The sequence below is a fragment of the Rhodococcus sp. IEGM 1370 genome, from assembly GCF_033142325.1.
Taxonomy (GTDB): Bacteria; Actinomycetota; Actinomycetes; order Mycobacteriales; family Mycobacteriaceae; genus Rhodococcoides.
In genome coordinates, this window is sequence record NZ_JAWLRY010000002.1 from 516477 (window position 1) to 573166 (window position 56690).

At 65.3% G+C, this 56690-nt stretch carries 55 protein-coding genes (2 of these 55 cut by a window edge); 31 read left to right on the forward strand and 24 right to left on the reverse strand.

Annotated features, from left to right (window positions below; all coding sequences use genetic code 11):
• On the forward strand, positions 1-1875 hold the 3' portion of the coding sequence (locus R4P47_RS05635; RefSeq protein ID WP_317784238.1) for a DNA translocase FtsK. The gene continues 813 nt to the left of window position 1, outside the view; only the last 1875 of its 2688 coding nucleotides appear in the window; its start codon lies beyond the left edge, outside the window; it ends in the stop codon at positions 1873-1875.
• Between the two features lie 86 nt (positions 1876-1961).
• Here the strand turns inward: R4P47_RS05635 and R4P47_RS05640 are convergent, their stop codons facing one another.
• Positions 1962-2246, reverse strand: a complete 285-nt coding sequence (locus R4P47_RS05640; RefSeq protein WP_149405924.1) for a YciI family protein — start codon at positions 2244-2246, stop codon at positions 1962-1964.
• 41 nt (positions 2247-2287) lie between these two features.
• Positions 2288-2875 carry an amino-acid N-acetyltransferase gene (locus R4P47_RS05645; protein ID WP_262498345.1) on the reverse strand — a complete coding sequence of 196 codons (588 nt, stop codon included), beginning with the start codon at positions 2873-2875 and terminating at the stop codon, positions 2288-2290.
• Between the two features lie 140 nt (positions 2876-3015).
• Here R4P47_RS05645 and pgsA point away from each other — a divergent pair, with 140 nt between their 5' ends.
• The 5 genes from pgsA (at position 3016) to R4P47_RS05670 (ending at position 6384) form a co-directional block, all read left to right on the forward strand.
• Entirely contained in the window at positions 3016-3705 is a 690-nt protein-coding gene (gene pgsA, locus R4P47_RS05650) for a CDP-diacylglycerol--glycerol-3-phosphate 3-phosphatidyltransferase (protein WP_411567297.1), read from the forward strand.
• 198 nt (positions 3706-3903) lie between these two features.
• Positions 3904-4245: a helix-turn-helix transcriptional regulator gene (locus R4P47_RS05655; RefSeq protein ID WP_317784239.1), complete on the forward strand. Its 342-nt coding sequence runs from the start codon at positions 3904-3906 to the stop codon at positions 4243-4245.
• Between the two features lie 144 nt (positions 4246-4389).
• A complete protein-coding gene (locus R4P47_RS05660) occupies positions 4390-5199 on the forward strand; it encodes a PspA/IM30 family protein (RefSeq protein WP_068050702.1) in 810 nt (269 codons plus the stop codon).
• A 43-nt stretch (positions 5200-5242) separates the two neighbouring features.
• Complete coding sequence (pspM, locus tag R4P47_RS05665) at positions 5243-6112, forward strand: phage shock envelope stress response protein PspM (protein ID WP_317784240.1); 870 nt, start codon at positions 5243-5245, stop codon at positions 6110-6112.
• 98 nt (positions 6113-6210) lie between these two features.
• A complete protein-coding gene (locus tag R4P47_RS05670) occupies positions 6211-6384 on the forward strand; it encodes a hypothetical protein (RefSeq protein ID WP_179276638.1) in 174 nt (57 codons plus the stop codon).
• Positions 6385-6397: 13 nt separating this feature from the next.
• Here the strand turns inward: R4P47_RS05670 and R4P47_RS05675 are convergent, their stop codons facing one another.
• On the reverse strand, positions 6398-7294 hold the full coding sequence (locus R4P47_RS05675) for a diacylglycerol kinase (protein WP_317784241.1): 897 nt from the start codon (positions 7292-7294) through the stop codon (positions 6398-6400).
• A 280-nt stretch (positions 7295-7574) separates the two neighbouring features.
• Here R4P47_RS05675 and R4P47_RS05680 point away from each other — a divergent pair, with 280 nt between their 5' ends.
• From R4P47_RS05680 to R4P47_RS05700, 5 genes are all read left to right on the forward strand, one after another.
• Positions 7575-8156, forward strand: coding sequence for a TetR/AcrR family transcriptional regulator (locus R4P47_RS05680; protein ID WP_411567305.1), 582 nt, complete (start codon positions 7575-7577; stop codon positions 8154-8156).
• A gap of 90 nt (positions 8157-8246) precedes the next feature.
• Positions 8247-9419 (forward strand): glycosyltransferase, encoded by a 1173-nt coding sequence (locus R4P47_RS05685; protein WP_269593690.1) that lies wholly within the window; start codon positions 8247-8249, stop codon positions 9417-9419.
• Positions 9420-9429: 10 nt separating this feature from the next.
• Positions 9430-9621 carry a DUF3046 domain-containing protein gene (locus R4P47_RS05690; RefSeq protein WP_027496833.1) on the forward strand — a complete coding sequence of 64 codons (192 nt, stop codon included), beginning with the start codon at positions 9430-9432 and terminating at the stop codon, positions 9619-9621.
• Between the two features lie 197 nt (positions 9622-9818).
• A complete protein-coding gene (gene recA, locus R4P47_RS05695) occupies positions 9819-10856 on the forward strand; it encodes a recombinase RecA (protein WP_008716921.1) in 1038 nt (345 codons plus the stop codon).
• A gap of 12 nt (positions 10857-10868) precedes the next feature.
• The gene (locus R4P47_RS05700; RefSeq protein WP_317784243.1) at positions 10869-11420 is read left to right on the forward strand and encodes a regulatory protein RecX; all 552 of its coding nucleotides are present in this window, start codon (positions 10869-10871) and stop codon (positions 11418-11420) included.
• A gap of 107 nt (positions 11421-11527) precedes the next feature.
• Here R4P47_RS05700 and R4P47_RS05705 read toward each other — a convergent pair whose 3' ends face one another.
• The 4 genes from R4P47_RS05705 to R4P47_RS05720 all read right to left on the reverse strand — a co-directional run bounded on the left by R4P47_RS05705 (position 11528) and on the right by R4P47_RS05720 (position 14779).
• On the reverse strand, positions 11528-12400 hold the full coding sequence (locus tag R4P47_RS05705) for an amino acid ABC transporter permease (RefSeq protein WP_068050696.1): 873 nt from the start codon (positions 12398-12400) through the stop codon (positions 11528-11530).
• A complete protein-coding gene (locus tag R4P47_RS05710; protein ID WP_068284151.1) occupies positions 12400-13077 on the reverse strand; it encodes an amino acid ABC transporter permease in 678 nt (225 codons plus the stop codon). Before R4P47_RS05710 ends, R4P47_RS05705 begins: the two co-directional genes overlap by 1 nt.
• Before the next feature lie 89 nt (positions 13078-13166).
• Entirely contained in the window at positions 13167-13997 is an 831-nt protein-coding gene (locus R4P47_RS05715) for a glutamate ABC transporter substrate-binding protein (RefSeq protein WP_068050691.1), read from the reverse strand.
• 53 nt (positions 13998-14050) lie between these two features.
• Positions 14051-14779 carry an amino acid ABC transporter ATP-binding protein gene (locus R4P47_RS05720; protein ID WP_170944851.1) on the reverse strand — a complete coding sequence of 243 codons (729 nt, stop codon included), beginning with the start codon at positions 14777-14779 and terminating at the stop codon, positions 14051-14053.
• A gap of 243 nt (positions 14780-15022) precedes the next feature.
• Between R4P47_RS05720 and miaB the strand changes: the two genes are divergently transcribed.
• Positions 15023-16579 (forward strand): tRNA (N6-isopentenyl adenosine(37)-C2)-methylthiotransferase MiaB, encoded by a 1557-nt coding sequence (gene miaB / locus R4P47_RS05725; protein WP_223145642.1) that lies wholly within the window; start codon positions 15023-15025, stop codon positions 16577-16579.
• Complete coding sequence (locus tag R4P47_RS05730; RefSeq protein ID WP_068050689.1) at positions 16576-17163, forward strand: hypothetical protein; 588 nt, start codon at positions 16576-16578, stop codon at positions 17161-17163. Before miaB ends, R4P47_RS05730 begins: the two co-directional genes overlap by 4 nt.
• A gap of 43 nt (positions 17164-17206) precedes the next feature.
• Here R4P47_RS05730 and R4P47_RS05735 read toward each other — a convergent pair whose 3' ends face one another.
• Positions 17207-18694, reverse strand: a complete 1488-nt coding sequence (locus R4P47_RS05735; protein WP_317784244.1) for a DUF349 domain-containing protein — start codon at positions 18692-18694, stop codon at positions 17207-17209.
• A 151-nt stretch (positions 18695-18845) separates the two neighbouring features.
• Between R4P47_RS05735 and R4P47_RS05740 the strand changes: the two genes are divergently transcribed.
• From R4P47_RS05740 to R4P47_RS05760, 5 genes are all read left to right on the forward strand, one after another.
• Positions 18846-19568: a class III extradiol dioxygenase subunit B-like domain-containing protein gene (locus R4P47_RS05740; RefSeq protein WP_317784245.1), complete on the forward strand. Its 723-nt coding sequence runs from the start codon at positions 18846-18848 to the stop codon at positions 19566-19568.
• Positions 19561-20490 carry a tRNA (adenosine(37)-N6)-dimethylallyltransferase MiaA gene (gene miaA / locus R4P47_RS05745; protein ID WP_317784246.1) on the forward strand — a complete coding sequence of 310 codons (930 nt, stop codon included), beginning with the start codon at positions 19561-19563 and terminating at the stop codon, positions 20488-20490. The genes R4P47_RS05740 and miaA overlap by 8 nt, the downstream gene beginning before the upstream one ends.
• Before the next feature lie 24 nt (positions 20491-20514).
• On the forward strand, positions 20515-21384 hold the full coding sequence (gene dapF, locus R4P47_RS05750) for a diaminopimelate epimerase (protein ID WP_317784247.1): 870 nt from the start codon (positions 20515-20517) through the stop codon (positions 21382-21384).
• A 79-nt stretch (positions 21385-21463) separates the two neighbouring features.
• Positions 21464-23014 carry a GTPase HflX gene (hflX, locus tag R4P47_RS05755; RefSeq protein ID WP_411567298.1) on the forward strand — a complete coding sequence of 517 codons (1551 nt, stop codon included), beginning with the start codon at positions 21464-21466 and terminating at the stop codon, positions 23012-23014.
• 5 nt (positions 23015-23019) lie between these two features.
• Positions 23020-24123: a hypothetical protein gene (locus R4P47_RS05760; RefSeq protein WP_317784248.1), complete on the forward strand. Its 1104-nt coding sequence runs from the start codon at positions 23020-23022 to the stop codon at positions 24121-24123.
• Between the two features lie 64 nt (positions 24124-24187).
• On the opposite strand, the gene R4P47_RS05765 is transcribed toward R4P47_RS05760, so the two are convergent.
• The 4 genes from R4P47_RS05765 to R4P47_RS05780 are packed head-to-tail and all read right to left on the reverse strand — an operon-like array spanning position 24188 to position 28316.
• A complete protein-coding gene (locus R4P47_RS05765) occupies positions 24188-24445 on the reverse strand; it encodes an HPr family phosphocarrier protein (protein WP_068050678.1) in 258 nt (85 codons plus the stop codon).
• 41 nt (positions 24446-24486) lie between these two features.
• Positions 24487-26532 carry a fructose-specific PTS transporter subunit EIIC gene (locus tag R4P47_RS05770; RefSeq protein ID WP_269593699.1) on the reverse strand — a complete coding sequence of 682 codons (2046 nt, stop codon included), beginning with the start codon at positions 26530-26532 and terminating at the stop codon, positions 24487-24489.
• Between the two features lie 9 nt (positions 26533-26541).
• Entirely contained in the window at positions 26542-27552 is a 1011-nt protein-coding gene (locus R4P47_RS05775) for a 1-phosphofructokinase family hexose kinase (protein WP_317784249.1), read from the reverse strand.
• On the reverse strand, positions 27549-28316 hold the full coding sequence (locus R4P47_RS05780; RefSeq protein WP_068050675.1) for a DeoR/GlpR family DNA-binding transcription regulator: 768 nt from the start codon (positions 28314-28316) through the stop codon (positions 27549-27551). The genes R4P47_RS05775 and R4P47_RS05780 overlap by 4 nt, the downstream gene beginning before the upstream one ends.
• Before the next feature lie 171 nt (positions 28317-28487).
• Between R4P47_RS05780 and ptsP the strand changes: the two genes are divergently transcribed.
• From ptsP to R4P47_RS05795, 3 genes are all read left to right on the forward strand, one after another.
• Positions 28488-30218, forward strand: a complete 1731-nt coding sequence (gene ptsP, locus R4P47_RS05785) for a phosphoenolpyruvate--protein phosphotransferase (RefSeq protein WP_317784250.1) — start codon at positions 28488-28490, stop codon at positions 30216-30218.
• Positions 30219-30240: 22 nt separating this feature from the next.
• Positions 30241-31512, forward strand: coding sequence for a uracil-xanthine permease family protein (locus tag R4P47_RS05790; RefSeq protein ID WP_269593702.1), 1272 nt, complete (start codon positions 30241-30243; stop codon positions 31510-31512).
• Between the two features lie 149 nt (positions 31513-31661).
• Entirely contained in the window at positions 31662-32804 is a 1143-nt protein-coding gene (locus R4P47_RS05795) for an acyl-CoA dehydrogenase family protein (protein WP_068050674.1), read from the forward strand.
• Positions 32805-32879: 75 nt separating this feature from the next.
• On the opposite strand, the gene lexA is transcribed toward R4P47_RS05795, so the two are convergent.
• A complete protein-coding gene (gene lexA, locus R4P47_RS05800; protein ID WP_149406047.1) occupies positions 32880-33563 on the reverse strand; it encodes a transcriptional repressor LexA in 684 nt (227 codons plus the stop codon).
• Positions 33564-33948: 385 nt separating this feature from the next.
• Between lexA and R4P47_RS05805 the strand changes: the two genes are divergently transcribed.
• Entirely contained in the window at positions 33949-34362 is a 414-nt protein-coding gene (locus tag R4P47_RS05805; protein ID WP_068050673.1) for a hypothetical protein, read from the forward strand.
• 100 nt (positions 34363-34462) lie between these two features.
• The gene (nrdR, locus tag R4P47_RS05810; protein WP_008716872.1) at positions 34463-34927 is read left to right on the forward strand and encodes a transcriptional regulator NrdR; all 465 of its coding nucleotides are present in this window, start codon (positions 34463-34465) and stop codon (positions 34925-34927) included.
• A gap of 12 nt (positions 34928-34939) precedes the next feature.
• Here the strand turns inward: nrdR and hrpA are convergent, their stop codons facing one another.
• Positions 34940-38836, reverse strand: coding sequence for an ATP-dependent RNA helicase HrpA (gene hrpA, locus R4P47_RS05815; RefSeq protein ID WP_317784251.1), 3897 nt, complete (start codon positions 38834-38836; stop codon positions 34940-34942).
• Positions 38837-38906: 70 nt separating this feature from the next.
• Between hrpA and R4P47_RS05820 the strand changes: the two genes are divergently transcribed.
• On the forward strand, positions 38907-39581 hold the full coding sequence (locus tag R4P47_RS05820; protein ID WP_149405910.1) for a Pr6Pr family membrane protein: 675 nt from the start codon (positions 38907-38909) through the stop codon (positions 39579-39581).
• Between the two features lie 3 nt (positions 39582-39584).
• Entirely contained in the window at positions 39585-40844 is a 1260-nt protein-coding gene (locus R4P47_RS05825) for an aspartate aminotransferase family protein (RefSeq protein WP_269596126.1), read from the forward strand.
• Here R4P47_RS05825 and R4P47_RS05830 read toward each other — a convergent pair.
• Positions 40828-41058 carry a hypothetical protein gene (locus R4P47_RS05830; RefSeq protein WP_068050670.1) on the reverse strand — a complete coding sequence of 77 codons (231 nt, stop codon included), beginning with the start codon at positions 41056-41058 and terminating at the stop codon, positions 40828-40830. The genes R4P47_RS05825 and R4P47_RS05830 overlap by 17 nt on opposite strands.
• 38 nt (positions 41059-41096) lie before the next feature.
• Here R4P47_RS05830 and R4P47_RS05835 point away from each other — a divergent pair, with 38 nt between their 5' ends.
• Positions 41097-41771: a hypothetical protein gene (locus R4P47_RS05835; protein ID WP_317547218.1), complete on the forward strand. Its 675-nt coding sequence runs from the start codon at positions 41097-41099 to the stop codon at positions 41769-41771.
• Here R4P47_RS05835 and R4P47_RS05840 read toward each other — a convergent pair.
• From R4P47_RS05840 to R4P47_RS05850, 3 genes are all read right to left on the reverse strand, one after another.
• Positions 41761-42432: a PhzF family phenazine biosynthesis protein gene (locus R4P47_RS05840; protein WP_149405907.1), complete on the reverse strand. Its 672-nt coding sequence runs from the start codon at positions 42430-42432 to the stop codon at positions 41761-41763. The genes R4P47_RS05835 and R4P47_RS05840 overlap by 11 nt on opposite strands.
• A 77-nt stretch (positions 42433-42509) precedes the next feature.
• On the reverse strand, positions 42510-43049 hold the full coding sequence (locus R4P47_RS05845; RefSeq protein WP_094642035.1) for a carboxymuconolactone decarboxylase family protein: 540 nt from the start codon (positions 43047-43049) through the stop codon (positions 42510-42512).
• Between the two features lies 1 nt (position 43050).
• Positions 43051-43638 carry a peroxiredoxin gene (locus R4P47_RS05850; RefSeq protein ID WP_032397906.1) on the reverse strand — a complete coding sequence of 196 codons (588 nt, stop codon included), beginning with the start codon at positions 43636-43638 and terminating at the stop codon, positions 43051-43053.
• A 154-nt stretch (positions 43639-43792) separates the two neighbouring features.
• Between R4P47_RS05850 and R4P47_RS05855 the strand changes: the two genes are divergently transcribed.
• Positions 43793-44731, forward strand: a complete 939-nt coding sequence (locus R4P47_RS05855; protein ID WP_149405906.1) for a hydrogen peroxide-inducible genes activator — start codon at positions 43793-43795, stop codon at positions 44729-44731.
• Here the strand turns inward: R4P47_RS05855 and R4P47_RS05860 are convergent.
• The 4 genes from R4P47_RS05860 to sthA form a co-directional block, all read right to left on the reverse strand.
• The gene (locus R4P47_RS05860) at positions 44718-47234 is read right to left on the reverse strand and encodes a DEAD/DEAH box helicase (RefSeq protein ID WP_149405905.1); all 2517 of its coding nucleotides are present in this window, start codon (positions 47232-47234) and stop codon (positions 44718-44720) included. The genes R4P47_RS05855 and R4P47_RS05860 overlap by 14 nt on opposite strands.
• 64 nt (positions 47235-47298) lie before the next feature.
• Complete coding sequence (locus tag R4P47_RS05865; protein WP_037190102.1) at positions 47299-48339, reverse strand: alpha/beta fold hydrolase; 1041 nt, start codon at positions 48337-48339, stop codon at positions 47299-47301.
• Between the two features lie 226 nt (positions 48340-48565).
• Positions 48566-49510, reverse strand: a complete 945-nt coding sequence (locus R4P47_RS05870; protein ID WP_149405904.1) for a proteasome assembly chaperone family protein — start codon at positions 49508-49510, stop codon at positions 48566-48568.
• A gap of 199 nt (positions 49511-49709) precedes the next feature.
• Positions 49710-51125 (reverse strand): Si-specific NAD(P)(+) transhydrogenase, encoded by a 1416-nt coding sequence (sthA, locus tag R4P47_RS05875; RefSeq protein WP_149405903.1) that lies wholly within the window; start codon positions 51123-51125, stop codon positions 49710-49712.
• Positions 51126-51289: 164 nt separating this feature from the next.
• On the opposite strand from sthA, the gene R4P47_RS05880 reads away from it, so the two are divergent.
• The 4 genes from R4P47_RS05880 to R4P47_RS05895 all read left to right on the forward strand — a co-directional run bounded on the left by R4P47_RS05880 (position 51290) and on the right by R4P47_RS05895 (position 55094).
• A complete protein-coding gene (locus R4P47_RS05880; RefSeq protein ID WP_317784252.1) occupies positions 51290-52375 on the forward strand; it encodes an S-(hydroxymethyl)mycothiol dehydrogenase in 1086 nt (361 codons plus the stop codon).
• Positions 52372-53004 carry an MBL fold metallo-hydrolase gene (locus R4P47_RS05885; RefSeq protein ID WP_149405902.1) on the forward strand — a complete coding sequence of 211 codons (633 nt, stop codon included), beginning with the start codon at positions 52372-52374 and terminating at the stop codon, positions 53002-53004. The genes R4P47_RS05880 and R4P47_RS05885 overlap by 4 nt, the downstream gene beginning before the upstream one ends.
• Positions 53005-53116: 112 nt before the next feature.
• Positions 53117-53827 carry a DUF5642 family protein gene (locus R4P47_RS05890; protein ID WP_317784253.1) on the forward strand — a complete coding sequence of 237 codons (711 nt, stop codon included), beginning with the start codon at positions 53117-53119 and terminating at the stop codon, positions 53825-53827.
• Between the two features lie 151 nt (positions 53828-53978).
• Positions 53979-55094 carry a DUF4192 domain-containing protein gene (locus R4P47_RS05895; protein ID WP_317784254.1) on the forward strand — a complete coding sequence of 372 codons (1116 nt, stop codon included), beginning with the start codon at positions 53979-53981 and terminating at the stop codon, positions 55092-55094.
• Positions 55095-55132: 38 nt separating this feature from the next.
• Here R4P47_RS05895 and galE read toward each other — a convergent pair whose 3' ends face one another.
• Both galE and R4P47_RS05905 read right to left on the reverse strand, forming a co-directional pair.
• On the reverse strand, positions 55133-56113 hold the full coding sequence (gene galE / locus R4P47_RS05900; RefSeq protein WP_094642029.1) for a UDP-glucose 4-epimerase GalE: 981 nt from the start codon (positions 56111-56113) through the stop codon (positions 55133-55135).
• Between the two features lie 46 nt (positions 56114-56159).
• Positions 56160-56690, reverse strand: the 3' portion of a protein-coding gene (locus tag R4P47_RS05905) for a metal-dependent transcriptional regulator (RefSeq protein ID WP_068050657.1). 156 nt of this gene lie beyond the right edge of the window; only the last 531 of its 687 coding nucleotides appear in the window; the start codon falls outside the window, past its right edge; it ends in the stop codon at positions 56160-56162.

The following is a 56690-nucleotide window of genomic DNA, read 5'->3' on the forward strand; positions in this document are numbered from 1 at the left end:
CTGTTCGGCACCGACAGCCGCGGCGACGAATACGACGAGTACGACCCGGCCGACTTCGGCTCCGAATTCGGTCACGAGGGCTACGGCGACTACGACAGCAACTTCGACGCCGACGGCTACCCGGTCCACGGAGGCGCGGACCCCTACGACAACTACCCGACCGAGGAATACATCCCGGTCGTCAAGCCGTCACGCGCGCGCAAGACCCCGCCGCCCGAGGCTGCCACCGAGGTCATCGCACCTGCCGCCGCTGTCCCCGCACCTGCTCCCGAGCCGGTCGCGCCCCCGCGGCCGAAGCCCAAGCCGATCGTGAAGGCGGCCGAACCGAAACAGCCGGCCGAGGACGACAAGATCGTCGTCGATCGCGTCGTCGACGGGGATTACACGCTGCCGTCGCTGTCGCTGCTGATCGACGGAGATCCGCCCAAGACCCGCAGCCAGGCCAACGACGCCATGATCGAGGCGATCTCCGAGGTACTCGAACAGTTCAAGATCGATGCCGCGGTCACCGGTTTCACCCGCGGCCCCACGGTCACCCGCTACGAGGTGGAGTTGGGCCCCGGCGTCAAGGTCGAGAAGATCACGGCACTCGCACGCAACATCGCCTACGCCGTCGCCACCGACAACGTTCGCCTGCTCGCGCCTATCCCGGGCAAGTCCGCGGTCGGTATCGAGGTGCCCAACTCGGACCGTGAGATGGTCCGTCTGGCGGACGTACTGACCGCGCCGTCGACGCGCAAGGATCACCATCCGTTGGTGATCGGACTCGGTAAGGACATCGAGGGCGACTTCGTCAGCGCCAACCTCGCGAAGATGCCGCACTTGCTGGTGGCCGGATCCACCGGTTCCGGTAAGTCGAGCTTCGTGAACTCGATGCTCGTCTCGCTGCTCGCACGGGCGACCCCGGACGAGGTTCGGATGATCCTGATCGACCCGAAGATGGTGGAGCTGACGCCCTACGAGGGAATTCCGCACCTCATCACCCCGATCATCACGCAGCCCAAGAAGGCTGCCGCGGCGCTGGCCTGGCTCGTCGAGGAGATGGAGCAGCGTTACCAGGACATGCAGATCAACAAGGTCCGTCACATCGACGACTTCAACAAGAAGGTGCGGTCCGGCGAGATCACCGCACCACTGGGCAGCGAACGCGTCTACCGACCGTATCCCTACATCCTGGCCATCGTGGACGAGCTGGCCGACCTGATGATGACTGCCCCGCGTGATGTCGAAGAGGCGATCGTGCGGATCACCCAGAAAGCGCGCGCCGCCGGCATTCACCTGGTGCTCGCCACCCAGCGTCCTTCGGTCGACGTCGTGACGGGCTTGATCAAGACGAACGTGCCGTCGCGTCTGGCCTTCGCCACGTCGTCTTTGACCGACTCCCGCGTCATCCTGGACCAGCCGGGTGCGGAGAAGCTCATCGGTATGGGAGACGCGCTCTTCCTGCCGATGGGTGCGGGCAAGCCGACGCGTCTGCAGGGTGCGTTCATCACCGACGAGGAAATCGCCGCCGTCGTCGACTTCGCGAAGAACCAGGCCGAGCCGGAGTACAACGAGACCGTCACCGCTGCGAAGGTCTCGGACAAGAAGGACGTCGACCCGGACATCGGCGACGACCTCGACGTGCTGTTGCAGGCGGTCGAACTGGTCGTGACGAGTCAGTTCGGTTCGACGTCGATGCTGCAACGCAAGCTTCGAGTCGGCTTCGCCAAGGCCGGGCGATTGATGGACCTGATGGAGAACCGCGGAGTGGTCGGCCCGAGCGAAGGCTCGAAGGCCCGCGAGGTACTAGTCAAGCCCGACGAGCTCGACGGTTTGCTGTGGTCGATCAAGGGCGGCGACCCGGACGAGCAGCCCGCGTCGGAGGAGTTCTGACCGCTTCCCGGCCTGGGTGAATGGACCACTGCAGCCGTCCCGGCAGTGCAGTGGTCCATTCACGCGAACGGGGGGAGCGGGGAAGATCAGGACGTGAAGGTGCCCATGACGGGCGTCCATTCGTGGAACGTCGCCGACTCGATCAGGTTCTCCACCGCGAACGGGTCTTGCGCGAACAGCTTCTCGACGGTGGCAGCATCCGCGCCCTCCACCAGCAGCAGCGCACCGCTGCCATCGGCGTACGGTCCACTCGACACCAGGGTTTTCCGGTCGAGTAGGTCGGCCAACCAGGCGCGATGTGCTGCGCGGTGAGTGTCGCGCCCGTCTGTGGTGGCGGGTGAGTAGGTGTAGCTGACGGCGATCAGGGGCATGGAGCTCTCTTCCGGATTCGAGGGGTGATCCCGGAATTCTGTCAGAGCGACAGCAGCATCCGCGTGTTGCCCAGAGTGTTCGGCTTGACGTAACTCAGGTCCAGGAACTCCGCCACGCCGGTGTCGTACGAACGGCACATTTCCGCATAGACCTCGGCTGTCACGGGGGTTCCGTCGATCTCGGCGAACCCGTGTCGAGAGAAGAAGTCCACCTCGAAGGTCAGCACGAACACTTTCTGCAGCGCCAGATCACGAGCGACCTCGATCAGCTTGGCGACGATCAGGTGGCCTGCGCCGTGCCCCTTGGCGGCGGGATCGACGGCGACCGTGCGAACCTCGCCCAGATCGGCCCACAGCACGTGCAACGCACCGCAGCCGATGATCTCGCCGTCACGCTCGGCGATCCAGAACTCCTGCACCGCCTCGTACAGGGTGACGAGGTTCTTCTCGAGCAGAATGCGTCCGGCGTAGATGTCGATCAAACGCTTGATCTCGGGGATGTCGGAGGTTCTGGCTCGACGCACGACGAGGGTGCCGTCGTTCGCGGAGCCGAGGTCCGCGATGTCGGATTGCACGTCGGATTCGGGGTCTGCGATGTCGCGACTCGCCCGATTCGGCCCAGAAGTCATGGGGTGAACAGTAGTCAGTACCGCAACCGATAAACTTTTCGTGTGTCGTTCAGTGAGCTGTGTCCCCGTCTCGGCGGATCGGTGCTGCGCCGAAGCCGACACACCGACCGGTACGTCGTCGACGGCGCGCGGTTCTGCCGATGAGCGGGCCGGTGACGCCCGATCACGGCGTTCCATCCAGTGGCGAGATTCCGGGCAACCGTCCCTCCGGTGCTTCGGTCCCACGTGATTCGGGACTGCCTCACGGCAACGCTGTCACCGGTGGTCCGGACGAAGTGCCGTTGCTCAATATCGCGAACGTCCTGACGGTGCTCCGAATCGCACTGGTGCCGGTCTTTCTCGCGGCACTGTTCGTCGGTGACGGCCACGACACATCCTGGCGGCTGGCGGCAACCGCGATCTTCGCTGCTGCTGCCATCACCGACCGGATCGACGGTCAGTTGGCCCGCAAGTACGGTCTCGTCACCGATTTCGGGAAGATGGCCGACCCGATCGCGGACAAGGCTCTGATCGGTGCCGCGCTCGTCGGACTGTCGATGTTGGGCGACCTGTCGTGGTGGGTGACGGTGATAATCGGTGTGCGGGAAATCGGCATCACCGCGGTGCGGTTCGCCGTCATCCGCCACGGAGTGATCCCCGCAGGGCGCGGCGGCAAGGTGAAGACTCTGGTGCAGACGTTCGCGATCGGGGTGTACCTGTGCCCGCTGCCGACCGTGTTCGACCCGGTCGCGGTCGCCCTGATGGCGCTGGCGGTACTGCTCACCGTCTACACCGGTATGGACTACGTGGTGCAGGCCGTTCGTCTGCGCCGAGGCGTGTCCTCCGCGTGAACTCGTCGGCGGGCTACAGTCGTGGTGGCCGTGTCGCAGCTGTTTCGGCGCGTGTCGCAGTGAACGGGCATATAGGGTCGGGAACCAATCGGACCGACTGGGACGTTGAACATCGTGACGGCTCCGGACGAACGAGATGTGAACGTTGTCGTCTCGACGGCACAGCCGTCGGCACGAACACCAACGAGGAGGAGCGAGATGGCGCTGCTATTGCGTGAAGCACTCGGCGACAGTTTGCGGCGTACTCGCGTCGCACAGAGCCGAACCCTGCGTGAAGTCTCGAACACCGCACGCGTCAGCCTCGGATACCTTTCCGAGGTCGAACGCGGTCGCAAGGAAGCGTCGAGCGAGCTCCTCGCTGCGATCTGCGACGCCCTCGCCGTCCCGCTCTCGGACGTCATGAGCGATGTCAGTGTGACACTGTCCGACGCCTCGACCGCCGTCGCGCGGCTCGACGAGGCGGCGGTCGCCACCCGCATCGACGGCGATACTCGCGTCGTGATTCCGGCACCTGCTGCCAGAGCACTCGCCGCCGCCTAAGATCGGAAAAGTACCCAGTTTCCACTCCTGACCCAGACCACGCACCCGACTTTCACAGCACGGACAGGTTCATTTCGGTCACTGCGAGAGCAGCCGACCCGTACGCGGCCACCGCGGCGCAACAGATGGAGGCAGGACCACCCCATGGCTAATCCTTTCGTCAAGGCCTGGAAATACATGATGGCGCTCTTCAATTCCAAGATCGACGAGAAGGCCGACCCCAAAGTTCAGATTCAGCAGGCGATCGAAGACGCACAGCGACAGCATCAGGCTCTGTCCCAGCAGGCCGCGTCGGTCATCGGTAATCAGCGCCAGCTAGAGATGAAGCTCAGCCGTCAGCTGGACGAGGTCGAGAAGCTCAACGCGAACGCGCGGCAGGCGGTGACGCTGGCCGATCAGGCCGCCACTGCAGGCGACATCGAGAAGGCCACGCAGTACACGAACGCAGCCGAGGCGTTCGCAGCACAGCTGGTGACCGCCGAGCAGAGTGTCGAGGACCTCAAGGTCCTGCACGACCAGTCTTTGCAGGCGGCCACCCAGGCGAAGAAGGCCGTCGAGCAGAACGCCATGGCTCTGCAGTCGAAGGTCGCAGAACGCACCAAGCTACTGAGCCAGCTCGAGCAGGCGAAGATGCAGGAGAAGGTCAGCGAATCCCTGCGGTCTATGGACAGCACGCTGTCCGCGCCCGGCAACACCCCGAGCCTCGACGCGGTGCGCGACAAGATCGAACGTCGCTACGCTGATGCCCTCGGATCGGCAGAGCTGGCCCAGAACACCGTGTCGGGTCGCATGATGGAGGTTCAGCAGGCGTCGGTGCAGATGGCGGGTCACAGCCGCCTCGAACAGATTCGTGCATCGATGGCAGGTGACTCGTTGCCGTCGGGCAATGCCGCGGCGAAGCCCTCGATCTCGAAGTCCCCGGACGCGACGCCCGAGCCACCGGCTCAGGCATAGATCGAGCCGGCGAACAGCTCGGACGTCCGACAGCAACGTCGACATGAACAGTAGAGAACACGAAGCCGGCCGGTCGCGTAAGCGGCCGGCCGTTTCGCTCGATCGCGAGGCCGTGACCGCAGCCGTCACCGAGTCCGGTGCCGTGGTCAAATCTCTGGCGGAGTCCGCTCGGAATGTCGGGACCTCGATTCTCGACGCCGCAGGGCGCCGAAGGGATCCCCGCGTCAAGCACCTGAAGAAAATTCGCCGCGCCAGACGACGCGGAATCAGGTTCGGTGCCGCGTCCACGACGACGGCCGTGGGAACTGCGGGGATGGCCGTGCTGTCGGCACCGGAGTGGACTCTGTTCGTGGGCGGCGGTAGTGCGGCGCTGATGGCTGTCCCGGCCGCATTCGCGGTGACGCGGTTGCGGCGACTTCGAGCCCAACCGGTGCCGGTTGGACTACCGACCAAGCGCGTGTTGCCGCAGCGCGGATCTGCCGCGTACGAGTCGATGACCCGACTGGCCGGTGCCGAGCAGAGTCTGTTCGAGCTACTGGGAATCCTGGCGAGATCCGAGACGATCGGTGCCGAGGACGTCGAGGAGATGATCGGGGTGACCTCCGACGCAGCCCGCGGGCTCGAAGGAGTCGCCGTCGACATCGCCGCTCTGGAACGTGCGGGGGCGGCAAGCGCTGTGACCCGCGAGCACCTGCGGGGCGGAATAGCCTCGGCTGCAGCCGAACTCGCCACCGGTGTCGATCAGTACGAGCAGCTCGTGGCCGCGGCCGCGCGGATGACCGGACCGGCAGGATCGGCGTCGACGACGGTCGTGGAATCGCATCGACGCGAGCTGCTGTCGGCTACGGATCGACTGCAGGGGTGGGCCGAGGCGCTCACCGAACTCGACCGGATTCGGTCGCGGCACCGCTGAGACAATTCAGGGTTCACCCCGATGTGTTCGTCGCGCGCGAGTGCCAGTATCGAAGTACGCGAAACGACACGGTGCGCGGCGACACGGTAGGAGCACTCATGTTCTGGAAAGTACTGGGATTCATCGTTCTGATCTGGATTGCGCTCGCGCTTTTGGGCACCATCATCAAGGGTGTCTTCTGGCTCGTGGTGGCCGGCGCGATCGTGTTGGGCCTGGTATGGCTGTACAAGGCGATCTCCTCCGACAACGATCGCTCGTCGCTGAAGTTCTGACGCGGCGGCTCGGTCACCCGCGAGCCATGGAATCCTGATTCACGAACACCCGAAGTGCCCGCGGCACGCAACGCGCGGTGACAGGTAGTTCGGCGACTCGCTCACCGTCCGCATAGGCGACGATTCCGTCGCATCGCAGCGTGACCTGCGTCGAGGTGTAGGTGTCCACCTCGGGCCGGTCGATGTGTGTTCCCCGGTAGAGCGTGGGGGACAGTCCGAGCAGTCGAGTCCGGCTCACCCCTCGGATGACGGTGACGTCGAGAAGGCCGTCGTCCACGAGCGCGGCGGGGCACACGACCATCCCGCCACCGTAACTTCTGCCGTTTCCGACAGCGACCAAGGTGGCGTCGAGACGAAGCTCGGCATCGTCCAGTTCGATGACGTACGGCAGCTTTCGGAGGGACGCCAGCTGAAGCATCATCGCTGCGTTGTACCGCAGCGGTCCGCGTGGCCAGCGCAGTCGCTTGGCCCTCTCGGTGACCAGCGAGTCGAAACCACTGGACAGGACGGTGGCGAACCAGCGCTCGCCGATCCGTCCGAGATCGATTGCGCGGGTGACGTTGTCGGCGACGATGTCGGCGGCGTGAACAGCATTGCCTCGAGGCAGTCCCAGAGACCGTGCCAGATCGTTGCCGGTACCGGCCGGGATCAGGCCCATCGGGACGTCGGTGCCGGCCAGTACTTGGACGACGAGATTGACTAGCCCGTCGCCGCCGACGGCGACCACCGCGTCCGTACCGCTGCCGACTGCCTTCTCGAGCAAAGTCAACGCATCCCCGGGTGTGCGGCCTTCGATGGCCGTGACGTGAAGTTCACGCTCCCGCAGTCGAGCCACGGCGCACCGTCCGGCGTGCCCCGCGTGCCCACCGCCGGCCATCGGATTGGTCAACACCGTCACCGATCGGGTCATGCTCGCAACGATTTTTCGATCACATCGATCAGCTTGCCAGGGTCGACGATTGCCGTGGTGGTGACCGAGGCGATTCCTGGTCGAATGCCCCCGACGCAGATTGCGCATGCGTGTTACCGGCGATCTTCGGGCCCGATGTGCGTGTAACCGTGAGGTACTGTAACGAAATAGACTGTTACTACGCGCAATACGGTCTTTTTGTCCGAATCGAGAAAGGTGGCACGTGATCGAGCAGCCGGCGTCGAGTCCTGTCTCGTCGGAGCAACCGCAGTCGTCGTCCGTGACCGCTGCTCCCGAGAAGTCGGTCGAGAACACCGTTCTCGACGCGGCCCGGTCCTGCATCCTCGAACACGGAGTCAAGCGCACGACCTTGGCCGAGATTGCGCGTCGCGCCAAGGTCAGCAGGCCCACCGTGTACCGAAGATGGGCCGATACACGAGCTGTGGTGTCGAGCCTGCTCACCCGAGAGATCGGTGCCCTGATTCCGAGCTTCGACGCTTCGGCACCGGCTCGTGATCAGCTCGTGACTGCCGTGGGTGACGTTGCCGACCGCATTCGACTCCATCCGCTTTTCGTGAAGATTCTGCGTTCCGATTCCGACGTGCTCGCCACGTACATTCTGCATCGGCTCGGAACCAGTCAGGCGTTGATCATCGATGCACTGGCTTCTCTGGTCGTTGCCGGACAACGTGATTCCTCGATTCGTCCGGGGGATCCCACCACTCTGGCCACGTTGGTATTGCTGATGGTGCAGTCTGCGGTCCAGTCCGCGGAGATGGTGTCCGAGCGGGTGTCCGGTGCCGAGGTGACACGCCAGATGGCGTTCGCCGTCGACCGTTACTTGCGACCCGAGGGTGCGTGAACGAGGCTGCGTCCTGACCTGACCGCCCCTCTCGCGACCTGATCTCGGCACACGTCGAGCGGTACGGCTCGAGTGTGGCACGCTGGGTCGGTGCGAGTAGCAGTGGTGGCCGGGCCCGATCCGGGGCATGCCTTTCCGGCGATCGCCCTGTCTCTGCTCTTCCGCGCGGCCGGCGACGAACCGATCCTCTTCACCGGTAGCCGCTGGGTACCCGCTGCGCACGCCGCGGGCCTGCGAGCGCTTCCGCTGGGTGGACTCGCACCGCGGCCGGAAGACGACGATCTCGATGCCGGACAACGGATCCACTCTCGGGCGGCGTTCGTCTCGACCGAGTTGCTACCCGACCTCGAGCGGGAGAACGTCGATCTCGTCGTGTCCGACATCCTCACCGCAGGGGGTGGCATGGCCGCCGAGCGTCTCGGTATCCCCTGGGTCGAACTCTCGCCCCATCCTCTGTATTCGCCCTCGAAAGGGTTGCCGCCCATCGGAAGTGGCTTGGCTCCGGGTATCGGGATTCGGGGCAGGCTGCGCGATGTGGTGATGCGCGCGTTGACGGCACGCTCGATCGCTCAGGGGCGCACACAGCGTTCCAGCGCACGGACGAGCATCGGGTTGCCTGCCGAGGACCCGGGTCCCGCTGCTCGGCTGGTCGCCACTATTCCAGCGCTAGAGGTGCACCGACCCGACTGGCCGGCGGAGGCGCACGTGGTCGGCCCGCTGCTGTGGGAGCCGACGGACGAGCTGCTCGATGCCCCCGACGGCTCGGCACCGCTGGTGATGGTCGCGCCGTCGACCGCCTTCACCGGTGCGGAAGGAATGCTCGAGATGGCGCTGAAAGGGTTGGACGGCAAGGGGGTGCGGGTCGTGGCCTCCGTTCTCGACGGAGGTCCCGACGCTCTCCCGAGCTGGGCGAACGCAGGCCTCGGCCGCCAGGACGAACTGCTGCGCCGTGCCGATGTAGTGGTATGCGGCGGTGGCCACGGCATGCTGGCCAAGTCTCTCGTCCACGGCGTTCCGGTGGTGGCCGTCCCCGGCGGTGGTGATCAGTGGGAGCTGGCGAATCGGGCCGCCCGGCAGGGGAGTGCGGTCATCGTACGACCCCCGACGCCGACCTCGATCGCCGACGCGGTGGCCACGGTGCTGTCCGATCCGCGTTTCGCTCGGGCAGCGGGGGCGGCGGCGGACGGGTCGCAGTCCGTCGAGGATCCGGTGTCGGTGTGTCGTCACGTGCTCGCCCGCAGCGGTCCACGGAGCGGGCGCTAGGGTTGTCGTTGTGCGTCTGACCGAATTTCGTGAACTCCTCACCGAGGAGTTCGGCTCCGTTCGAGGAAACTCCCTGCTGGCCGATCATGTGTTGTCCGGCATCGGTCGCACCGGAGCGCAGGCCATCGAGGACGGCGTCGACCCGCGAGAAGTGTGGCGCTCGATCTGTTACGAGTTCGACGTTCCGAAAGAGCGCTGGTAGTACCGCACCGGTCCGGTCGATCTTTTCCGGCGTGTCGAAAGCCGAGGTAGTTGACTCGAACACGTGTTCCCCTATGCTGATGTCAACGGTTGCTGAGCGGTCTCGAGAAACTTCTTGTCGGTACCCCGTTCTAGCGTTACCGACGACAAAGCTGATCGACACGACACAGCTGAACGACACGACACAGGGAGCTCACGATGGCTGCATACGATCGCGACAAAGCGCTCGATCTCGCACTTGCGCAGATCGACAAGAACTTCGGCAAGGGCTCGGTGATGCGCCTCGGTGACGAGGTCCGACAGCCCATCGCCGTCATCCCCACGGGATCGATCGCGCTCGATGTGGCACTCGGCATCGGAGGGTTGCCGCGTGGACGTGTCATCGAGGTCTACGGTCCGGAATCCTCGGGTAAGACCACCGTCGCCCTCCATGCAGTGGCCAGTGCTCAGCGAGCCGGCGGCATCGCTGCCTTCATCGACGCCGAGCACGCTCTGGATCCGGACTACGCGAAGAAGCTCGGCGTCGACACCGATGCATTGCTGGTGTCACAGCCCGATACCGGTGAGCAGGCTCTCGAAATCGCCGACATGCTGATCCGATCGGGTGCTCTCGACATCCTCGTGATCGACTCGGTGGCGGCACTGGTGCCGCGCGCCGAGATCGAGGGTGAGATGGGCGACAGCCACGTGGGTCTGCAGGCCCGCCTGATGAGCCAGGCGCTGCGCAAGATCACCGGTGCCATGAGCAACTCGGGCACCACCGTCATCTTCATCAACCAGCTGCGCGAGAAGATCGGCGTCATGTTCGGCTCTCCCGAAACCACCACCGGTGGTAAGGCATTGAAGTTCTACGCCTCGGTTCGCCTCGACATCCGCCGCATCGAGACCCTGAAGGACGGAACCGATGCCATCGGTAACCGTACCCGGGTCAAGGTGGTCAAGAACAAGGTTGCGCCGCCGTTCAAGCAGGCCGAGTTCGACATCATCTACGGCAAGGGCATCAGCCGCGAAGGCTCGTTGATCGACATGGGCGTCGAGCACGGCTTCATCCGTAAGTCGGGTTCGTGGTTCACCTACGAAGGTGACCAGCTCGGCCAGGGCAAGGAGAACGCCCGCAAGTTCATGCTCGAGAACCCGGACGTACGGGACGAGATCGAGAAGAAGATCATGGAGAAGCTGCAGATCGGCGCGGACGTCACCGCAGAGGAGCCCGCAGCTGCTCCGGTCGACTTCTAACCTGTTGTCGCTGTGCAGCAGCGAGACGAAGGCGGCGGCACCGAGGCGCAGGCGAAAGATGTCTGCCTTCGGTTGCTGACCGACCGAGCGCGCAGCAGGCACGAACTCGAAGCGAGCCTGGCCAAGAAGGGTTTCACCGCAGAGATCGCGAACGCCGTTCTCGACCGGCTCGAGAAGGCCAAGCTGGTCGACGACGAATCCTTCGCTCAGCAGTGGGTCCAATCCCGGCACAAGTACTCCGGCAAGGGCAAACGTGCATTGAGCATGGAGCTCCGCAACAAGGGAGTCAGCAACGAACTCGCTGTGCATGCACTCGATCTGATCGATGCAGACGACGAGCGTCAGCGCGCATCCGAGTTGATACGCAAGCGATTCCGCACGCTGCAGTTGCCCGATCCCAGCGGACCCGATGCTCGAACCGAGCGAGACAAGGTTGTGCGCAAGCTGGTCGGCATGCTCGCCCGCCGCGGCTACTCGCAGTCGATGGCATTCGCAGTGGTCAAAGAGCAGCTCGACCGTGCAGGTGCCGATACCGAAGACTTCGACGGCCCCGACTCGATGTGATCGTCCACCTCGAGCCGGTGCCGTCGAGAAACAGTAAGGCCCGCAACACCATCGGTGTTGCGGGCCTTACTTGTCGACGGCCTCGACCAGTTGCAGTGTCGTGTGGGTCAGGCTGCCTGACCACCGTCGAGAGCCGGAACCACTTCAGTCGCGCCGGCCTTGCGCTTGCGAGAACGCAGACGACGTTCGACCACGGTGGCCAGCTTCGTCAAAGCGGAGTTGATGATGATCATGATGACGGCGACAATCACCAACGACGGCAGGTAGTTGCTGTAGAACGCGCCCACCTGCTGCCCGGAACGGACGACTTCGACGTAACCGATGACGTAACCCAGCGCCGAGTCCTTCAGTGCCACCACCATCTGCGAGATGATCGCCGGAAGCATGGCGGTGACGGCCTGGGGGAGCAGAACCAGGAGCATGACCTGGCTTTTGCGCATGCCCAACGCCGACGCGGCTTCGCGCTGGCCCTTGGGCAGGGAGTTGACGCCGGCACGCACGATCTCGGCAATGACCGAACCGTTGTACAGGGTCAGGCCCGTGACCACCGCAGCCAAGGCCAGGTACTTGACCTTGAAGACCTCGTAGTCGGCGTAGACGGCGTACAGGAAGATCATCAGGATCAGCACCGGAACGGCGCGGAACACCTCGACGAATGCGCCGCTGATCACTCGGACGACTCGATGATCGGACAACCTGCCGATACCGAGTACGGCACCGAGGATCAGGGCGAACACGATCGACAGGGCCGCTGCCACCAGCGTGCCCTGAATACCGGGCAGGAGATAGGTGGTCCACGTGGTCGATTCGAGGAACGGATCCCACTTCTCAGCGGTCAACTGCCCCTTCGAGTCGAGCGCCCGGTAGATCAGAAACGCGATCCCCAGCGAGACGACTGCAACGACCACGGTCAGAATGCGATATCGCAGTACCGCTTTCGGGCCCGGGACGTCGTACAGAACTGCTACTGCATCACTCATCATGACACCGCCAATCGCTTGCTGATGTAGCCGAACAGCAACCCGGTCGGGAGCGTCAGGATCATGAACCCGAGTGCGAAGATGCCACCGACGACGAAGATCGCGGCCTCGTTCTCGATCATTTCTTTCATCAGGAACGATGCCTCGACCACACCGATGACGGACGCGATCGTGGTGTTCTTCGTCAAGGCGATCAGAACGCTACCGAGCGGGCCCACCACTGCCCGGAACGCCTGTGGGAGAACGACGATGCTGACGTTCTGGGTGAAGGTCATGCCCAGAGAGCGACCCGCTTCGGCTTGACCGACGGGGACGGTGTTGATGCCCGATCGCAGTGACTCGGCCACGAACGACGCCGTGTACACGCTCAAGCCGAGTACGGCGAGTCGGAAGTTGTTGTCCACCAAGCCTGTCGGCGACGACTGCGATGCCAACGAGACACCCAGGGTCTGGAAAAGGCCGAAGGAGGTGAACAGAATGATCAACGTCAGTGGAGTGTTTCGGAAGATCGTGACGTACACGGTGGCGATCGCTCGCGCAATCGGGATCGGTGAGACGCGCATGGCCGCGACCACCGTGCCGATTATCAGCGCACCGACCGCCGACAGCAGTGTCAACTGGATCGTCGTGATGAATACCTCGACGAGTTGACTGCCGTATTTGCTCAATAGGTTCAAGGTGCCTCAGGTCCTTACGGCTCAGAGAGAATTCAGGCCGCCGAGTACTTCTGCCCGGATTGCACAGCGGTACTCGGCGGCATCAGAGATCAGTAACGATCGACGGTGGGTGCCTCGGGCAACGGGTAACCCGATGCACCCACGGTGTCGTTGAACGCCTGCTCCCAGGCACCGCTGGAGATCATTTCCTCGATGGCGTCGTTGATCTGGTTACGTCCTTCGGTGTCGTCCTTGTTCAGGCCGATGCCGTAGTTCTCCGTGGTGAACGGCTCACCGACCACCTTGAGCTGGCCCGGGAACTGAGCGGCGTAACCGGCGAGGATGATGTCGTCCGTCGTCACCGCATCGATGGAGTTGTTGTTGAGGGCTTCGACGCAGGCGGAGTAGGTGTCGTAGTTCTGTAGCTGCACGCCGGGGTACTCGTCGGCGATGTTCTGCGCCGGAGTCGAACCGGAGACCGAGCAGAGCCTCTTCCCTTCGAGAGAAGCAGGTCCGGTGATGTCGGTGTTGTCGTTGCGAACGAGCAGCGACTGTCCCGCCACGAAGTACGGTCCGGCGAAACCGACCTTCTCCTTGCGCGTATCGGTGATCGAGTAGGTGGCGACGATGTAGTCGACCTCACCGTTCTCGATCAGCGTCTCGCGCTGGGCCGAGGGGGATTCCTTGAACTCGATGTTGGCCTCGTCGACACCCAGCTGACCGGCAACGTACTTGGCCACCTCGACGTCGAATCCGCTGAACGTGCCGTCGGGGTTGCGCAGCCCGAGGCCGGGCTGATCGAACTTGATACCGACGATGAGGTTGCCGGCCTCTGCGCTGCTGGAGATGGTGCGTGCTTCCTCGCCGCCGCCGCAGGCGGTGGCGACGATGGACAGAGCGGCGATGGCGACACCGAGGCGGATCGGGCGGGTGATTCTCACTGTGAATGTCCTTAAGGATCGGGTGGGGTGAACGGAATGAACGGTGCAGCGGGTCAGTGGCCGAGAATCTTGCCGAGGAAGTCCTTGGCTCGTTCGGACTTGGGGGATTTGAAGAACGTCTCCGGATCGGTGTCCTCGACGACGGCTCCGTCGGCCATGAAGATGACGCGGTCGCCTGCCTTGCGAGCGAAGCCCATCTCGTGGGTGACGACGAGCATCGTCATGCCCTCCTTGGCAAGCGAGGTCATGACGTCGAGTACCTCGTTGACCATTTCGGGGTCGAGGGCCGAGGTGGGCTCGTCGAACAGCATCACCTTGGGGTTCATGGCGAGAGATCGAGCGATGGCGACACGCTGCTGCTGACCACCGGACAACTGGGCGGGGTACTTGTCGGCCTGGTTGGCGATGCCCACGCGTTCGAGCAGAGCCAATGCGCTCTTCTCTGCCTCGTCCTTCTTCTGCTTGCGCACCTTCATGGGCGCGAGCATGACGTTCTGCAGAATCGTCTTGTGCGCGAACAGGTTGAACGACTGGAACACCATGCCCACGTCGGCACGCAGTGCGGCCAGGGCCTTGCCCTCGGCGGGGAGCAGGTCTCCGTCCACCTCGATGGCACCGGAATCGATCGGTTCCAACCGATTGATCGTCCGGCACAGGGTCGACTTGCCCGATCCGGAAGGACCAACGACGATGACGACCTGTCCGGCCGGCACTTCCAGGTTGATGTCCTTGAGGACGTGCAGATCACCGAAATGTTTGTCGACGGATTTGAGCGAGATCATCGAAGGTGCGCCCGGCGGGGGAGTCGATGCCGGCGCGTCGGTGGCGTGCGTCATAGATCGAAACCCTATGCGCAGTTTCCTCGCCGACCGGTGTTTTCGCCCGTCATCTTCGATTATGTAATGGAAACTTTACTGACGGTCTGCATCGGCCCTGGACAGTCTCCGGTGGAGCCCTCGACCCCGGCGTGTCGGTCGGTGCGATGGACGTACCCTGGAGGGGTGCAAACGAGTGTTTTTCCGACCATGGACGTGACCGAACGCGGGGTTACCGAGCCCGTACCGCTCACCGACGGGTCGGCGGCAGGTGCCCGCAGCTACGAAGTGCGTACGCACGGTTGTCAGATGAACGTCCACGATTCGGAGCGGCTGTCCGGACTGCTCGAGGAAGCGGGCTACGTGCCGGCGGACTCGGGCACCGACGCGGATCTGGTCGTGTTCAACACGTGCGCGGTGCGCGAGAACGCCGACAACAAGCTCTACGGCAACCTGGGCATGTTGCGGCCTGCGAAGACGCGCAATCCCAACATGCAGATCGCTGTCGGTGGCTGCCTGGCGCAGAAGGACCGCAACACCGTCGTGGAGAAGGCACCGTGGGTCGACGTCGTCTTCGGCACCCACAACATCGGGTCGCTGCCGGTTCTGCTCGAGCGCGCCCGGCACAACGAACAGGCACAGGTCGAGATTCTCGAATCTCTCGAGGCCTTTCCCTCCACCCTCCCCGCGAAGCGAGAATCCGCCTACGCCGGCTGGGTGTCGATCTCGGTGGGCTGCAACAACACCTGCACGTTCTGTATCGTCCCCGCATTGCGCGGCAAGGAAATCGACCGCAGGCCGGGTGACATCCTCGCCGAGGTACAGGCTTTGGTGGATCAGGGCGTCCTCGAGGTGACTCTGCTCGGCCAGAACGTCAATGCGTACGGTGCCTCGTTCGCCGATCCGGACATGCCCCGTGATCGCGGCGCGTTCGCCTCGCTGCTGACCGCTTGCGGCTCGATCGAGGGGCTGGAGCGGGTGCGCTTCACGTCCCCGCACCCCGCCGAGTTCACCGACGACGTCATCGAGGCCATGGCGTCGACCCCGAACATCTGCCCCACCCTGCACATGCCGCTGCAGTCCGGATCGGACCGAATCCTCAAGGCCATGCGCAGGTCCTACCGGCAGACGAAGTTCATGGGCATCATCGACAAGGTGCGTGCGGCCATGCCGCACGCGGCTGTCACCACCGACATCATCGTCGGCTTCCCCGGCGAGACCGAGGAGGACTTCGAGCAGACCCTCGACGTGGTGCGACGGGCGAAGTTCGCCAACGCCTACACGTTCCAGTACTCGAAGCGTCCGGGCACCCCGGCGGCCGACATGCCCGACCAGGTACCCAAAGAGGTTGTGCAAGAACGGTATCTGCGGCTGATCGCGTTGCAGGAGGAGATCGTTCTCGCGGCCAACCAGGCGCTGATCGGTACCGAGGTCGAACTGCTCGTCGCCACCGGTGAAGGTCGCAAGAACGCAGCAACCCATCGGATGAGCGGGCGAGCCAGGGACGGCCGACTCGTCCACTTCGCCGTGGACGCCGACAGGGCGAGCGAGATTCGTCCTGGTGACGTCGTCACGACCACACTCACTGCAGCCGCCCCGTACCACCTCATCGCCGATGCCGGCGTGCTCACACACCGCCGTACGGCAGCAGGAGACGCTCACGAACGCGGAGTGATGCCGAAGACGGCACCGATCGGCGTCGGCCTCGGACTTCCCTCGATCGGCGCACCGGCGCCGCTGACGCCAGAGACAGGATGCACCGCATGACAGAGACAGACGGACCCGATCGCGTCGTACCCTCTCGATCCGCAGAGGAACTCGGACGGACCGAGAGGGCGGTGATGACCGAACTGGATCCGGGCGCGCGGGCCATGGTGGTGGCCGGGCTGGTCATGGTCCTGCTGTTCACGTTCGCGTTGCCGCACACCGGATCGGCCAGCGGGTTCGACGTGCTCACGGGCAGCGATGCCGCAGTTGCCGAATCGATCGCACTGCCGTCGCGCGTCTTCGTCGTGCTCGTGCTCACGTTCGGTGTGGTGATGTCGGTGCTCGCACTCGTCACCCGTATCTGGGCGCTGGCCTGGGCCGCTCTGGCAGGGTGCGCGGTGTCGTCGGTGTACGGAATGTTCTCGATCTGGACGCGGCAGACCGTGCCGGACAACGTGCAGGGCGCCGGACCGGGAATCGGCCTGATCATCGCGTGGATCACCGTCATCGCTCTGACGTTCCACTGGCTCAAGGCCGTGTGGAAGAAGACGAACGCCCAGCTCGCCGCCCAGGAGCAGCGACGTATCGCGGCCGCGTCGGGTGAGCAGAAGCTACGACTGTGGGACGGCCACTCGGCCCCGTAGGCCCGAACGGCCGTCCCCGGTCAGCGAATCACAGTTCGTCGACTCACAGTTCGTCGACGGCGCTCTCCGCTGCGTCGGCCCACTCGCGCCACTGCTGGGCCTGTGCCAGCGCACGCTCGGCATCCTTGGTCTTGCCTGCTGCGGTTGCCTTGGCAGCCTGATCCTCGAACTGAGCCACCCGTTCGCGGAACTGGGCCGCGCGGGCAACGGCCTCGGGGTCGGAGCGACGCCACTGCGACTCGACCGCGTCGTGCACGGACTTCTCGATCGCACGCAGTTTGCCTTCGAGTTCCTGCATCTTCTCGCGCGGGACCTTGCCGATGGCATCCCACTTGTCCTGCAGATCGCGCAGCGCCGAGCGGGCAGCGTCGAGGTCCTTGCTCGGGTCGATGTGGGTCTTGGCCAGCAGGGCTTCCTTCGCCTCGGCGTTGGCCTCGAACTCGGCGTCCCGCTCGGAGGCCGCGGCGTTGCGGGCGGCGAAGAACACGTCCTGTGCGGCCTTGAAGTTCTTCCACAGAGCGTCGTCGGCATCACGAGGAGCACGGCCGGATGCTTTCCACTCCACCAGCAGATCGCGGAACGCAGCTGCGGTGGGACCCCAATCGGTGGACGACGACAGGGCTTTGGCCCGCTCGACGAGTTCTTCCTTGCGAGTCTTGGCCGCACCGCGCTCACGATCGAGATCGGCGAAGTGCGCGCCGCGGCGACGATTGAAGTTCTCCCGAGCCTTCGAGTACCGCTTCCACAAGGCATCGTCGATCTTGCGGTCGACCCCGCGAATCGTCTTCCACTCGTCGAGGATTTCGCGTAGCCGATCTCCCGCGTGCTTCCACTGGGTCGATTCGCTGCCGATCTGTTCGGCTTCGACTGCGAGAGCTTCCTTGCGTGCCGTGTGTTCGGCGCGTTCGAGCTCCTTCTCGTGCTTGGCCACCGCTGCTGCGGCATCCGAATGCTCGACGACCGCGTCGAGTCGCCTCGCGAGCAGATCGAGGTCACCGATCACTGCCGCAGTCGGCAGGCTCTCCAGCAGCGCGGACGCTGCGGCCTTGGTCTTCTTGGCATCGCCTGTACCGGAGGTCAATCGAGCTTCGAGCAGACCGACCTCGGTGGCCAGATCGTCGTAACGCCGACCGAAATGGGCGAGCCCTTCCGCTGCGTCTCCGGCTTGCCAGGACCCGATCTGCCGCTCGCCGTCGGAGGTGGTCACCCACGCCGTACCGTCGTCGTCGACTCTGCCGAACTTGCTGGGATCGCTCGCAGGCGTGACCGCCGGGATTGCCGTGGGGACGTGGGAGGGCGTGGGGTGAGGTTTGGCACCGGCCGAACCACCGGGCCGAGGAGAACCGGCACCTGGGCCCGCGGGCCTGGGTCCGCCACCGGGCTTCGGTCCACCGCCCGGCTTGGGTCCACCTCCGGGCTTGGGTCCGCCGTGGTTCGCCGCATCGGGAGCGGTGGCACCGGGGGGCTGGGCGGGTGCATCCGAGGACGGAGCCTCGGGGGTGGTGGGGGTACCGGCGTTCGGGTCGGTCATTGTTCCTCATCTCTGCCGCGCGTCACGGCTGCCTCAATCGCGATCTGGACACCATTGAACTAGGTGACGACCGATCGGACCATTGAAACAGCTCAGACGACTCGAGGTGGACCCGTCCGGCCAAGTCGCACCAGCGACTAGCGTGGTGCTCGTGTTTCGTGCCGCGGCCCTGGTGCCCTCTCCGCCGTTGTTGGTCCCCGAACTGATGGGCGCGGGGGCGGCCGAGACAGCAGATCTTCGGGTCGCCGCCGTCAGCGCGACGACACACCTGACGTCGACGGTCGACCGCTGGATTGCCGTCGGCGTCGATCGCACGTCCTCCACGTTCGGCGAGGCCACTGTCGGCACGTTTCGGGGCTTCGGAGTCGACGTGGTCGTGAGCCTGTCCGGCGCCGCGGATCAGACTGCGGCAGACCCGGACCTGCCGCTGGCCGTTCTGATCGCGGGGTGGCTGCGAGGACAGGCTGCGCCCGACGATGCGGTCGAGGTCCGCACGATCCCGGCCGATGCGAGCCCCGAGTGGTGCGCGGAGTTCGGCGAGGAGCTGCGCCGAGAGTTCGACGCATCGGCGGAGAGCTGGGGCGTTCTGGTGCTGGCAGACGGGGCGAACACGCTGACTCCGAAGGCCCCCGGATCGTTCGACGAGCGCGCCGAGGAGGTCCAGCGCCGGATCGACGATGCCCTCGCGGCAGCGGACGTCGACGCGTTGGCCGGTCTGGAACCGGACCTGTGCGCATCGCTCGGTGTCGGCGGCCGAGCGGCGTGGCAGGTGCTGGCAGCACTCGCCGGAGCCGATGCTAAGACGACGACGGAGCTCTACCGAGGTGCCCCTTTCGGCGTCGGATACTTCGTGGGGACCTGGTCTCGTGACTGATGGGGCGAGCGATCCGGCTACGACTCCGGTCGCGATCATCGGCCCGACGGCCGCAGGCAAATCCGATCTGGCTCTCGATCTGGCCGAGAAATTCGGCGGCGAAATCGTGAATATCGACGCGATGCAGCAGTACCGGGGAATGGACATCGGGACCGCGAAACTGCCAGTCGCTCAGCGGCGCGGGATTCCGCACCATCAACTCGATGTGCTCGAGGTCACCGACATCGCCACCGTCGCGCGCTATCAAGCGGCTGCGGTCGCCGATGTCGAGGACATCAGATCGCGTGGATTGCGACCGATCATCGTCGGGGGGTCGATGATGTACGTGCAATCGTTGCTCGACGAGTGGGCCTTTCCGGCAACCGACCCCGTCGTGCGGGCGAAGTGGGAAGCAGTCCTCGAAAGCAACGGTGTCGAGGAGATCCATCGCGCGTTGACGGCCGCCGATCCCGAGGCTGCCGCGTCGATACTGCCCACCGACGGCAGGCGCATGGTCCGGGCGCTCGAGGTGGTGGAGCTGACCGGGCAGCCGTTCGCGGCCTCGGCTCCGAAGATCGGCGCACCTCGCTGGGGCACGGTGGTGCTCGGAGTCGACCGCGACACGGCCGAACTGGACGAGCGGATCGCCGAGCGCACGCGACAGATGTTCGAGACCGGACTACTCGACGAGGTGGAAGGGCTGCTCGGTCTGGGGCTGCGTGAGGGCGTCACCGCGTCGCGCGCGATCGGGTACGCGCAGGCTCTCGACGTGTTGGCGGGGGAGTACGACGTCGAGTTCGCGCGGGAACGGACGTTCATCGGAACCAGACGCTACGTGCGACGCCAACGCTCGTGGTTTCGCCGCGACGACCGTGTCCGTTGGCTCGACGGTGCGTCGCCCACGCTGATGTCGGACGCCCTGTCCGCGATCGACCCCGCGTAACGGAACCCCCGTAGACTCGCGGCCATGCACTTCGCCAAAGGCCATGGAACTCAGAACGACTTCGTCGTACTGCCGGATCCGGCAGCCGAGCTCGAACTCACCAGGTCGGCGGTCTCGGTGTTGTGTGATCGACGCCAGGGCCTCGGTGCCGACGGCATCCTTCGCGTCGCCCGGGCCGGGATGCTCCGCGACGCAGGCGTACTCGATCGCATTCCATCGGGTGTCGAGCCCGAGGACTGGTTCATGGACTACCGCAACGGCGACGGCACCATCGCCGAGATGTGCGGCAACGGTGTCCGCGTGTTCGCGCACTACCTGCGGGTACACGACCTCGAGCAACGCGATCAGTTCGTGGTGGGTTCGCGTGCGGGCGCACGCGCTGTGACCGTTCACTCGTTCGACGACACCGACGCCGATGTCACCGTGGCGATGGGTGACGTCACTCTGATGGGCTCGAGCTCGGTGACCCTCGCGGGCGGAACGTACGAGGGCGTCGGGATCGACGTCGGCAATCCGCACCTGGCCTGTGTCGACGGGACGTTGACGCGCGCATCTCTCGGTGCCCTCGACCTGTCCGCACCGCCGACACTGGACTCCGAGTTCTTTCCCCGCGGCGCGAACGTCGAGATCCTGACCAGGCTCGACGACGGTGCCGTCGAGATGCGCGTGTTCGAGCGTGGCGTCGGGGAGACGCGATCGTGTGGCACCGGAACCGTGGCGGCGGCCGCGGCGGCGCTGTCCTACGAGGGTCTCGAGACCGGGGAAGTGAGCGTCGGTGTGCTCGGCGGTCGGGTGCGCGTGAACATCGATCACGTCGGTGCCACTCTGCGCGGACCATCGGTGCTGCTGGCCCGCGGCGAGATCGACGACCGGTGGCTGAAGGCTCAGTCCTGACGATCGCCCCGGCCTCGGCATCCGCCCGGACCGAAACCCGCGTGCATACGCTGGGCTTTTCGTGGATCATGGGTGACGTATGACGAACTCACATGAAACATCCCCTGCGGGCGAACCGGTCGACGACAGTCGCGACGAGGTCGACGGTGCTCCCGAAACCGAATCCGCCTGGACTCGCGAAGAGTCCGACGCGTGGTCGAGGCGACTGGCTCGGTCTCCGCTGAACGACGAGAACTCCCCGTCGTCCGGCGACATGCAGCTCGAAGACCGCACCGCGCTGCGTCGAGTGGCCGGACTGTCCACCGAACTCACCGACGTCACCGAGGTCGAGTACCGGCAGCTGCGCCTCGAACGCGTCGTGTTGGTCGGAGTCTGGACCACCGGCACGGCCGCGCAGGCCGAGTCCAGCATGACCGAACTGGCTGCACTCGCCGAGACCGCCGGCTCGGTGGTACTCGAAGCGCTGATGCAGCGACGCGACAAGCCCGATGCCGCGACGTATATCGGTTCCGGCAAGGCCAAGGAAGTGCGCGACATCGTCCTCGCGACCGGTGCCGACACGGTGATCTGCGACGGTGAACTGACGCCTGCTCAGCTCAATGCGCTGGAGAAGGTCGTCAAGGTCAAGGTCATCGACCGCACCGCGCTGATCCTCGACATTTTCGCGCAGCATGCGACCTCGCGAGAAGGCAAGGCGCAGGTCGCCTTCGCGCAGATGGAGTACATGTTGCCCAGGCTCCGCGGCTGGGGTGAATCCATGTCGCGGCAGGCCGGTGGACGTGCGGGCAGCAACGGTGGTGTGGGTCTGCGCGGACCGGGTGAGACGAAGATCGAGACCGACCGTCGACGCATTCGTGAGCGAATGGCCAAGCTGCGCCGCGAGATCAAGGGCATGAAGCAGGCCCGCGACACCAAACGCGAACAGCGCCTGAGCGGTACGGTGCCGTCCATCGCGATCGTGGGGTACACGAACGCGGGCAAGTCGAGTCTGTTGAATGCCCTGACCGGATCCGGTGTCTTGGTCCAGAACGCGTTGTTCGCCACCCTCGATCCCACCACGCGCAAGTCGACCCTCGAAGACGGCCGCGAGATCGTGCTGACCGACACCGTCGGCTTCGTTCGGCACCTTCCGACTCAGTTGGTCGAAGCGTTCCGCTCGACCCTCGAGGAAGTCACCGATGCAACCCTGCTGCTGCACGTGGTCGACGGATCGGATCCTCTTCCGATCGATCAGATCAAGGCCGTGCGCGAGGTGATCACCGAGGTGGTTCGCGAGCAGGATGCGAAGATGCCACCGGAACTGTTGGTGGTCAACAAGATCGACGCTGCCGATCCGGTGCAGCTGACCCAGCTGCGCGGATTGCTCGACGGTGCGCGGTTCGTCTCGGCCAAGACCGGCGAGGGAATCGACGCCCTGCGAGATCACCTGGCCGAGATCCTCTCCGAGCCGGACGTGTTGGTCGACGTACTCGTGCCGTACACCCGTGGCGATCTGGTCGCGCGCATCCACACCGACGGCCGGATCGTGAAATCCACCCATGAGGAAGAGGGCACGCGCGTGGAAGCGCGTGTGCCGCAATCGCTCGCGGCAGCGCTGGTCGAGTTCACGGCAACCGTTCCCACCGCCTGATCTCGGTGGGGCCACGGCTGGTGGTGTGCGGGGCGGCCGCGGCTGCGGTCGCCACGGCGGTCGCGTTCTCGGGGCCTGCCTTCGCCGCTCCGATCGAGACCGAAACGTATTGTCGACCAACCGATCCTGGTCTCGCCGAGTTGTCAGGCCTGACCTCGATCGACGGGGTCCTCTACGCAATCGGCGACAGCGGAGCCGATGATCGGGTTGCGGCGCTCGGTGCCGACTGCACGGTCGAGCGATGGATCGACGTTCCCGTCGACCCGTACGACGTCGAGGACCTGACCTCGTACGACGGCTCGCTGTGGTTGGCGGACATCGGCGACAATCAGATGCGACGCGACACAGTGGCATTGACGCGCATGGACCCGGCATCGGGCGCGGGCGAACTGTACCGACTGACCTACCCGGACGGCGCACACGACGCCGAGGCGATCCTGATCGAGCCCGGTGGTAGACCGGTGATCGTCACCAAGGAACTCTCGGGCGTGAGCGGGGTGTACGTACCTGCAGGCGACGAATCCATCACCGATCTGAGCAGTCCAGGGCCGACGCCGATGCGCAAGGTGGGAGATCTGGCGTTCACCGCAACGGACACGGTCGGTGGGCCGCCGTTCGTGGTCGGATCGATATTGGCGACCGGGGGAGCGGTGAGCGCCGACGGCAGCGTCGCCGCGGTGCGCACGTACACCGACGCGTACCTGTTCGATTTTTCCGATGGCGATATTGCGTCCGCGCTGGTCGATCCTGCCACGCCGCGGGCAGTGACGGCATTGCCCGATCAACCGCAGGGCGAGGCACTGGCGTTCCTCGACGACGGAAGTCTGCTCTTCGCATCGGAAGCGGGTTTCGCTCCGACGGACGGAAGCCTCCCGCCGATTCTCCGATTCACGGATGCGCTGTCTTTCGAACTCGTTGTTCCGGAGCCCACCGCCGCCGAATCCAGTGCGCCGGAGTCGGTATCGCCGACCTCGAGCATAGATCAACCCACGCAAACGCCGACAGCGACGGACTCGGAATGGGAATTCCGAGCGGCCGTCGCTGCCGGTGTGGTGCTGATCGCCGGAGCGGTGGGATTCACCGTCCGGCGATCGATGCGTTCTCGTTAGGCGTCGCAGGAGTGGAGCCTGCGGAACGACCTAGGCGTCGCAGGAGTGGAGCCTGCGGAACGACCTAAGCGTCCAGGTCTGCTTCGACGAGGGCGACGACTTTGTCCAACGCTGCCTGGTCGTCGCTGCTGACGGTGACTTCGGTGCCCTTGGTGGCACCGAGCGTCATGATCATCAGGGCCGAACCTGCATCCACCGGCTCCGAGTCGGCCACTGCGAGGGTGACGTCTACGCCGGCTTCGGCGACGGCGTCGGCGATCAGGGCTGCGGGGCGGGCGTGCAGACCGATCGAGGATCCGACGGCGACTGTGGTGCTGGGCATGGTGCTCCTTCGTAGTGGGGTTGTTGCGATCGTAGCGAGTGTCAGACGGTGGCGAGTGCGGGATCGAGTTCGGCGTCCGACGGGGCGTTCTTGCCCTTGACGAACTGCTTGGCCGAGACGACCAGGAACGCGGAGACGATGGTGCCCGCTGCCAGCGAAAGGACGAACCACAGGATGTTTCCGATCGCGAAGAACACGAAGATGCCGCCGTGGGGTGCGCTGAGGGTGACGTCGAACGCCATGATCATCGCACCGGTCACTGCGCCGCCGGCCATCATCGAGGGGATGACGCGGAACGGATCGGCCGCGGCGAACGGAATTGCGCCCTCGGAGATGAATGCAGCTCCCAGGAACCACGCAGCCTTGCCGTTCTCGCGTTCGGCTTCGGTGAACAGGCGTGCGCGAACGGTCGAGGCGAGTGCCATGGCCAGTGGCGGCACCATTCCAGCGGCCATGACCGCTGCCATGATGCGCAGCGACGCGGTGTCGGTGACCGACAGGCCTGCGGTGGCGAATGCGTAGGCTGCCTTGTTGACCGGTCCGCCGAGGTCGAAGCACATCATCAGGCCGAGAATGATGCCGAGGATGATGACCGAGGAACCGCTGAGGCCGTTGAGCCAGTCGGTGAGTCCGCTGGTGATCGCGGCAAGTGGCTTGCCGAGCAGCAGGAACATGATCGCGCCGACGATGAGTGTGGCGAACAGCGGAATGATGACGACCGGCATGAGGCCGCGCAGAACTGCGGGGATCTTCCACTTGCTGATCCAGAGTGCGACGAAGCCGGCGATCAGACCACCGACGAGACCGCCGATGAAGCCTGCACCCACCAGAACGGCCACCGCACCTGCGGTGAATCCCGGTGCCAGACCTGGTCTGTCGGCAATCGCGTAGGAAATGTAGCCGGCCAGCGCGGGCACCAGGAAGCTGAACGACAGCGCGCCGATCTGGAAGAGCACGGCACCGAGGTAGGCGGCGATTCCGCCCTCGGGCAGTGAGGTGATGGAGTTGTTGACGACGATGTCCTCGGCAACTCCGGAGATCTCGTATCCGCCGAGCAGGAAGCCGAGAGCGATCAGCAGACCACCGGCAGCGACGAACGGGATCATGTAGCTGACACCGGTGAGCAGGATCTGGCGGATGCGGGTGCCCCAGCCGAGTTCACCTGCGGAGTCGTTCGAGCCGGCAGCCACTGCGGTACCGCCGACGCGAGCTGAGTCCGGGTTCAGTGCAGCGCGTAGGGCTTCGGTGAGCATGACGTCGGGCTCGTTGATGGCGCGCTTGACGCCCGAGGAGATGACGGGCTTGCCGGCGAAACGCTCGCGGCCCTTGACGCCCACATCGGTGGCGAAGATGACTGCCTCGGCTCCGGCGATGATCTTCGGGTCCAGCGGCGTGCTGCCGCTCGAGCCCTGGGTCTCGACGTGCACCGTGACTCCGGCGCGCTCACCGGCGGCGACGAGGGAATCGGCAGCCATGTAGGTGTGCGCGATTCCGGTGGGGCAGGCGGTGACTGCGACGATGTGCTTGGGGGCAGTGGCCTCGGCCGGGGTGGCGGCCGCGCTGTGCTTGGCGGTCGACACGGGAGCTGCCGCAGTGGTCGTCGCGGCCGGCTTGGCAGCAGGGTTGATGACGCCGTCGACGAGCGTGACGATCTCGGTTGCCGAGGACGCGTTGCGCAGCGAGGTGACGAACTCCGGCTTGACCAGGGCGCGCGCCAGGCTGGAGAGCAACTTCATGTGTGCCGATCCGGCACCGGCCGGCGCGGCGATGAGGAACACGAGGTCAGCGGGGCCGTCGGGGGCACCGAAATCGACCTTGGGGTTCAGTCGGGCGAATCCGAGCGAGGCCGAGGTGACCGCTTCGGAGCGGCAGTGTGGGATGGCGATGCCGCCGGGCAGGCCTGTTGCAGACTGCGCTTCACGAGCCAGAGCGGCGTCGCGCAGAGCATCGGTCTCGGTTGCGCGACCCGCGGAAGCCAGAACGCCTGCGAGGCGTTCGATGACGGCTTCCTTGGATTCGCCGAGATCGGCGTCGAGGAGGATCAGATCCTCGGCGATGATCTGCTGATCTTCGGTGGGGGTGGACATTGCAGGCTCCTAGAGACGATTCGAAGAAGGGGAGAGCGCGGACGGGGTGACGGAGGTGGGGATGTCGAGCGCACGGACCGTCACCGAATTCGGATGGGTCTGCTCGGGCAGTGGAAGCGTGGTGCCTGGAAGCGCGGTTGCCGCCGTTCCGTAGGCGACGGCGCGGCGAAGTTTGTCTGCGTCGGAACAGTTCTCGGCGTCGGCGAGGATGTAGCCGGCGAGCGAGGAATCGCCTGCGCCGACCGTGCTGACCGCGGTGATCGGGGGCGGGCTGGCGTACCAGGATCCGTCCTCGGTGACCAGGACGGCTCCGGCGCTGCCGAGAGTGGCCAACACCGCGCCGACGCCTCGGCCGAGAAGGATTGTGCTGGCTGCAATCGCTGCCGTCGGATCACCCTGCGCCGCTGCGCTTTCCAACTCTTCGGAATCGTACCCGGTGAGTTGGGCTAGTTCTTCGGAATTGGGTTTGATCAGATCGGGTGCCGACGCCGGGAAGGCCGCCGCGAGAGCGAGCAGTGGCTCGTCGGAGGTATCCACCGCAACTTTCGCCGACGTGGCACGCAGCGCCGTGACGAGCTCGGCGTACCAGTCGACGGGCAGACCGGGCGGAAGCGAACCGGAGAGCACCACCCATTCGGCATCGACTGCGAGAGAGAGGATTCGCTCCCGCAGCTCGGTGCGGGTCTGCTCCGACACCGTCGCACCGGGCTCGTTGATCTTGGTGGTGGTGCCACCGACCTCGCTCACCGTGATGTTGGTACGGGCCGGCCCCGACGTCGGAACGGCGGAGTACCGCACGCCCTTGTCGGACATCGCGTCGAGCAGCGGGTCTCCGACATTGGCCGGGAGTACGGCCATCGCGTCGATTCCGGATCCGCCGAGGACGCGAGCGACGTTGACGCCCTTGCCGCCCGGGTCGGAGACCGACGTCGATGCCCGGTGCACGCCCCCGCGAACCAGTGGTGTGTCGAGCGTGACCGTGCGGTCGATGCTCGGGTTGGCCGTGAGTGTGACCATCATGCGATCACCACCTCGATTCCTTTGTCGCTGAGCTTCTTACGGTCGTTGTTCGAGATATCGCTGTCGGTGACGATGACGTCGATGGACTGCACTCGGGCGAAGCTCACCAGGTGCTCGCGTCCGATCTTCGACGAATCTGCGAGCACCACAACGTGATTGGCTGCATCGACCATCGCGCGCTTGACGGCTGCCTCGTCACTGTCCGGGGTGGACAGGCCGTGTCCGACGCTGATGGCGTTGGTACCGATGAACGCGACGTCCACCCGTAGCCATTCGAGGGCGCGCAGTGCTTCGTCGCCGACGGCAGCCTGGGTCGTTCCGCGCACCCGCCCGCCGAGCAGTCGAAGACTCACGCTCGGCATGGTTGCGGCCCGCGCGGCGATCGGCACCGAGTTGGTCACCAGAGTCAGCTCGCGGTCGTGGGGAAGCAGGCCCGCCAACCGGCCCGTCGTGGTGCCCGCGTCGAACACCGCACTGCCGCCCACCGGTGGCAGGAAGGACAACGCCGCGGCTGCGATGGCGTCCTTCTGGTCGGCGCGGGTGAACTCTCGCTCGGAGACGCCGGGCTCGAGTGTGGTCAGTGCGGACGCGGGTACTGCTCCACCGTGGACGCGGCGGACGACTCCCATTCGGTCGAGGGTGGCGAGATCGCGTCGCACGGTTTCGGTGGTGACGCCGTACGTGGCCGACAGATCGTTGACGGAGACGCGGCCGTGCGTGCTGATCAGTTCGGCGATGGCGTGTTGGCGTTCTTCGGCGTACACCTGCGTCTCCTTCCCGGTTGATGTTGCTTTATGTTGTTTTACGCCCGTGTGTGTTGACATGTCAAGGGTTTGGAGTAATCTCGGTCACAACATAGGCAAGTGAGTGAGTACGCCACAGCTCGCCGAACAGATGCGATGACCTTTGTTCACGCAGGATCCGAGGAGGACCACATGACGGGATCGGTTAGCACCGCTTCGACCGGACACACCGACACGACAGTCGATGCAGCCGGGGCCGGAGCAGCGCAGACGACACTGCGCGGCACACCCGTCGTGCCCGGCGTCGGATACGGCCCCGTCATTCGTCCCGGTGCCCGCCCGTCCATCCCGGCCGACACCGGCGAGGTGGCCGAGGTCGATCGGGAGGCCGAGAAGGCTGTCTTCGACGCCGCAGCGAATGCTGTCGCCTCCCGACTACGCGGTCGCGCGGAGCTCGCGACCGGCGCTGCTTCGGAGGTTCTGTCTGCCAACGCCGCAATGGCCACCGACCGCGGATGGCTCGGGGCCGCTCGCTCCTCGATCGCCAAGGGCAGTTCTGCCGTCACGGCAACGGCGGCGGCAACGGAGAAGTTCGCCGCGATGTTCACCCAGCTCGGCGGACTGATGGCCGAGCGCGTGACCGATCTGCGCGACATTCGCGATCGCGTCATCGCCGAGATCCTCGGCGTTCCGGAGCCCGGTGTTCCGGTACCCGACCAACCGTCGGTGCTGTTCGCCGACGATCTTGCGCCCGCCGACACCGCCGGCCTGGACCCCACCCTGATCGTGGGACTCGCCACCTCGCTGGGCGGTCCGACCAGTCACACCGCGATCATTGCGCGCCAGCTGGGCATTCCGTGCATCGTCGCCGTGGCGGGGCTCGACGACATCGCCGCGGGTACGAACGCATCTGTCGACGGAACCAGCGGCCGCATCGATCTCGAACCCGACGCCGACTCGGCCCGCGCTGCCGTCGTGTCTGCCCGCGACGAGCTCGACCGGGTATCCCAGTGGGTCGGTCCCGGAACCACCGCCGACGGCCACGCAGTCGACATTCTCGCCAACGTCCAGGACGGTGCCGGTGCTCGCGCGGCGCGGTCGAGCGCAGCGGACGGCGTCGGTCTGTTTCGTACCGAGCTGTGCTTCCTGGACCGCGACTCCGAACCCACCGTCGACGAGCAGGCCGAGATCTACGCACAGGTACTCGACGCGTTCGCAGGCAAGAAGGTCGTCGTTCGGACTCTCGACGCCGGCTCGGACAAGCCACTTCGGTTCGCCACTCATCCCGACGAGGCCAACCCGGCACTGGGCATTCGCGGTATCCGCATCGCCGAGGCCGACCGAGGGATTCTGTACCGCCAGCTCGACGGCATCGCGGCAGCCGCGAAGGCGACCGATTCCTCCCCGTGGGTGATGGCTCCGATGATCGCGACGGCGCTGGAGGCAAAGGATTTCGCTGCCGACGTCCGCGAGCGCGGACTCACTCCGGGTGTCATGATCGAGATCCCCGCCGCCGCTCTGCTCGCCGAACACATCCTCGAGCACGTCGACTTCCTGTCCATCGGCACCAACGACCTGGCGCAGTACACGATGGCCGCCGACCGCATGTCCGCTCAGCTCGCCGGCCTGACCGATCCGTGGCAGCCGGCCGTGCTGGCACTGGTGGCGCACACCGCGGCCGCGGGAGCCAAGGCGGGCAAGCCCGTCGGAGTCTGCGGTGAGGCCGCTGCCGATCCACTGCTGGCCTGCGTGCTGGTAGGGCTGGGCATCACCTCGCTCTCGGCTGCGTCGGCTGCCGTCGCGCACGTGGGGTCGAAACTGGCAACGGTCACACTCGCTCAGTGCAAGGAAGCGGCAGCGGCCGCGCTGAAAACGGACAGCACCGCCGCTGCCCGCGACGCAGTGAGCGCGATTCTCGGCTGATCCAATAGTGTTGCCTTCCATCATGAGAACTCTCGGTTGGACGCTGCACGGAAACGGAAAGACCGTCGACGCCGGGGCGGTGGTCTCGCCCGATGAGCGATTGACGTGGCCCCGCACCATCGGTATCGGAATGCAGCATGTGGTCGCGATGTTCGGCGCGACCCTGTTGGTTCCGACGATCACCGGATTTCCGGTGTCGACGACACTGCTGTTCTCGGGCATAGGGACGGCGCTGTTCCTGGTCATCACCCGAGGCCGGGTGCCCAGCTACCTGGGTTCCTCCTTCGCGTTTCTGGCCCCGCTCGGTGCCACCCAAGCCAACGGACCTGCCGCCCAGCTCGGAGCCGTGCTGTGTGTGGGCGTCGTACTGGCAGCAGTGGGCTTCGTGGTGAAGTTCGCAGGGCAGCGGGTACTCGACGCGGCGATGCCGCCCGTCGTGACGGGTGCCGTCGTGGTGCTCATCGGGCTGAACCTGGCACCGGCCGCCACCACGTCGTTCGAGGCACAGCCGCTGATCGCAGCCATCACCCTGGTCGCGATTCTGCTGGCGACAGCCGTGGGACCCGGCCTGATCGGGCGACTGGGAATCCTGCTCGGCGTCGTCGTGGGTTGGGTGTTCGCCGCAGTCACCGGAGGGATCGCGCAACCGCGACTCGACGCACTGAGCGCTGCGAGCTGGATCGGTCTGCCCGAGTTTCGTGGACCGTCGTTCGAGCTGTCGGTGATCCTCGTGGCGCTGCCGGTGGTGATCGTCCTGGTCGCCGAGAACGTGGGGCACGTCAAAGCCGTCGCCGCGATGACCGGCAAGAACCTCGACGATGTGGCCGGCGACGCCTTGATCGCCGACGGGCTGGCGACCACGCTGGCCGGAGCAGGCGGCGGTTCGGGAACCACCACCTACGCGGAGAACATCGGCGTCATGGCGGCCACTCGTGTCTACTCGACCGCCGCGTACTGGGTCGCATCGATCACCGCGACGGTGCTCGCGTTCTCGCCCAAGTTCGGTGCACTGATCTTCACCGTGCCCGACGGGGTCATCGGCGGCGCAACCCTGGTTCTGTACGGCCTCATCGGGCTGTTGGGCGTACGCATCTGGACCGACGCGAAGGTCGACTTCACCGATCCGGTCAATCTCATGGTCGTCGCTGCCGCGCTCGTCGCCGGAATCGGTGACCTGACGCTGTCCGTCGGATCGGTCGAGCTCGGCGGTATCGCGTGGGGTTCGGTCGGCATCCTTCTCGGGTACCCGATCGTCTCGGCGCTCGCGCGAAGCGCGGGCAAACGCGCACGGTAGCGGGGTCGGTCACGAATCGCGCGCGTTTTGGTCATCGACCTCCGTGACGTCCCGAACGTACTGTTGGAGCGTGACGTCAGTCGTACCGACGACCGCGAATGACACCGTTCACAGGTCGATGTCGGTATGCACCGAACAAGGAGATCTGCGTGGAACGCACACTTTTCGAGCCCGAGCACGAGCTGTTCCGGGAGTCGTACCGGAAATTTCTCGATCAGCACGTAGCGCCGAACCATGCGAAGTGGGAAGAGCAGAACATCGTCGACCGCGACGTCTGGGTCGAGGCCGGTAAGCAGGGCTTCCTCGGAACGGCAGCGCCCGAGGAATTCGGTGGCGGCGGAGTCAAGGACTTCCGCTACAACGCCATCGTCACCGAGGAAACCACCCGCGGCGGATACAGCGGTATCGGCTTCACCCTGCACAACGACGTCGTCGCGCCGTACTTCATCGACCTTGCCAACGACGAACAGAAGCAGCGCTGGCTCCCGGGATTCTGCTCCGGCGAACTGATCACCGCGATCGCGATGACCGAGCCCGGCACCGGAAGCGACCTGCAGGGCATCAAGACCAAGGCTGTCCGTGACGGCGACGACTGGGTGCTCAACGGCTCGAAGACGTTCATCACCAACGGAATCAACGCCGACCTGATCATCGTCGTGGCCTGCACCGACCCCGAGAAGGGCGCACAGGGCTTCAGCCTGCTGGTCGTCGAACGCGACATGCCCGGATTCGAGCGCGGCCGCAACCTCGACAAGATCGGCATGAAGGCTCAGGACACCGCCGAACTCAGCTTCACCGACGTGCGCGTGCCCGCCGCCAACCTGCTGGGCGAGGAAGGCATGGGCTTCATCTACCTCATGCAGAATCTGCCCCAGGAACGCCTGTCGATCGCCGTCGTCGCGGCCGCCGCGATGGAATCCGCGCTCGAGATGACGATCCAGTACTGCCGCGACCGTAAGGCCTTCGGAAAGTCGATCGGCAAGTTCCAGAACACCCGATTCGTGTTGGCGGAGTTGGCCACCGAGACCACCGCCACCCGCATCATGGTGGACAAGTTCATCGAACTGCTCAACGAAGACAAGCTGACCGTCCAAGAAGCTGCCATGGCGAAATGGTGGACCACCGAGAACCAGGTCAAACTGATCGACCGGTGCCTGCAGTTGCACGGTGGCTACGGCTACATGAAGGAATACCCGATCGCCAAGGCGTACATGGACTCCCGTGTGCAGACCATCTACGGCGGCACCACCGAGATCATGAAGGAGATCATCGGCCGCGGATTGAATCTGTGATCCGCTGATCCGAAGAACGCGAAGGGCCGCAGCACATGTGCTGCGGCCCTTAGCATGTCACTGCCGTGACGATCTCTACAGCTTGCGCATCACGGTCACGACCTTGCCGAGGATCGCGGCGTTGTTGCCCGGAATGGGCTCGAACAGCGGATTGTGCGGCAGCAGCCACACCTCGCCCTTGGACCGCTTGAACGTCTTGACGGTGGCCTCCCCGTCGATCATCGCAGCGACGATGTCACCGTTGTCGGCCACGGACTGCTGACGAACCACCACCCAGTCGCCGTCGCAGATGGCCGCGTCGATCATCGACTCGCCGACCACCTTGAGCAGAAACAGTGAGCCCTGACCGACCAGCTCGCGGGGGAGCGGGAACACGTCCTCGACGGCCTCTTCGGCCAGAATCGGACCACCGGCGGCGATCCGGCCAAGCACCGGCACGAACGTCGGGGTCGGCAGCCGATCCTGTTCCTCGGACGCGGGCGAACCGTCGACCGCGGCGGCAGCCTGGTCGGCCTGCACCTCGTCGAGACCCCGGACGTCGACGGCACGGGGACGGTTGGCGTCGCGCCGGAGGAAGCCCTTGCGCTCGAGGGTGCGCAGCTGGTGAGCAACGGAAGAGGTCGATGTCAGACCGACCGCATCGCCGATCTCGCGGATGCTGGGCGGGTAGCCGCGCTCGGTGACCGACGCGCGAATGACCTCGAGTACCTTCCGCTGCCGCTCGGTCAGACCCGCACTGATGTCGGTGCCGACCTCCATGGCCTTTGACGTGGGTTCCGCAGCCGGCTTTCCTGCTGCGGCCTTGGTTGCGGTGGCCTTGGCTCCGGTCGTCCTGGAACCCGTCGTCGTGGAACGCGTGGTCGACCTCGTCGAGGTCTCGTCCTTCATGCTGTCGGCCTCCTGCTGGTGTCCTGGGATCCGGTCTGCGGGGTAGGTCTGCGCGGACTGGAGTTGATGGTGTCGACTCGTGTGGCGTGTGGTTTCTGACACGAATCTAGCGTGTATCAGCTGTTGAATCAAACATCTGTTCGACTCGTGTCGCGTTTTCTGCAGACTTTGTCGGAGGCTCGTGATAGAACTTCGAACAAGCGTCCATCGAACGCCTGATCGAACAATCGATCCAACGAGCGAAGTCGAGGTTCCGATGACCATCATCACCGATCGCCCCACCGCCGCCGGTGTCCGTGCCCGGTCCACCGTCGTCGAGCGTCGTCGCCGGGCCCGTCCCGTTCTGCGGAGTCCCCTCGGGATGCACGGCGTCACCACGGTGCCCCGCACACAGAGCGCACCGTGCCTTCCGGTCCTCGACCCGTCGTGGACCGACGTCACCGACCGCGAGGATGCCGATCGCGAGTTCGACGCGACCTCCGCGCACTTCGCGAGCCAGCCGGTTCGACTGCGATCGCTGGTGTTGTGGATGCTCGCAGTGGTCGTCGTGGCCGGTGGTCTGATCGGCATCGCGAACCTGCGAGCCGTCGCACCCGATGCAGGTGTGCAGCCGGCCGGTGTGGTCGAAGTGCACGACGGAGCTCTCGTCGAGTACACGACCGGCAGATGACCACCGCCCCCGTCGGGTTCGAGAAGGCTGAGTATCCTCGGTGGACTGCCCCGATGTGCGTGCTCGTCGTCGGAGCATCGGCTACGACGGAGGGTCCCTCATGCATTGCCCGTTCTGCAGGCATCCCGACTCACGCGTGGTCGACTCGCGTGAGATGGACGAGGGACAGGCAATCCGGCGGCGTCGCTCCTGCCCGGAGTGCGGTCGTCGTTTCACGACCGTCGAGGCAGCAGTGCTTGCAGTCGTGAAGCGCAGCGGCGTGACCGAGCCGTTCAGCCGCGAGAAGGTCGTCAAGGGAGTTCGACGCGCGTGCCAGGGCAGAGATGTCGACAACGATGCGCTGAACCTGCTGGCACAGCAGGTCGAGGACGCAATCCGTGCAGCGGGATCAGCGGAGATCCCCAGCAACGAAGTGGGATTGGCCATTCTCGGTCCGCTCCGTGATCTGGACGAAGTGGCGTACCTGCGCTTCGCTTCCGTGTACCGCTCGTTCAGTTCGGCCGAGGACTTCGAGAAGGAAATCCACGAACTGCGTAAGCACCGCGAGTCCGCCGACATCGACTGACAGTTCCGCCCGTCAGCGGCTCTGGTCCGAGATCGCCTTCTCGATGCGCTTCTCGGAGACCGGATACGCCGTACGAATCCCTTGGGCGAACAGTCCCACGCGCAGCTCCTCGATCATCCAGAACAACTCCTGCAGCCCGGAACTGTTCTTTCTGCTCTCCGGAAGCGAATCCAGCAGTCGTCCGTACGACGCGTACACCCGATCGAGTACATCCATCGCCGCCGCGTCACGGCCTGCGCTGCTCGGCAGAGTGGCCAACCGCTTCGTCGCCGCCGCGAGATAGCGCGGCAGGTCCGCCAATCTGCGAGAACCGAACTCGGTGACGAATCCGCGAAAGATCAAGCCGTCGAGCTGCTCCCGAACATCGTCTGCCGGCTCACCCGAGGCTGATTGCAGTTGCGCCGACAAAGCCAGGGCAGCGGTCAGCACAGGACGAACCAGGGCGAGGACCGCGGCGGTACGCTGCGGGACCTCCGCGTGCACGAGCGCCCTGAGCTTGTCGAAAGCCTCGGGATCTCGTACCGGTCCACCGTGCGCGTCCATTGCTTCCTCGACCGCGAGAACCCGGCATTCCTCGAGCAGTGCATCGACTCCGCCGTACGGATTCTGGCCGAGGGCAAGCCGTTCCGCCGTCGGTAATCCGGCCAACAGTGCTTTGGTGCCCTTCGGCGCAGTCGACAGCAGCAGAGCCCTGGTTCCGGAACGCATCGCTGCCCGCTGCTGAGCAGGGGTGCTCAGGACTCGAACCGCCACGCCCGGTCCTTCCGGCACCAAAGCCGGATAGCCGGTGACCTTCTGGCCTCCCACATCTCGGGTGACGGTCGACTCCAACCGTCCCAGCGTGCTCGAGGTCCACGCCAGCGAGGGCGCACGCTCGGCGTCGCCCACCGCGCTGGCCACCTGGCGGCCGACCTCACCGGACAAACCGGTACGCAGAGCGGTCAGATCCTTGTTGCTGCCCAACACCTTTCCGGACGGGTCGACGGCCGCGAACGTCATTCTCAGGTGCTCGGGGAGTGCCGCAACATCGAAGTCCTTCGCCGTGATGTGGCACTGGGCCGCCCGCGAGAGCTCACGGGCCAATGCCGTCACCAACGTTTCGGCGCGGGGCCGCATGACCGCCAATGCCGCGGCTGCGAAGTCGGGGGCCGGCACGACATTGCGGCGCAACGCTTTCGGAAGCGTCTTGATCAGTGCGGCCACCAACTCGCCGCGCATCCCAGGGACCAGCCAGTCGAAGCCCACCGGCTGTACCTGAGCGAGCAGAGCGATCGGAATTCGTGCGGTGACGCCGTCGGCCGCCGTGCCCGGCTCGAACTGGTAGGTCAGGGGAAACTGGATCTCGCCCTGTCGCCATGCGTCGGGATACGCGCCGGTCAGTACCGAGGCCGCGTCGGAGTTGACGACGGTGTCGGTGGTGAAGTCGAGCAGCGCCGGGTCCTGTCTGCGGGCCTTCTTCCACCAGGTGTCGAAGTGCCGTGCCGACACCGCCTCCGGGGCGATGCGGGCGTCGTAGAAGTCGAACAGAGCGTCGTCGTCGACGACGATGTCTCGCCGTCGGGCGCGATGTTCGAGTTCACCCACGTCGTCGAGCAGTGCCCTGTTCTTGTGGAAGAAGGCATGCTGGGTCTTCCACTCGCCCTCCACCAGCGCATGTCTGATGAACAGCTCTCGGGACGCCTCGGGGTCGATACGGTGATAGTTCACCGGACGTTGCGTCACCAACGGAATGCCGTACAGCGTCACCCGCTCGTAGGCCATCGCCGATTCACGCTTGATCGACCAATGTGGTTCCGAGTACGTCCGCTTGACCAGATGCGGTGCCAACCGCTCGGCCCACTCCGGCTCGATGCGAGCAGCCATACGGCCCCACAGGCGCCCGGTCTCGACCAGCTCGGCGGCCATGACCCAGCGCGGGGGCTTCTTGAACAGACCCGAACCGGGGAATATCGCGAAGTGAGCTCCGCGCGCGCCGAGGAACTCGCGTTTGTCCCCCTCCCTGAGTCCGACGTGCGAGAGCAGCCCGGACAGCAGCGACTGATGCAGGGCGGTCTCGGTGGAATCGGCGTCGGGCACCGTCCACCCGAGCCCGCGGGTGATCTGACGCAGTTGGCCGTGCAGATCCTGCCACTCGCGAATACGTAGGTAGTGCAGGAACTCTGTTCGGCACATGCGTCGGAACTGGTTGGAGGACAATTCGTTTCGCTGCTCGCGCAGATATGTCCACAGTTTCACGTACGCCAGGAAGTCGGAGTTCTCGACTGCGAAGCGTGCATGCTTCTCGTCCGCTGCCTGCTGATGCTCGGCGGGCCGCTCGCGAACGTCCTGAATCGACAGGGCCGCCACGACCACCAACGCGTCGCGAAGAGAGCCGTTGCCGTTGGCCTCGACGAGCATCCGAGCCATCCGAGGATCGACCGGCAGTGCCGAGAGTTCCCGGCCGATCGGGGTCAGCTCTGCAGTGCCGTCCTTGGTGGCCGGCTTCAGCGCCCCGAGTTCCTCGAGCAGTCCGATTCCGTCCCTGATACTGCGCGGATCGGGCGGTTCGACGAACGGGAACGCGTCGATCTTGCCCAGCCCGAGTGCGGTCATCTGCAGGATGACCGACGCCAGGTTGGTGCGCAGTATCTCCGGCTCGGTGAACTGTGGACGCGACTCGAAATCCTCTTCGGAATACAGCCGGATGCAGATGCCGTCGGCGACGCGGCCACAGCGGCCGGCCCGCTGCCGCGCCGACGCCTGGGAGATCGGCTCGATGGGGAGTCGTTGCACCTTGGTGCGCAACGAATATCGCGAGATTCGAGCGGTACCGGGGTCGACCACGTAGCGGATGCCGGGGACCGTCAGCGATGTTTCCGCGACGTTCGTCGAGAGCACCACGCGTCGGCCCGAGTGCGGGGAGAACACTCGGTGTTGTTCGGCCGCAGAGAGTCTCGCATACAAAGGAACGATCTCGGTGTTGCGGAGATTGCGATCGTTCAGGGCGTCGGCGGTGTCGCGAATCTCGCGTTCACCGGACAGGAACACCAGAATGTCGCCGTCGCCCTCGGCCATCAGCTCGTCGACGGCCTGACAGGTCGCGTCGACGGGGTCGAGATCGATCGTGGTGTCCCCGGCGTCGACGGTCAGTGGCCGATAGCGCATCTCGACCGGGAACGTGCGACCGGAGACCTCGATGATCGGGGCAGGCACGCCGTCCCGCGCGAAGTGCTGGGCGAACCGTTCGGGGTCGATCGTCGCCGAGGTGATGACGATCTTGAGGTCGGGACGCCGGGGGAGAAGCTGCGCCAGGTAACCCAGGATGAAGTCGATGTTGAGGCTGCGCTCGTGCGCTTCGTCGATGATCAGGGTGTCGTACTGTCGCAGCAGTCTGTCTCGCTGGATCTCCGCCAGCAGGATGCCGTCTGTCATCAGCTTGACGAGGGTCGAATCCGAGGACTGGTCGGTGAATCTCACCTTGTAGCCGATGGATTCACCCAGGGGCTCGCCCACCTCCTCGGCGATGCGTTCGGCCACCGTGCGGGCAGCGAGGCGTCGAGGCTGAGTGTGGCCGATCGAACCGCGAATTCCGCGGCCCAGTGCGAGAGCGATCTTGGGAATCTGAGTGGTCTTACCCGAACCGGTCTCACCGGCGACGATGACGACCTGGTGTTCGGCGATGGCGGCTGCGATGTCGTCCTTGCGGAGACTGACCGGAAGCGACTCGGGGAACTCGAGGGTCGGCACCGCCGCCCGGCGATTGGCCACTACCGTCTCGGCGCGGGCGACATCGCGTTCGAGAGCGGCGAACGCGTCGTCGGTACGAGCCTTGTCCAGTCGCCGCCGCAGCCGGTTCTCGTCCCGGATCGTGACGTCTGCCAGACGTGTGGCGAGAGATTTTCGCTGACCGGACAAATTCGAGTTAGACATACTCTGTCCAGGATATCCGCATCGACGCAACCGCCGTGAATGCCGGCCGAGACTGTGCCAGGATCGCCGTATGAGCATCGTGCACGATGTCACTGCCGAACCGCGTACGCCGGTACCGATCAGGACGCTGCGGGTGCTGTTCGCCGCGCTCACCGCCGCAGCGCTCGTCTCGATCGTTCTGGACGGACTTGCCGCCCCGACGTTCTCGTTGGTCAACTACTTCAGCTACTTCACCGTGATCAGCAACGTCCTGACGGTGCTCGTCCTCACGATCGGCGGCGTGATCGATCCGCGGACTTCGGGATGGCAGCTCTTTCGCGGAGCGGTGACGCTCTACATGGTGATCACCGGGATCATCTACGCGGTGTTGCTTGCGAACATCGATGTCGGTGTCGCGGATCCGTGGACCAACAACGTGGTGCATCGAATCATGCCCGTGGTCCTTCTGCTCGACTGGATTCTCGCTCCACCGCGTCGGCAGATCTCCGAGTCACGCAGCCTGACGTGGTTGCTCTTCCCGCTGGTCTACGGGATCTACACCCTGATCCGTGGACCCGTCGTCGACTGGTACCCCTATCCCTTCCTCGATCCGAGGGAACGGGGATACCCCGCGCTTGCGGTCGGGCTGGTGGTGTTGACCGTCGCTTTCGCGCTCATGGCGCTGGCAGTGAATGCTCTCGGACGGCTCGCGGGACGGTGGAGGCACGGATCGGTCTCGAGCGAAACGGACTCCACTACTGTGTAGCGCATGTCTTCCGACCTCGATCCAGCGGCCACCACACACTCCTCCGCGCTGTGGCACGGCTTCGCCGACATGGGCAACGTCACCGCCAGCGGGCCGTTCGTCGTCTCGCGAGGCGAGGGTGCGTACATCTTCGACAACAAGGGAACGAAGTATCTCGACGCGACCGCCGGTCTGTGGTTCACCAACGTCGGTCACGGCCGACGCGAGATCGCCGATGCCGTTGCCACACAGCTGAGCTCGATCGCTCACTACTCGAACTTCGGCGACTTCGTACCCGAGACCACGTTGGCCTTGGCCGATCGTCTCGCTGCCATCGCACCGGTTCCGGGTAGCAAGATCTTCTTCACCTCCGGTGGCTCGGACTCCATCGACACCGCCGCGAAGCTCGCGCGCCGCTACTGGGTCGAAATGGGACAACCGGCCAAGAAGATCATCGTCGGACGGCAGAAGGCCTATCACGGCATGCACGTCGCCGGCACCGCGCTGGCCGGTATCCCGGTCAACAAGGAGAACTACGGTGAGCTGATGCCCGACGCCAGGACAGTGGCGTGGGACGACGCGAAGTCGCTGCTGGCGCTGATCGAGGAGGTCGGTGCCGAGAACGTGGCCGCATTCTTCTGCGAGCCGGTGATCGGTGCCGGCGGAATCTACCTGCCGCCGGAGGGCTACCTGCGCGAGGTGCGGCAGATCTGTCGCGACAACGACGTGCTGTTCGTCGCGGACGAGGTCGTCACCGGGTTCGGTCGGATCGGCGGCAGCTGGTTCGCCTCCACCCGGTTCGAGCTGGAACCCGACCTGATGACGACCGCCAAGGGGTTGACGTCCGGGTACGTACCGATGGGTGCTGTCTTCATCGCCCCGAAGATCGCCGAGCCGTTCTTCGCGGGCGGCGTGTGGTGGCGACACGGGTACACCTACGGCGGCCACGCCGGAGCGGCGGCGGCAGCGATGGCCAACCTCGACATCATCGAGCGCGAAGAGCTGCTCTCGCACTCCAAGCGCATCGAGGCGGCCCTGCACACCCACCTCGCGCCACTGGCCGCACACGAACGAGTATCGGAGATCCGCAGCGGAATCGGTGCTGTTGCCGCCGTGCAGCTCGCCGACCCGGCCGAAGCATTGCCTTTCGTCAAAACGCTTCGGGCACACGGGGTCTCCGGCCGCGCCGCCGGCCAGGGTGCGATGCAGATCTCGCCCGCATTCGTCATGACCGACGCCGAGATCGAAGAGCTGGCCGCGCGGATCCTCAGCGCGCTCGGCTGAACCGAAGTCTGCCGAGCAGCTGCTTCCCTCGCGACAGCGGGGGAGCGGGTGCCGGTGTCGGCTCGTCGGAGACAGCCGCGAAACGACGGTGCAGCTGCTCGCGCACTTCCTCGGGCGCGTAGGCACGACGCTTGCGCTCGGATCGAACCACCAACGCCCCGGTGGCCGCGACACCGACCATCCCGGCGAGACCGACAGCCTTCCACACGTTCATCCGGCCACCGTACCGTCACGAGATCTAGGGTGTGGACCATGAATCCGTCGCGAATCAGCCTCGATACCGCAGTCGAGGCCACCAGAACGGGGGACATCTGGATCTTCCGCGGACAGTCGAACGCCGATCGCGCAATCCAGGCACTGACCAACAGTCCGGTCAACCACGTCGGCATGTCCGTCGTGATCGACGACCTGCCTCCGCTGATGTGGCACGCCGAACTGGGGAAGTCGTTGCAGGACATGTGGACCGGCAACTTCCAGCGCGGAGTGCAGCTGCACGATCTGCGAGCGGCCGTGACCCAGTGGGCCACGAAGTACGAACAGCGGTGCTGGCTGCGACAATTGGACGGATACGCGGGTCGTTCTGCAGGCTCCACCCCGTCCGTGACGAAAGAGCAGGAGGACGCCCTGCTTCGCACCATCGCCCGCTTGGACGGCACAGCCTTTCCGACCACCGCCTCGCTCGCCGGTCGTTGGTTCCGGGGCCGAGTCCCCACACTGCGTCGCAGCCAACGCGAGGGAGCAGCCCTCGAAACCGCCTACTGCGCAGAGGTGGTGGCCATGACCTACGACGCGATGGGTCTGCTCACCGGCAACAAGAAAGCCAACTGGTTCGACCCAGGAAAGTTCTGGAGCGGCGATCGACTCCCACTCGCCGACGGTGTTCGTCTGGGCGAGGAAATCGAGGTGGACGTACCCGTCAGAGGCTGATCGACGCGTCCGCCGCGGTACGTCCGCCCAGCTCCACCCATCCGGCTTCGAAGGTGGTGTGCAATCGAGATCCGGCTCCCTGCAGGATGTTCAGGCTCCGGCCGAGTTCACCGGTCAGCCGGACGGCGGCAGCGCCGGTCGCTTCGTCCTCGGCGATACCCATCATCGGTGCGAACATGCGTGATCGCAGCGCGCCGTGCTCCTCGTCGGTCCAGGCCCAGACGTAGTGGTGCCCGCTGTCGTACGCACTCGGGTCCGCTGCCGTCACCTCGGCCGCGTCCTGGACCTGATGAAAGGTGAAGTGCGGAGTCCAGTCGGCTCGGGCCCGAACCCAGGTGTGCTCGCCCTCGTAGCGGATGTTCAGCGGCGCGGCAGGAACTGTGAGCACATCGATCGGGTGTCCCTGCTCGCGCAGCCACCACGAGAGTCCGACCGTGGGATGCCCGGCGAAGGGCAATTCCACGGCGGGCGTGTAGATGGTGGCCGAGGCTGTACCGGAGTCGGTGCGATCGACGAACACCGTCTCGCTGAAGCCGAGCTCGGTGGCGAACTGCTGTCGGTCCGCCTCGGCGACGTCATCCGCGGCCACGATGCCGAGGGGGTTGCCGAACCTGCCGTCGGCATCGGTGAACACTCGGACGACGGACACGTCGGTAGCCATGCCCGGACGGTACCAAACGCCGAACGAGGGACCCGCGGTCGCGGATCCCTCGTTCGGTGATCAGGTCGGGTCGACGCTCAGACGGCGGCACCGTCGAGGATTCGCCCTGCTTCGATCGCTTGCGCGACACCCGCGACGATCGACGCGGCGCGGATGGCCTCGAAGATCTTCTCGCGGTCGACGCCCTCGGCGCGCAGCGTCTTCTCGTGTGCCTCCAGACAGTGGTTGCACCCGTTGACGGCCGAGACCGCGAGCGACCACAGCTCGAAGTCGGCCTTCTCCACACCGGGGTTGCCGATGATGTTCATGCGCAGACCGGCGCGCAAATCGTCGTACTTGCCGTCCAGGTATCCCTTGGTTCGGTAGAAGACGTTGTTCATGCCCATGATCGACGCGGCACCGAGGGCGGCGTTGTACGCCTCGGCCGACAGTGAATCGGCTGCGTCCTCGGCAATCTCCTTCAACGTCGTCGCGGACTTCGACGCTGCGGCCACCGACAGCAGGGTGCCCCACAGCTGCTGCTCGCTGAGCACCGTGGAGCGGGCGATGGAACCGAGATTGAGCTTGAGGTCCTTGGCGTACTCGGGGACGGCGTTCTTGAGGTTGTCGATCGTCATGTCAGACGCTCGCCGTCAGCAGTTCGCCTGCGTCGATGGTGGGATCACCCTTCTTCCAGTTGCAGGCGCACAGCTCATCGGACTGCAAGGCGTCGAGAACTCGCAGGACCTCGTCCACGTTGCGCCCCACCGAGCCTGCCGTGACCGACACGAACTGGATCTCGTTGTTGGGGTCGACGATGAAGGTGGCACGGTCGGCCACACCGTCGGCATTGAGAACACCGGTGGCAGCAGCCAATTCGCGCTTGAGGTCCGACAGCATGGGGAAGGGAAGCGTCTTGAGCTCGTCGTGCTGTGCCCGCCACTGGAAGTGAACGAACTCGTTGTCGACCGACGCGCCGAGGACCTGTGCGTCGCGGTCCTCGAACTCCTCGTTCAGCTTGCCGAACGCGGCGATCTCGGTGGGGCACACGAACGTGAAGTCCTTGGGCCAGAAGAAGACGATGCGCCACTTGCCCGCGTGATCGTCACTGGTGACGGTGGTGAAGTAGTCGTCGGGCTGCTGGGCGTTCACCTTGGAGAGGTCTCCGCCGATGACGGCGGTGAGGTTGTATGAAGGGAACTGGTCGCCAATTGTCAACAGTGCCATGTGGTCTCCTCGTGTCGAATGATCGCGTCGGTTCCGTATGTGGGCGGTTCGGATCGGTGGCGTGAATGCAGCCGTACGAGCCCGGCCGACCGGTACGAGTGTGCCAAAAATGTGGTGAAAGGTAAACGTGATGAGTGGCACTAGACTGATAGGCGTGACCGATCGAAGCTATCAGCCGACCCTGTCGCATCTGCGTGCCTTCGTCGCGGTCGCCCGACATCGCCATTTCGGCAGTGCAGCAACGCAACTGAACATCACTCAACCGTCTCTGTCGCAGGCTCTCGCCACGCTGGAGCAGGGGCTGGGGGTGCAGTTGATCGAGCGCAGCACCCGCAGGGTCTTGCTGACGTCGGCCGGTGGTCAGTTACTCGGTCGGGCGACTGCGGCACTCGACGCCGTGGACGGATTGGTCGCTACCGCAGCAGGATTGGGCGGTCGGCTGACCGGTGGTATGCGGCTCGGGATCATTCCCACCGTGGCGCCCTACGTGCTGCCCGCAGTGCTCCCGGCCGTGCGCGTCGAGTACCCCGACCTCGTACCGAGAATAGTGGAGGATCACACCGCTCGACTGCTCGACGGACTCCGGTCCGGTGCACTCGACGTCGCCGTTCTCGCGCTGCCCCTCGCCGATCCGGGTTTGATCGAAACGGCCATGTACACCGAGGATTTCGTGCTCGCGCTCCCTGCCGAGCACCCTCTCGCGGGGCGTCGGGATCTGACGGTCGCCGACCTCCGCGGTCTCCCACTGCTCCTCCTCGACGAGGGGCACTGCCTGCGCGAGCAGACCCTGGATCTGTGCCGCTCGGTCGACACCGCACCCGATGCGAGCGATACCCGGGCAACGTCGCTGACCACGGTGGTGCAGTGCGTTGCAGGAGGGCTCGGCCTGACGCTGCTGCCGCGCAGCGCCGTCGAGGTCGAGGTCGCTCGTGCGGGCTTGTCCACCGCAGAGTTCGCCCACCCTGCTCCCGGCCGCACCATCGGTCTCGTGCACCGAGCTTCGAGTGCGCGCGCCGCCGAATACAGTGCGCTCGCAGGTCTTCTCGCCGCAGAAGTCCTCGCCGACAACACACGTGGACTCAGCCGGGCGTGATCACGATCTCGTCGAACACGATCTCGCCTGCCGCATCGGACTCCGGCACATCGACGACGGCGTCGAGCGACCAGCCGTGGTCACCGTCGGGATCCTCCAACACCTGACGCACCGTGGTGGACTCCGCACCGACGTTCAGCGTGAACAGCGCGGGGCCGCGGGCCGATGGTCCGGTTCCGATCGAGTCGTACTCGGCGAAGAACGGTTCCAGTTCCGTCTCCCAGTCCGGGCCGTCGTCGAGGTCGTCGAGGGCGTTCCACTGTCGGCGCGCCGCCAGATCGACTCGGCGGAAGATCGCATTGCGCGCGAGAATTCGGAAGGCCCGCGGGTTGGCCGAGATCGGACGCGGCACATCGGATCCGTACGCCTCGACGAGCGCCTCCGGCTCGGCACCCGGGTCCGTCAGGTTCTCCCATTCGTCGAGCAAGCTCGAATCCACCTGCCGCACGAGTTCACCCAGCCACTCGGTGATGTCCTGTACCTCTTCGGTTCGAGACTCCGGCGGAACCGTCTGGCGCAGTGTGCGATAGGCGTCGGCGAGATAGCGGAGTACGAGCCCCTCGGACCGCATCAGACCGTAGTGGCTGATCAATTCTGCGAACGTCATCGCGCGCTCGACCATGTCGCGTACCACGGACTTGGGGGACAGGCCGACCTCGGAGAGCCACGGATGCGTGCCGCGATAGATCTCGAATGCCGGAACGAGCAGCTCTGCAAGAGGTTTCGGCCACGTGACCTCCTCGAGCAGTTCCATTCGCTCGTCGTACTCGATGCCGTCGGCCTTCATCTGCGAGACCGCTTCGCCGCGCGCCGCGTGCTGCTGGGCCATCAGGATCTGACGCGGATCGTCGAGGGTCGATTCGATGATCGAGACGACGTCGAGGGCATGGGTCGGTGATTCGGCGTCGAGCAGATCGAACGACGCGACCGCGAACGTCGACAGCGGCTGATTGAGCGCGAAGTCCGGCTGCAGGTCCACGGTCAGTCGAGCGTGTCGACCGTCGGCATCCGGCTCGTCGAGTTGTTCGACGATGCCCGCATCGACCAGACCGCGGTAGAGCGAGAGTGCCCGCAGAATGTGCTTGCGCTGAGCGGGCCGGGTCTCGTGATTGTCCTCGAGCAGGTGACGCATGGCATGGAAGCAATTGCCCGGCCGGGCAATGACATTGAGCAGCATGGCGTTGCTCACCGAGAACCGTGAGGTGAGCGGCTCAGGACTTGCGGTGATGATCCGTTCGAACGTCGGCTCGCCCCACGAGACGAAACCGTCGGGTGCCTTCTTGCGCTGTACGCGTTTGAGCTTCTTCGGATCGTCGCCGGCCTTGGCCACCAGACGGGCGTTCTCGATGTCGTGCTCGGGGGCCTCGACCACGACGGTGCCGAGGGTGTCGTATCCGGCTCGCCCCGCGCGGCCCGCGATCTGATGGAACTCGCGGGCCCGGAGCTTGCGGGTGCGGACGCCGTCGTACTTGGTCAGTCCGGTGAACAACACGGTGCGAATGGGGACGTTGATGCCCACACCGAGGGTGTCCGTTCCGCAGATCACCTTGAGCAGCCCGTCCTGCGCCAACTTCTCGACCAACCGTCGATACTTGGGCAGCATGCCTGCGTGATGCACCCCGATGCCGTGCCGAACCAACCTCGACAGCGTCTTGCCGAACCCGGTGGTGAAGCGGAAGGCACCGATGGCCTCGGCTATCTCGGCCTTCTCCTGCTTGGACGCAACGTTCACGCTCGTCAATGCCTGAGCGCGTTCGAGTGCCGAAGCCTGGGTGAAGTGCACGACGTAGACCGGTGCGAGGTGCGTCTGCACCAACTCTTCGATGGTTTCGCTGATCGGAGTGGTGACGTAGGAGAACATCAAGGGAACCGGACGCTCGGTGCCCGAGACCACGGTGGTCGTGCGTCCGGTGCGTCGGGTCAGATCGTCCCGGAAGAACGAGACGTCGCCGAGAGTCGCCGACATCAACAAAAACTGAGCGTTCGGCAGCTCGATCAACGGAACCTGCCAGGCCCACCCCCGATCGGGCTCGGAGTAGTAGTGGAACTCGTCCATGATCACCTGGCCGATGTCGGAGTCGGCACCCTGGCGCAGAGCGAGGTTCGCGACGATCTCGGCGGTGGCGCAGATGATCGGAGCACCGGAATTGACCGACGCGTCACCGGTCATCATGCCGACGTTCTGAGCGCCGAAGATCTCGCACAGGGCGAAGAACTTCTCGCTGACGAGTGCCTTGATCGGCGCGGTGTAGAAACTCCGAACGCCTGCGGCCATCGCGGCGTAGTGGGCTCCGATGGCCACCATCGACTTGCCCGATCCGGTCGGCGTGGCCAGGATGACGTTGGAGCCGGAGACCAGCTCGATGAGAGCTTCCTCCTGCGCGGGATACAGGGTCAGACCGCGATCGGCAGTCCAGGTGGTGAACGTGTCGAACAGGACGTCCGGGTCGACGCCGTCGGACCGAGCGGCGGCGGCATCGGGAATCAGTTCGGTGAGAAGCACCTCTACAGGCTATGTGGGATCGACGGCCGAACCCGCATCGACACCGAGCGGCCGTCGCGACGCCTCAGGTCGCGCTGCGCTCGTCGGAACCCATCGCACCGAGAACGGCCATCCGGGTGCTGGCGCTTCCGGTGATCATGTCCTCACCGACACCGGTGATGAGCAGGTTGCGCCACCGCACCTCGTCGAAGGTCAGTGACGGTGTGGAATCGATGAAGTCCTCGACGACCTGCAGAAAGCGCATCGGATCGTCCCGGAACGGGAAGTGTCCGGAATTCTCGAACACCTCCAACGTGGAACCGGGCATGGCCGAGTGGGCGAGGCGCGCATGACTGACCGGAATCACCGAGTCCTGGTCACCCCACACGAGCAGAACGGGGAGATTCTCGGTGAGATAACAGCGGTCCAGCATCGTGACCACCTGGCCGCGCCAGTCCACGACGGCGCGAAGGGTCCGCAGATACGCCTCGTACGTCGTCGGGGCCGGGAGCTCGCTCAGCACGCGGATCAGATCCGGAGTGTCGTGCAGGAGCGATCCGGGTCGCAGGGGAGAGCTGTGCAGTTTGCTCAGCAGGCCGCCCGCCAGCTTCACCGCCGGGATCGCGCCGGGCAGGCGGAGCAGTTTGACGGCCTCGCTCAGAAACGGCATGGACGCCAGTCGAAGAATGGGATGTACGTCCTTGGTGACGCCGCCGGAGGACACGAGAGCCAACCTGTCGACCATGCCCGGGAACTGGTACGCGAACTGCATGGCGACGCCGCCGCCCAGTGAGTGCCCGACGACGGTGACGTGCTCGATGCCCAGCACCGAGAGCAGGTCGCGCATGCCGTTGGCGTACGCGGCGACGGAGTAATCCGCACGCGGCTTGTCCGAGCGACCGTGACCGAGCAGATCCGGAGCGATGACGGTGTAGTTCTTCGCGAGGTGCGGGATGACTTCGTTCCACGTCTCGGAGTTGTCACCGATACCGTGGATCAACAGCAGCACCGGACCTTCGCCGGCCATGCGGAATGCCCGCCGGTATCCGTGAATGGTCCGGAAGATCAGCCGTGGTTCTTCGTCGGGAACCGGGCGGAGCTTGCGACTGCGCGGATTGGTGCTCATCTGCGCCTCCTGAAATTCCCTGGTGCACCGCGCGATGCGGCACAGAACGGCGACGCCGTGCACGAGTGTGGACGTACGTACCGGAGTACGTGTTGCTACGACTCTTGCACGAGATGACGCTCGGGGCAGAATATCGAGCGTATTTGCGGTTACAGGTATGTTTCGATCGGCCCAGGCTGTCCTATATGCCCGCCGAATCGATCATCTTCTGTGACCACTCACACTGTCACTGCTCGGTGTTGCCCTCGCCCTCGTCGAGATTTGCCTGCTCGGCCAGGAAGCGCTCGAACTCGGCCCCGAGTTCGTCGCCGCTCGGCAGTGGCTCGTCACTGGCCAACAACGTCGACTGCTGCTCCTGCGCGGCGACGTACGTGTCGTACTGACGCTCCAGCGCCTGCACCACCGATTGGACCTCTTCGTTCCCGGTGATGTGCTCGTTCACCTGTTCCCGAACTCGCGCCGCGGCCTCACCCAGGGCGGCAAGCGGCAGATCCAGGTCGGCCGCCTCACCGACGTTCTCGAGCAACGTCTCGGCCGCACCGGGGTAGTCCGTCTGTGCGAGGTAGTGCGGGACGTGCACAGAGAAGCCCATGGACTCGTGACCGTGCTGCGCCATCCGAAGCTCGAGCAGGGACGAGGCGCTGCCCGGCACCTGCAGATCACCTGCCCAGCTGTTGCCCTCCTTGACCAGCTCCTTGTCGCTGGCGTGGGCCGTCACACCGAGTGGCCGGGTGTGCGGAATGGCCATCGGGATCGAGCCGAGACCGATGGTGCGGCGTACACCGAGCTGTTCGGCGAGGAGCCTGACAGCGGTGGTGAACTTCTCCCATCGCAAATCCGGTTCCATACCGGCGAGCAGCAGGAACGGAGTCCCCGACTTGTCTTTGACGGCATAGAGGTTCAGTTCGGGAGCGTCGTAGTCCGAGAAATGATCGGACTTGAACGTCATCGTCGGCCGCCGGGACCGGTAGTCGATCAACTCGTCGACGTCGAACGACGCGACCAGCTCCGACTCCAGACTCTCGCGCAGGTGGGTGGTGGCCAACTTCACCGCGTGACCCGCGTCGGAGAAACCCTCCAGGCCGTGCACCAGGACGGGTCCGACGCCGTCGTTGGAGAAGATTTGCGGTGCCGGAAACTCCAGCTCGTACATCTTCGACTGTTCGGTCATGGCCTGGCCCCTTTCGGATCGACTCGTCGGTACCTCGACACGAGATTCGAGCCAGAATACGCCGACCCTCGGCTCGCGCCGTGTACGCGCCGACGTCGAACGTGGCGAATCACTACCGACAAGAACAACCGGTTGCCCGCCGTTCATTCCCGGACGGTCGCCCATCCTGCGCCGAGGGGCTCTCGGTGACTCGAGACGATCAGCGGTCGAAGTTGGCCAGCGCGCGAATCTTGTTGGTGACGTCGAGGGCGGCGACCTTGTACGCCTCGGACAGCGTCGGGTAATTGAACACGGCATCGACGAGATAGTCGACGGTGCCGCCGCACCCCATCACCGCCTGCCCGATGTGCACCAGATCCGTCGCACCCGAACCGAAGATGTGCACGCCCAGAATCGACCGATCCTCGGTGGAGACGAGCAACTTCAACATCCCGTACGAGTCGCCGGCGATCTGACCTCTGGCGAGTTCGCGGTACCGCGATACCCCGACCTCGTAGGGGATAGATCCCTTCGTCAGGTCGACCTCGGTGGCTCCGACGTACGAGACTTCGGGGATGGAGTAGATGCCGATGGGCTGAACGTCGGTCAACTTCGCATCGGACTCGCCGAACGCGTGATACGCGGCCAACCTGCCCTGATCCATCGACGTCGCAGCCAATGCCGGGAACCCGATGACATCGCCGACGGCATAGATGTGATCGACCTTGGTCTGGAAATGCTCGTCGACGAAGATCCGACCCCTGGCGTCCGCCTCGAGACCTGCGTTCTCGAGATCCAGCGCCGTGGTCAGGCCCTGCCGACCGGCCGAGTACATCACCGTTTCGGCCGGGATGCGCTTGCCGCTCGCCAGCGTGGTCACGGTCCCGTTCGGCCCGACGTCGACCGCGGTCACCGCCTCGCCGAATCGGAACGTCACCGCGAGATCGCGGAGGTGGAACTGCAACGACTCGATGATCTCTCGATCGCAGAAGTCGAGCATCGAATCCCGTTTCTCGACGACGGTGACCTTCGTTCCCAGGGCAGCGAACATCGACGCGTACTCGATTCCGATGACGCCGGCCCCGACGACGACCATCGACGCCGGAATGAACTCGAGATTGAGGATTCCGTCCGAGTCGAGCACTCGATAGTCGTCGAACGCGACGTCGGCCGGACGGGCAGGAGCGGTGCCGGTGGCGATCACCACGTTGGCGGCCGCGACAGTGATGCGCTCACCCCGCGTCTCGTCCTCCACGACGATGGTGTGCGCGTCGAGAAACTTGCCGACGCCGGTGATCAACTCGATGCGGTTCCGGAGCAGCTGCGAACGCACCACCTCGATCTCCTTGCCGATCACGTGCTGGGTTCGGGCCAACAGATCGGCAGGAGTGATATCGGCCTTCACTCGGTAACTCGCCCCGTACAGCTCCCGTTGATTCATGCCCGTGAGATACAGAACGGCCTCGCGCAGCGTCTTGGACGGAATGGTCCCGGTGTTGACGCAGACCCCGCCGAGCATGTGGCCCTTCTCCACGATCGCCACCCGCTTGCCGAGCTTCGCAGCCGCAATGGCCGCCTTCTGGCCACCGGGGCCGGAGCCGATGACCACCAGGTCGTACTGCATGGGTTCAGACATTCGTCATAGTTACCGCTCGCACGCAAAGGCTGCGTGCCCACCCGGTCACAACCTTGTGAACTTCGCGATTCGGTGCGTCGAACCCATGCAGATGTCGCCACGTGCTGATGCGTTGTGCGAGGCTGAACAGAGCACGAAACACCCGATTTTCAGTGGAGGAACACATGCCGCAGCAGGTCCGCGCCGTCGTCGCCAAGAGCAAGGGCGAGCCCGTCTCCATCGAGACGATCACCATCCCCGATCCCGGGCCCAACGAGGTCGTCGTGAAGATCCAGGCCTGCGGGGTGTGTCACACCGACCTGCACTACCGCGAAGGCGGCATCAACGACGAATTCCCGTTTCTGCTCGGACACGAGGCGGCCGGAATCGTCGAGACCATCGGCGACCGCGTCGAGCACGTCGAGGTCGGAGACTTCGTCGTACTGAACTGGCGCGCCGTGTGCGGCGAATGTCGAGCCTGCAAGCGCGGCACTCCGTGGTACTGCTTCGACACCCACAACGCAGCACAGAAGATGACCCTCGAGGACGGTACCGAGTTGACCCCGGCGCTGGGCATCGGCGCATTCGCCGAGAAGACCCTGGTCCACGAGGGCCAGTGCACCAAAGTCGCCGCAGACGCCGATCCCGCCGTGGTCGGACTGCTCGGCTGTGGCGTGATGGCCGGTCTGGGAGCGGCGATGAACACCGGCAACGTCTCGCGCGGAGATTCGGTGGCCGTGATCGGCTGCGGCGGTGTGGGCGATGCCGCGATCGCCGGAGCACGCCTGGCCGGCGCGTCGACGATCATCGCGGTCGATCGTGACCCGGGCAAGCTCGAATGGGCACTCGGCCTCGGAGCCACCCATACCGTCGACTCGTCGGTGGTCGACGCCGTCGAAGCAGTCCAGGAGCTCACCGGAGGCTTCGGTGCCGACGTGGTCATCGACGCCGTCGGTCGCCCGGAGACCTGGAAGCAGGCGTTCTACGCCCGCGACCTCGCCGGAACCGTGGTGCTCGTCGGCGTGCCGACACCCGAGATGACCCTCGAGATGCCGCTGATCGACTTCTTCAGCCATGGCGGATCGCTCAAGTCCTCCTGGTACGGAGACTGCCTGCCCGAGCGCGACTTCCCGCAGTTGGTCGATCTGTATCAGCAGGGCCGTCTGCCGCTCGAGAAGTTCGTCACCGAACGCATCACCATCGACGACGTCGAAGCCGCCTTCGAGAAGATGCATCAGGGCACCGTCCTGCGTTCGGTGGTCGTCCTGTGAGCGGGCAGTTCCGCGTCCAGAATGTCGTCACCTCGGGAACGTTCAGCCTCGACGGTGGCACCTGGGACGTCGACAACAACATCTGGCTGATCGGCGACGACGACGAGGTGGTGATCGTCGACGCAGCGCACACCGCGGCGCCGATCGTCGACGCGGTTGCCGGCCGGACGGTGAAGGCCGTCATCTGCACCCACGGCCACAACGACCACGTGACCGTGGCACCGGAACTGGCCGAGACCTTGGACGCGCCGATTCTGCTGCACCCCGCCGACGACATGCTGTGGGAACAGACGCACCCTGGCGTCGGGCATTCGACCCTCGAGGACGGTCAGCGCATCACCGTGGCCGGAACCGACATCCTGGCGCTGCACACGCCCGGGCACTCACCCGGGTCGACGTGCCTGTACCTGCCGGAAGCGGGGGAGTTGTTCAGCGGCGACACCCTCTTCTCCGGCGGCCCGGGTGCCACCGGACGGTCGTACTCGGATTTCCCGACCATCATCGGGTCCATCCGAGATCGGCTCTTCGCCCTGCCTGTCGACACCCGAGTCAACACCGGTCACGGTGACGGCACACGCATCGGCGACGAGGCACCGCACCTCGAGGAGTGGATCGCCCGCGGCAGCTGAATTCGCGACACTGCGGTAGGTCGCCTGCCGCGTTCGAGGTGGTCGGAATGAGACAGTGGTGGGACGCCGGAGCGTGTGCTTCGGCGTCCCATCGACCCGAAGAGGACGTCTTGTGAGCCCCGCCGCACGCAGAACCCGCCTGTCCATCGCCGTGACCTCGGCGGCGAGCGCAGCTCTCGTGCTGGTCGGCTGCAGCTCGACCGTCACCGGCTCTCCCGAGCCCAGTGCGGGTGCCACCACCTCGTCGCCGCAGTCCGGCGTGGATCTGAACACGCTGCTGATCGATCCGTCCAGCTTCCCGGCACCGTACGACGCCCTGGTGCTGCCCCAGCAGGCGATCTCGCAAGCCGCACCCGATCTCAGCGGAATTCCTTCCGGTGCCGAGGTCAGCCCGGCGGGATGCAAGCCCGCCGACCAGGATTTCGGCCCGACGGGCACGGCCATGATCGTCGGCACCGACAACGACAGCCGGTCCACCATCTCGATCGAGTTGACCGCGGTGGACGAACCGCTCTCGGCGCGCAAGGAGCAGCTCGAGGAGTGCGGCGAGGTGACCGCAACCAAGTCCGGCGCGACCTCGACGGTGACCTCCACTCTGACGCCTGCACCGCCCATCGATGCGGACGACACGTTGGCCGTCCGGCAGACCGTCGCATCGGGAGCAGGCGGCGACGCCGTCACCCAATCGATGCTGACTCTGATGGCCCAGGTCGACGGAGTGCGAGTGTCGGCCACGTTCATGTCGTTCGGCTCGGGCACGCCCGATGCGATGACCCTCGACGAGCTGTTCACCGCGGCAGTCCAGAAGGTCGGCCAGAGCTGACGCAGCACTAGCAGACGACACCGACACGAATCGGTCGGACACAGCGCCGGCGTCGCGATTCATCCACAGCGCGGCAGTTCTCCACAGGGCAGTGCGAAAGCCCAGGTCGAGACTTTTTCGATCGTCGGGACCCCGGCCAGGATTCTCCGGTATGTACACACCGACGAACTCTCACGGCAACTTCGACTCCCGCCATCGCGTACGGCTCGGTCACCCGAGCGACCTGATCACCGCGGTACCGGCCATGCTCGGGTTCCACCCGCACCGATCGATGGTGCTCATCGCGGTCAAGGACGGCGGTGCGAGCGTAGGACCCACGATGCGTCACGACCTCGTCCTGGCCGGCGATCACATCGATCGGCGCGCGGGCAGTCACACCCGCGCGACCCCGGAGATGCTCGACGTCATCGCCTACCTGGCCGGCTACTGCGCGATGGAGAACATTCCCGCCGTGATGGCGGTGTTCGTCGACGACAGACTCGATCGAACCGTCCGGACACCGCATCTACTCGACGTGGAAGCACTGGTGACCGAACTCGACGCCACACTTGCCTCGTTCGGAGTGCAGCTCGGTGAGGCCCTTGCGGCGTCGGAGATCGCCGAATCCGCCGACTGGTGGACGTTGCGCGGACCACGGCGGCACGGCCTGATGTCCGATCCGTCGGCGTCGCCGATGACCGTGGCCCGCGTGCTCGACGGCTACTCCGTCCGCCGATCCAGGTCCGAGCTGGCCGAGACCATCGCGCCGGGCCCCGACGCGACCGTGCGGGCCGTTGCCGCCGAGATCGCGCGACAACGACGGGACGGGGTTCGATCTCGTAACGACGAGCTGACGTCGGTGCTGTCGTACGTCGCGCGAGCGCCGTACGACACCGAATTGGATCCGACCGACATCGCTCGGATCGCACTCGCGATCGGTCATGTCCAGGTGCGTGACGCACTGCTGGCCCTGACTCTCGGTGACGACGCGGGATTCGTCGAAGAGTTCTGGGCGAGGATGTCCCGCGTCCTGCCGAAGGCCGAACGAGCCATTGCCGCAACACTTCTGGCCTTCAGCGCGTACGTCCGCGGAGACGGACCGATGGCCCGCATCGCGATCGATGCGGCACTGGAAGCCGACGAGAACTACTCGCTGGCGCGACTGTTGGACCGGTCGCTCAGCGCCGGCGCAGGTCCCGAGCTCGTTCGGGAAGTGGCCGAGAGCGGCTTCGCGTGTGCTCGCGCCTGCGGAGTTCGGCTCCCCGGCGACCCCTTCGGGCGACGGTGACAGCAGTCGAGCACATCGATGATCGGCAGACGAGTGGGTCAGCGCGCCGCGTGCGACCGATCGCCGAGCTGTTGCAGGAATGTCCACGCATCGGCCACGATCCGATCGAGATCGGTCAGCTCCGGCGTCCACTTCAGCTCCTCGACTGCGCGCGAGCTCGAGGCGATCAAGACGGCAGGGTCACCGGCACGACGGGGAGCATGTTCGACGGCGATGGGCAGACCGGTGACGCGCTCGCAGGACGAGATGACCTCGTGCACGGAGAATCCGGTGCCGCTGCCGAGGTTGTAGATGGTGTGCTCGCCCGGTTGTGCGGCATCGACAGCGAGTATGTGCGCCTCGGCGAGATCGGCAACGTGGATGTAGTCGCGAACAGCCGTACCGTCCGGAGTGGGCCAGTCGGTGCCGAACACCGAGATCTTCTCGCGCTGCCCGAGTGCGACCTGGAGCACGAGCGGAATCAGGTGGGTCTCGACGACGCGATTCTCTCCGAAACCGTTGTAGGCACCGGCGACGTTGAAGTACCGAAGGCTTGTGGCGGCGAGGCCGTAGGCCGCGGCGTACGACGTGATCGCGTGATCTATCGCGAGTTTGGTGGCACCGTAAGGATTGGTGGGGCGGGTGGGTGCGTCCTCGGTGATGGGGGTCTTCTCGGGCTCGCCGTACGTGGCGGCGGTCGAGGAGAACACCAGCTTCGCGGTACCGGATGCTCGAATGGCATCGAGCAACGCCAGCGAGGTGACGACGTTTCCGCTCCAGTACTTGTCGGGCGAGACCACCGACTCGCCGACGAGAGATTGCGCGGCGAAGTGCAGGACTGCGTCGAACCCACCGCCGATCAGTACGTCCGCGGCGACGTCCTTGATGTCGCCTTCGACGAATGTGGCACCACCGGGCACGGCGTCCCGGTTACCGGTGGACAGGTTGTCCACAACCACGACCTCGTGACCGCGCTCGACGAGCACAGCCGCGCAGACGCTGCCGACGTAGCCAGCACCACCGGTAACCAGAAGCTTCACTGTTCGTTCTCCCTCACACGCGTCCGACGCCGTCGTCGGTGTGAGGTCAGACCTTCTTCACCTGGACGGCGTGCGCCATTTCCTCGGATATGTCGACACCACTGTGTCCTGGCACCGTGATCGTGACCGACCCGGGCTTGGCTTCGACTGTAACCCGAGCATCGGGGACCACGCCTGCTTCGCGAAGCTGAGCGATGACCTCCGGGTCGGACTGAACGTGCTCGGCGAGGCGTCGCACGACGACAGCGGTCGGCTGGCCGACGGGCACATCCGTGAGGCGGATGAGAGCTTCCGGTGCCAGAGTCGACTGGCCGAGACCGAGTTCCTCCAGACCGGGGATCGGGTTGCCGTACGGCGACGTGGTCGGGTTGTTCAGGACGGTGACCAGACGTCGCTCGACCTCCTCGCTCATCACGTGTTCCCAACGGCACGCCTCGGCGTGCACGTCTTCCCAACGCAGACCGATGATGTCCACGAGCAGACGCTCGGCCAAACGGTGTTTGCGCATGACTGCGACCGCCAGGCTTCGGCCCTTCTCGGTCAGCTCGAGGTGTCGATCGCCTGCGACGGACAACAG

What these genes read in the sequence shown, in the direction of transcription:
- R4P47_RS05865 (WP_037190102.1), bottom strand. Translation starts at nt 48,339, where the DNA reads ATGAGCACCAATCCGCGCAGTCGCAAGCTCCGCCCGGTTCCCGACGAA.
- R4P47_RS05895 (WP_317784254.1), top strand. Translation starts at nt 53,979, where the DNA reads ATGTACACACCGACGAACTCTCACGGCAACTTCGACTCCCGCCATCGC.
- R4P47_RS05790 (WP_269593702.1), top strand. Translation starts at nt 30,241, where the DNA reads ATGAGAACTCTCGGTTGGACGCTGCACGGAAACGGAAAGACCGTCGAC.
- R4P47_RS05705 (WP_068050696.1), bottom strand. Translation starts at nt 12,400, where the DNA reads ATGAGTGATGCAGTAGCAGTTCTGTACGACGTCCCGGGCCCGAAAGCG.
- R4P47_RS05835 (WP_317547218.1), top strand. Translation starts at nt 41,097, where the DNA reads ATGAATCCGTCGCGAATCAGCCTCGATACCGCAGTCGAGGCCACCAGA.
- R4P47_RS05775 (WP_317784249.1), bottom strand. Translation starts at nt 27,552, where the DNA reads ATGATGGTCACACTCACGGCCAACCCGAGCATCGACCGCACGGTCACG.
- R4P47_RS05765 (WP_068050678.1), bottom strand. Translation starts at nt 24,445, where the DNA reads ATGCCCAGCACCACAGTCGCCGTCGGATCCTCGATCGGTCTGCACGCC.
- pgsA (WP_411567297.1), top strand. Translation starts at nt 3,016, where the DNA reads ATGAGCGGGCCGGTGACGCCCGATCACGGCGTTCCATCCAGTGGCGAG.
- R4P47_RS05840 (WP_149405907.1), bottom strand. Translation starts at nt 42,432, where the DNA reads ATGGCTACCGACGTGTCCGTCGTCCGAGTGTTCACCGATGCCGACGGC.
- R4P47_RS05670 (WP_179276638.1), top strand. Translation starts at nt 6,211, where the DNA reads ATGTTCTGGAAAGTACTGGGATTCATCGTTCTGATCTGGATTGCGCTC.
- R4P47_RS05675 (WP_317784241.1), bottom strand. Translation starts at nt 7,294, where the DNA reads ATGACCCGATCGGTGACGGTGTTGACCAATCCGATGGCCGGCGGTGGG.
- lexA (WP_149406047.1), bottom strand. Translation starts at nt 33,563, where the DNA reads ATGGAGGTCGGCACCGACATCAGTGCGGGTCTGACCGAGCGGCAGCGG.
- R4P47_RS05870 (WP_149405904.1), bottom strand. Translation starts at nt 49,510, where the DNA reads ATGACCGAACAGTCGAAGATGTACGAGCTGGAGTTTCCGGCACCGCAA.
- ptsP (WP_317784250.1), top strand. Translation starts at nt 28,488, where the DNA reads ATGACGGGATCGGTTAGCACCGCTTCGACCGGACACACCGACACGACA.
- R4P47_RS05770 (WP_269593699.1), bottom strand. Translation starts at nt 26,532, where the DNA reads ATGTCCACCCCCACCGAAGATCAGCAGATCATCGCCGAGGATCTGATC.
- hrpA (WP_317784251.1), bottom strand. Translation starts at nt 38,836, where the DNA reads ATGTCTAACTCGAATTTGTCCGGTCAGCGAAAATCTCTCGCCACACGT.
- hflX (WP_411567298.1), top strand. Translation starts at nt 21,464, where the DNA reads ATGACGAACTCACATGAAACATCCCCTGCGGGCGAACCGGTCGACGAC.
- R4P47_RS05645 (WP_262498345.1), bottom strand. Translation starts at nt 2,875, where the DNA reads ATGACTTCTGGGCCGAATCGGGCGAGTCGCGACATCGCAGACCCCGAA.
- R4P47_RS05655 (WP_317784239.1), top strand. Translation starts at nt 3,904, where the DNA reads ATGGCGCTGCTATTGCGTGAAGCACTCGGCGACAGTTTGCGGCGTACT.
- R4P47_RS05640 (WP_149405924.1), bottom strand. Translation starts at nt 2,246, where the DNA reads ATGCCCCTGATCGCCGTCAGCTACACCTACTCACCCGCCACCACAGAC.
- nrdR (WP_008716872.1), top strand. Translation starts at nt 34,463, where the DNA reads ATGCATTGCCCGTTCTGCAGGCATCCCGACTCACGCGTGGTCGACTCG.
- R4P47_RS05805 (WP_068050673.1), top strand. Translation starts at nt 33,949, where the DNA reads ATGACCATCATCACCGATCGCCCCACCGCCGCCGGTGTCCGTGCCCGG.
- R4P47_RS05880 (WP_317784252.1), top strand. Translation starts at nt 51,290, where the DNA reads ATGCCGCAGCAGGTCCGCGCCGTCGTCGCCAAGAGCAAGGGCGAGCCC.
- dapF (WP_317784247.1), top strand. Translation starts at nt 20,515, where the DNA reads ATGCACTTCGCCAAAGGCCATGGAACTCAGAACGACTTCGTCGTACTG.
- pspM (WP_317784240.1), top strand. Translation starts at nt 5,243, where the DNA reads ATGAACAGTAGAGAACACGAAGCCGGCCGGTCGCGTAAGCGGCCGGCC.
- R4P47_RS05830 (WP_068050670.1), bottom strand. Translation starts at nt 41,058, where the DNA reads ATGAACGTGTGGAAGGCTGTCGGTCTCGCCGGGATGGTCGGTGTCGCG.
- R4P47_RS05735 (WP_317784244.1), bottom strand. Translation starts at nt 18,694, where the DNA reads ATGACCGACCCGAACGCCGGTACCCCCACCACCCCCGAGGCTCCGTCC.
- R4P47_RS05845 (WP_094642035.1), bottom strand. Translation starts at nt 43,049, where the DNA reads ATGACGATCGACAACCTCAAGAACGCCGTCCCCGAGTACGCCAAGGAC.
- miaB (WP_223145642.1), top strand. Translation starts at nt 15,023, where the DNA reads ATGGACGTGACCGAACGCGGGGTTACCGAGCCCGTACCGCTCACCGAC.
- sthA (WP_149405903.1), bottom strand. Translation starts at nt 51,125, where the DNA reads ATGTCTGAACCCATGCAGTACGACCTGGTGGTCATCGGCTCCGGCCCC.
- R4P47_RS05660 (WP_068050702.1), top strand. Translation starts at nt 4,390, where the DNA reads ATGGCTAATCCTTTCGTCAAGGCCTGGAAATACATGATGGCGCTCTTC.
- R4P47_RS05730 (WP_068050689.1), top strand. Translation starts at nt 16,576, where the DNA reads ATGACAGAGACAGACGGACCCGATCGCGTCGTACCCTCTCGATCCGCA.
- R4P47_RS05820 (WP_149405910.1), top strand. Translation starts at nt 38,907, where the DNA reads ATGAGCATCGTGCACGATGTCACTGCCGAACCGCGTACGCCGGTACCG.
- recA (WP_008716921.1), top strand. Translation starts at nt 9,819, where the DNA reads ATGGCTGCATACGATCGCGACAAAGCGCTCGATCTCGCACTTGCGCAG.
- R4P47_RS05825 (WP_269596126.1), top strand. Translation starts at nt 39,585, where the DNA reads ATGTCTTCCGACCTCGATCCAGCGGCCACCACACACTCCTCCGCGCTG.
- R4P47_RS05720 (WP_170944851.1), bottom strand. Translation starts at nt 14,779, where the DNA reads ATGATCTCGCTCAAATCCGTCGACAAACATTTCGGTGATCTGCACGTC.
- R4P47_RS05850 (WP_032397906.1), bottom strand. Translation starts at nt 43,638, where the DNA reads ATGGCACTGTTGACAATTGGCGACCAGTTCCCTTCATACAACCTCACC.